Origin of the sequence: Streptomonospora mangrovi (genome assembly GCF_027604915.1) — a bacterium.
GTDB lineage: Bacteria > Actinomycetota > Actinomycetes > Streptosporangiales > Streptosporangiaceae > Streptomonospora > Streptomonospora mangrovi.
This window is the reverse complement of sequence record NZ_JAJAQC010000047.1, coordinates 1-55,637: the sequence shown is the minus strand read 5'-3', so window position 1 is coordinate 55,637 and position 55,637 is coordinate 1. Positions and strand designations below refer to the sequence as shown.

Here is a 55,637-nt window from a genome sequence, read left to right as displayed (position 1 = left end):
GCGAGGACGAGGGACTGCGGTCGGGCGCTCCCAAGGAGGCCGTCGCGGGGCGGGCCTCGGGCTGCGGCTACTTCTTCTGCGGGGAGGGCGGCGAGGAGCGCCCGGTCCTGTACCTGTCGAGCGACGGCCGGACCAGCCTCGTCGCCGAGAACCTGGCCGACCTGCTCACCCTGGTGGTGGCGGCGCCCTGGTGGCCGGAGTGCCTGGGCCGGTGGCGCGAGGGCGCGGCGGGCATGCGGGCGGCCCACGCGCGGCTGCGCGTCGAGGACGCCGAGGACTACGCGCCCGATCTGGCCGGCTGCCAGGAGCGGGTGGCGGCCGCGCTGGGGCTGGACCTGTCGGCCGACGTGATGGGGCGGCTGCTGGCGGCGGCCCGGCGCACCGAGCCGGACTTCGTGCTGGTCCACACCGAGGGCCACGAACTGGACCCGATCGTGCCGCGCGGCGCCTCCGCAGCCGCCGGAACGGCTTGAGGACGGTCCGCCCCGCGACTCCCCCACCCGCCGGTTCACCGGGGCTCCGGCCGCATCCGGTCAGCGGTGAAACCGCGCCCGTCGAACGGTTCGATATGGGGAACAATGGCGCGATGGACACTCCCCCCTCCGGATTCTCCGGATCCACCCCACCGGATGCCGACAGCCCGCGCGACACCCCCGGTGACCACGCGGTGCCGTCGTTCGAATTCGGCCTCGCCTTTCGCGGATACGCGCCCGAAGAGGTGGTCGCCCTCGTGGACTTCGGCACGGACGCCCTGCGCGCCGGACGCTCCGGCCGGGCTCCCGACGTGGCCGCCGAACTGCGCGAACGCCATTCCCGCCTGCCCAAGGTGCTGCGCGGATTCCGCAGGGACGAGGTGGACGCCGCCGTCGAGCGGCTGTGCGCGGAACTGGAGCGCGGGCCCTCCGCCACCCCCTGAGGAACGGCAGCGGAAGGACCGCGCGAGGACGGCGGAAGGGCTGCGGAACGGCGGCGGTAACGGTCTCCGCCGCGCGAACCGTTTCTTTCCGACATCGGCCACAAACGGCCCGCGCCCCCACCCGGTCGGCACAATGGGGCCATGCCTCTAACACCGGCGGACATCCGCAACAAGCAGTTCCGAACTGTGCGCCTTCGACCGGGCTACAACGAGGACGACGTCGACTCCCTCCGCGACAGGATCGAAGCCACCCTCGCGGGCTTCCACGGCGGACCCCCGGCCGCCGACCCCGTCACGGCCGAGGAGGTCGAGAAAGCGCAGTTCCGCACCACGCGGCTGGCACCGGGCTACGACGAGGTCGAGGTGGACGACTTCCTCGACCAGGTCGTGGCCGAACTGCGGGCGCTCGGGCTCGTGGCGGGCCGGACGCCCGCGCCGCCGGGGCGGCGGCCCCCGTCGCACGCCGCCCCCCGGCCGCCCCAGCACGGCCCGGTACCGCCCGGCCCGCCCCACGCCGCTCCCCCGCCCCCCACCGCGCCGCCGCCCCCGCCCGGCGCTCCCGCGGGCGCCCCCACCGCACCGCGCCACCCCCACCCCCACCCCGCCTCCCCCCACGCCCCTTCCGGACCCCCTTCCGGGCCGCCGCCGCTGCGGCCCGAGGACATCCGCAACAAGCGCTTCGCCACCACCCGCCTGACCACCGGCTACAACGAGGCGGAGGTCGACGCGTTCCTCGACCGCGCCGAGACCACCCTCGACGCGCTCCAGCGCGGCCGTCCCGACCAGGCCCTGCTCACCTCGGCCCAGGTGGACCGGACCCAGTTCGCCACCACGCGGGCGCGCCCCGGCTACGACCCGTCCCAGGTCGACGCGTTCCTGGACTTCCTGGCGGCCGAGTTCCGCCGCTACGAGCACGGCTAGGCGGCCCGGGGTCCGGGCGCGCGAATCGCCCGGACCCCGGCCACCGGTGTCCGGCTCCCCTCCCCCGGAAACGCCGGTCCCGCAGCGCCGCCCGGACCCCGCCGAAACCGCCCGCCCTGCGGACACGCCCAAATCAGTGTGATCAGAATCCGATACGCACAGTAATATGCGATAACTTGACGTAGCTCATGCGTGTCGTGGACTGGAGCGGTGGTACGGGGGAGGGGCAGAGGATGACATTCGCGACAACCTCCGGCGGCGATCACGACCGCCCGGGAGCACCGCGCGCGGTGCGGCGCGCCTGGAGCGGGTCCGCCCCGGCCAGCCACGCGCGGGCGCCGCTGCCCCGCGCCGAGTACGCCGCCGCGCGCTGCCGCCCGCCCCTCACCCCGGTGCCCGGCGGCGTGTACCCGGTCTCGGGCCGCGACGCCCCGCCCGAGCCGCTGCTGGTGCCGCGCCACCCCTGGGAGCTGCCGCTGGCCGTGGCCGCCGCGCTGGCCACCCTGTGCCTGCTGGGCATGGCCGCCCACACCCTGTGGACCGCCACCGAGGTCACCCACCGCTGGTTCGGGCTGGCGGTCCTGGCGGTGCCCGCCGGGTCCTGGACCGCGCGCGGCCTGCGCCACGCCGAGCAGCGGGCGGAGTCCGTCCGCATCTCGCCCACCCAGTTCCCCGAGGCCTACCACGCCATCCACCGGCTGAGCGCCCGCATGGGGCTGGCGTTCGTGCCCGACGCCTACGTCGCCCTGGGCAGCGGCGCGCCGCACGCCACCGCCGACGGCCACGGCACCCGCCGCTACATCGTGATCTCCAGCGACCTGTTCGAGGTCGGCGGCCGGCTGCGCGACCCCGACGGCTTCCGGTTCCTGGTCGCCCACCAGCTCGGCCACATCGCCGCCGGGCACACGTCGCCGCTGCTGCGCGGCGCCACCTCGCTGGGGCGGCTGCTGCCCGTGCTGGGACCGGCGCTGGCGCGCGCCATGGAGTACACGGCCGACAACCACGCCCACGCCCACTGCCCCGAGGGCGCCCACGCCATCCGGCTGCTGGCCGGGGGCAAGTACCTCTACCCCGAGGTCAACCTGAGCGAGATGGCCGAGCGCGGGCGCACCGACCGGGGTCCGTTCCTGTTCCTCTACACGCTGCTGTCGAGCCGGCCGGCCAACACCCGCCGCATGGCCGCGCTGCGCGACCGCGACCGCCCCGGCCGGGTGTTCCTCTAGCGCGCGGCGTCCGGGGAGCGCAGGCCCGCCAGGAACAGGTCGGCGAAGTAGGCGCCCACGGCCGCGCCGCTCAGCTCGCCCTCGGGGCGGTACCAGGTGCTGAGGTGGTGCACGGCGCCGAAGAACTGGGTGACCGCGATGTCGGCGGGCACGTCGGCGCGCAGCGCCCCGGTGCGCTGGCCCTCCTCGATCATGCCGCGGAAGCGCTCGTGGTAGGCCCGGCGCTCCTTGCGCACGGCGGCCAGCTTGTCCTCGGGCAGCATGTGCAGGGACCGGAAGAAGATCCGGGTGTCGTCGAGGTTGTCCACCGTGGTGTGGACGACGTCGGCGGCGGCCGCGCGCAGCCGGTCCTCGATCGGCCCCTCGGCGGCGGCGAACCCGGCCAGCCGCTCGGTCTGCATGGCCAGCACGCGCTGGTAGACCGCGTACAGCAGGTCGTCCTTTGACGCGAAGTAGTGGTACATCGCGCCCTTGGTGACCCCGGCGGCGGCCACCAGCTCCTGCACCGAGGTGCGCTCGAAGCCGCGTTCGGCGAACAGCCGGGTGGCCGCCGACAGCAGGCGGTCGGGGACCGGGAGCGTGCGGTCGGGGCCGGTGGCGGCCGCCCGTCCGCCGCCGTCCGTGTGGTCGTCCATGCGTGCTCCCCGTTTCCCCGTGTCGTCGCGCCGCCTCCAGGATAGGCATACCAATCGGTCGGTAGCCCCGCATCAGGCGCCGGCGGCACCTCCGGCGCCCGGCCGGGGGCGACACGCCCGCCGGTCCGCCGTGTCGCGGCACCGCCCGGCGACCCGGATCGACGCAGGTCGAGCGGGCTTTCCGGCGCGGACCGCGCCCGACACGCGCCCGCGCGGGCGCCCCCGCGCGACCGGCACACCCCTAGGGTGGGGCCAGGCGACATCGGGCCGTTCCGATGGGAAATCGAACGCATGTTCGATAGGATGCCCGGGTGAGTCTCTACAACGAACGGATCGACGTCAGATCGACCACCGGCGGACACCCGGCCTTCTTCGCCTGGCGCGGCGGCACCTACCGCGTGCGGCGGGTCATCGGCACCTGGACCTCCCCGGGTGATCCCGCCCCCGGCGGCGGCCACGCCACGGCCACCGACCTCCAGTTGATCCGGGTCGCCGCCGAGTCCGACCGCGGCGAACCCAGCGTCGCCGACATCACGCGCGACCCCGCCACCGACGACTGGACCCTGCGCCGCATCTGGGACTGACCCCCGGCCCCAGCGCCGCCGGGCCGCCGGCTCACACGCTCAGCTCGGTCTGCCCCTCGGGCACCCCGGTGTCGCGCCCGGTGGTGCGGCGCAGGCACCGCCGGCAGGTCACCGGGCCGGGCGCGGGGCGCAGCCGCAGGGGGTCGCCCGCCGCGCGGCAGGCGGTGGTGGGCACCCGCACCCCCGCCCACACGGTCTCGTGCACCCGGTGCACCACCGACGACCCCCCGATCACGGCGGTGCCGCCGGCGAGTTCGCGCCGGCGGCGCACCAGGACCGCGGCCAGGTGCCCGATGTCCACCCCGGTCTCGGCGGGGTCCTCCGCGCTCGCGCTCATGGCACCAGGATCGCGCACGCCGCCGACAGTCGGGCCGCGACGCGGTCGGCGCCGCGCCGCCCCCCGGCCGCCGCGTGCGGCACGGGCTGCGCACGCGGCGCGCATCACCGGCCCGGCCCGCCCACCAGCCGCGCCTCCAGGCCCGCCAGGAACCCCTCCAGCCCGAACTCGAACGACTCGTCGAGGTCGGGCGGCGGGGCGGCGTGGGCGAACAGGTGGGGGTAGCGGCCGGTGGCCTCCAGCCGCGACAGCACGGGCTCGCGCGCCGCCCACCACTGGGCGTGGTGCAGGCCGGTCTCGTGCGCCGCCTCGGTGTCGTCGCTGACCTGGGTGGCCATCCCCAGCACATAGCCGGTCAGCGCCACGACCGCGTGCAGCGCCTCGGCGCCGCCGACACCGTGCCGGGTGAGCACCCGCACCGCCCACTCCGTGTGGTCGACCGTGCTGGGCGTGAGCACCGGCCGGGCGATCGACATCAGCCGCACCACCCACGGGTGGCGCCGGCACAGCCGCCACTGCACCCGCGCGCCGGCCGCGAGCGCCGCGCGCAGGCCCTCGGGCGCGGGGTCGGGCGGCGGGTGCTCGGCGAAGACGGCCTCGACCATCAGCCGCAGCAGGTCCTCCTTGGCCGGGACGTGCCGGTAGAGCGCCATCGGCGCGGCGCCGAGTTCGGCCGCCACCCGCCGCATCGACACCCCCTCCAGCCCTTCGGCGTCGGCGATCTCCACGGCGGTGCGCACGACGGCCGACCGGGCCAGCCGGGTGCCGGCGCCGGGGCGGCGCCGCGCGGAGCGGCCCTGCGCCGCCGGGCCGGTCGGCGCGGGGCGCGGGGCCGGCCGGGGCTCGCCCACCACGGTGCCCACCCCCGGCAGGGTGCGCACCAGGCCCTCCTGGCGCAGCGTGGTGATGACCTTGGTGGCGGTGGCCATGGCCACGCCCCAGCGGCGGGTGATCTCGCGGGTGGAGGGCACCCGGTCGCCCGGCCGCAGCCGCCCAGCGGCGATGTCGCGCCGCAACTCGGCGGCGATGCGCACGGAGGCGGGCGCCGCGCGCCGGTCCTCGGGGGCCGGGTGGCCGTCCATGTGGCCTCCTTTCCGGGTGCGCATCGTACTAGTGCACCGGCCGGACGCGGCCACCGCCCCGCCGCCCGCGCGGCCGGGCGACCGCGGCTCCGGCGGGCGGCTCCGCAGACCCACTCCCCTTCCTGGTGCACTAGTGCGCACTGCGCGCGTGACGCCCGTCGTGTCCGGCGTTTTCCACCCTCACAGGTATCCCGTACGCTCCGGGTCAACCGCCGGTCCCGGCGCGGGCACGGCCGCCGACCGCGTTCGGCACACCGCACCCGCACGTCGCCGGCACCGCGCCGGCGGCGCCGCCGGACGCCCGTACGCGTCCCCGCGCCCCCGCCGCGTCCCGCCCATCCCGACCCACACCTCGAACGGAGCACCACCGTGTCCCAGGACCCCACCTACGTGTTCGTCCACGGCACCCACGCCAACGCCTACTACTGGTCCTGGTTCTGCCAGGAGCTGGCGCTGCGCGGCCGCCGAGCGCTCGCCGTCGACCTGCCGGGCCACGGCGTCGACGCCGTGCTGCCCGACGCCTACCAGCGCCAGGACCTCGCCGCGCTCCCCGCGGAGCCCTCGCCGCTGGCCAAGCTCACCGCCGAGGACTACGCCGACCACGTCGAGGAGGTCGTGCGCCGCGCCCGCCGCAACGGGCCGGTGGTGCTGGTGGGCCACAGCCAGGGCGGCGTCACCCTCAGCCTGGTCGGCAACCGGGTGCCCGACCTCATCCACCGGCTGGTCTACATCAGCGCGTTCTGCTGCGTCGACCGGCCCTCCATGGCCGCCTACCTCCAGGAGCCGCCGCTGCTGACCGGGGAGCTGGCGCGCATCACCCAACTGTCCCTGGAGTCCTCGCCCGAGGGGGTGGCCCGGGTCAACTGGCGCTCGGCCGACCCCGCGCACGAGGCGGCGTTCCGCGCGGCCAACGCCCACACCTGGACCCCGGCGCAGTCGCGGGCCATGCACCAGATGCTCCAGCCCGACGAGCCGGGGTCCATCACCACGGCCGACGCGCGCGGGCACGCCGAGACGTGGGGCCGGATCCCGCGCACCTACGTCCGCCTCACCCAGGACCGGCTGCTGCCGCCCGAACTCCAGGACCAGTGGATCGCCGAGGCCGACCGGCTCACCCCGGACAACCCCTTCGACGTCCACTCGATCGCCTCGCCGCACTTCCTGGCGCGCGACCCCGAACTGGTGGACGTGCTGGACCGGCTCGGCGGCTGAGGCGGGCGCGGCCCGCCGGGGCCGGTGCCGCGCGGGGGCGCGCCGGCGCGGCGCGCCTCACCCCGGCAGCGGGCCGTCCTCGTGCGGCGGGACGTAGTAGGCGGGGCCGTCGTCGTGGGCGTGGCGGATGCGCCGCAGCACGCGCTCGTTCATCGGGGGCAGGGCGTCGCGGGCGAACCACGCCACCTCCAGCGACTCCTCGCCGTCGGCGCGCGGCTGACCGCCCACCGCCCGGCAGCGGAAGGTGATGTCGATGAACTGCACCCGGTCGCCGTTGGCGTAGGTGAACGGCGGCTCGGTGACCACGCTGGCGATCCGCTCGGGCACCACCGCCACCCCGGTCTCCTCGGCGACCTCGCGCACCAGCGCGGCGGCGGGCTGCTCGCCGGGCTCCAGGATGCCGCCGGGCGCGCTCCAGTGGCCGTCGTCGGCGCGGCGGTGCAGCAGGATCTCGCCGGAGTCGGCGACCACCACCGCCGTGACCCCGGTCAGCCACAGCAGGTCGTGGCCGACGTACTTGCGCAGGGCCAGGATGAAGTCGGGTGTCGCCATGGCACCGACCCTACCCACCGCCCGCACCGGGCCGGCGCACCCCGGCCGCAGCCCCGCCGCGCGCCGACCAAGCCCTCGGCGGGCGCCGGGCCGGGACGCCTCAGCCGGTGACCGGGCGGGCGTAGACCAGGCAGTAGCGCCAGAACAGCAGGCGCCGCACCCGGGCCCCGGGCAGGACGCGCGCCGCCTCGGCGCGGATCTCGGCCAGGCCCATGTCGGGTTCGCGCACCCGCATGCCCGACCCCGCCGCGGGGGTGGGGTCGGGTACGCCGGTGAGCGCGCGGGCGGCGCGCAGCCCGGCGCCCAGGGACCACTGCGGCACCAGCGCGGCCGCGCTCACCGCGTAGTCGGCCGGGGACTCCTCGCGGTAGCAGCCCAGCACCGCGAGCACCCCGCCCGGCGCCAGCCCCCGCGCGAGCACGCGCAGGGAGTCGGCGAAGGGCATGTGGTGGATGCTGGCGAGGGCCGAGACGAACTGGTAGGCGCCGGGGGCGACCCCGAAGTCGTCCAGGGCGGCGCGGACGTAGTGCACCCCCATGCGGCGCGGGGTGCGCCGCCGCGCCTCGGCGATCATGGCGGGGTCGGGGTCGATGGCCTCGACCTGCGCGGCCCGCGCCGCCAGTCGCCGGGCGAACCGCCCCGCCCCGCACCCGACGTCCAGCGCGCGCACGCAGGAGTCGGGCACGTGGCGCAGCAGGTGCTCGTGGTAGTGCACGTTGTGGTTCCAGGAGAGGTCCACCGACAGGGCTCCCAATACCGCGCGCGGCCACGGGGCACCGCGGCGGCCCCGGGGGTCCGGGGCGGCCCGGCGCGCCGTGGTGTGGTCGTCCGTGGGCACGGCGATGCGCGGTCAGCCGGCCTGCTGCCTGCTCTCCAGTACCTCCATGGCGTTGACGGCCGCGGCGACGGTGTCGTGCACCGGCACCTGGCGGTGCAGGCCCACCAGGCGGACGACCTTGGTCACCCGTTCGTTCGGCGCGGCCAGCGCCAGGCTGCCGCCGCGCTCCTTGACGGCGCGGTAGGCGTTGATGACGACGTTGAGACCGCTGGAGTCCATGAACTCCAGCGCGGACAGGTCGAGGATCAGCCACGGCCCGTGCTTGTCGATCGCGGACAGGACATGCTCGTGGAGGTCGTCGGCGGTCGCGATGTCGAGGTCGCCCTCGACGCTCACGATCACGCTGTGGTTCTCGACCCGGGTGCTCAGCCCAAGCCTGTGCACGTTCACTCCTCCCAGCCCCACGTTGTGATGAGGGGTCCCCTTGCTCACCCTACGGAAAACGGCGGAAACCGGTAGGGGTTCACCCGCACCGTCCCGCCGGCGGCGGCCTCATCGGGGAGACCGAGGCGCGTGAAGCGCCGCCGGACGGGGCCGAGGGCTCCGGTCCAACCTTGGTTCCGTAAGTCTCTGACCACACACGGTATTAGCCGCGCGGGCTCACGGGAATGCCGTTGCGGAAGTATTTTCTCCCATACGGGTCGATCAAGACCCGCGGCCATTGTGGTCTGTTTCACGGGTGCGGCGCAATGCCGCAGTTGGCGGGAGGTCCGGCCGGTGTGATCATCGCCCCTCGGGGCCGCCGCCGGGCGCGGGGCGGGCGGCCGGACCGGTGCCGGGGCCGTCACCGCCGGTGAACTCCGCGAGGATGTGCTCGGCGGCGAGGGTGGCGGTGAGCTCGCCGGCGCGCACCGCGGCCTCCAGTTCCGGGGTGTCGGCGCGCACCCGGGGGTGGCGCCGCAGGCGGTCCATCAGCCGGTCGCGCACCTGGGCCCACATCCAGTCGACCTGCTGGCGGCTGCGCCGCTCGGCGAACTCCCCGGCCTCCTCCAGCGCCCGGCGGTGGTCCAGCACCGCCTGCCAGAACTCGCCGAGGCCCTGCCCGGTGAGCCCGCTGCACGTGAGCACCGGCGGCCGCCAGGCGGGGTGGACCGGCTGGAGCAGCCGCAGCGCCCGCGACAGCTCGCGGGCGGCCTTGCGGGCGTCGGCCTCGTACGGGCCGTCGGCCTTGTTCACGGCCACCAGGTCCACCAGTTCCAGCACGCCCTTCTTGATGCCCTGCAACTGGTCGCCGGTGCGGGCCAGGGTGAGGAACGCGAAGCAGTCGACCATGTTGGCCACCGCGACCTCGGACTGGCCCACCCCGACGGTCTCGACCAGCACGACGTCGAATCCGGCGGCCTCCATCAGCACCATGGTCTCGCGGGTGGCGCGGGCCACCCCGCCCAGCGTGCCGGCGGTGGGCGAGGGCCGCACGAACGCCGCCGGGTCGACCGACAGCCGCGCCATGCGGGTCTTGTCGCCGAGGATGCTGCCGCCGGTGCGGGTGGAGGAGGGGTCCACGGCCAGCACCGCCACCCGGTGGCCCTCGCCGGTGAGCCGGGTGCCCAGCGCGTCGATGAAGGTGGACTTGCCCACACCGGGCACACCGGTGATCCCCACCCGGTGCGCCTTGCCGCTGTGCGGCAGCAGCCGCACCAGAAGTTGCTGGGCCAGTTCGGCGTGGTCGGCCCGGCGGGACTCCACCAGGGTGATGGCGCGGGCCAGGGTGGGGCGGTGGCCGGCGAGGACGCCCTCGGCGTAGGAGTCGAGGTCGACGGGGCGCGGGCTCACGACCCGTGGCCCAGCTCGGTTTCGAGGCGGTCGAGCAGGCCGGCCGCGGCCTCGGCGATCACGGTGCCGGGCGGGAAGACGGCCGCGGCGCCGGCGTCGTGCAGCGCCTGGTGGTCGGCCGGCGGGATGACCCCGCCCACCACGATCATGATGTCGTCGCGGTCCAGCGCCGCCAGCTCGGCGCGCAGCGCAGGGACCAGGGTGAGGTGGCCGGCCGCCAGCGAGGACACGCCCACGATGTGGACGTCGGCCTCGGCCGCCTGGGCGGCGACCTCGGCGGGGGTCTGGAACAGCGGGCCGACGTCGACGTCGAAGCCGAGGTCGGCGAACGCGGTGGCGATCACCTTCTGGCCGCGGTCGTGGCCGTCCTGGCCCATCTTGGCGACCAGGATGCGGGGGCGGCGGCCCTCGTGCTCCTCGAAGCGGCGCACGCGGTCGGCCAGGGCGGCCATGGCGGCCTCGGTGTCGGCGGAGGACCCGGCTTCGTCGCGGTACACACCCTGGATGGTACGGACCTGCCCGGAGTGGCGCCCGAAGACGCGTTCGACGGCGGCGGAGATCTCGCCGACGGTGGCCTTGGCGCGGGCGGCGTCGACGGCGGCGGCCAGCAGGTTGTGGTCGAGGGTGTCGCCGCGGGGTTCGGCGGCCGCCGCCGCGGAGAGGCGGTCCAGCGCCGCGGCCACCGCGGAGTCGTCGCGCTCGGCGCGCAGCCGCTCCAGCTTGGCCACCTGCTCGGCGCGCACCCGGGAGTTGTCGACCCGCAGCACCTCGATCTCGTCGTGGGTGTCGGGCCGGTACTTGTTGACGCCGATGACCGGCTGGCGCCCGGAGTCGATGCGCGCCTGGGTACGGGCGGCGGCCTCCTCGATGCGCATCTTGGGGATGCCGGCGTCGATGGCCTGGGCCATGCCGCCGGCCCGCTCGACCTCGGTGATGTGCGCCCAGGCGCGTTCGGCCAACTGCTGGGTGAGGCGTTCGACGTAGGCGCTGCCGCCCCAGGGGTCGATCACCCGGGTGGTGCCGGACTCGTGCTGGAGCACGAGCTGGGTGTTGCGGGCGATGCGCGCGGAGAAGTCGGTGGGCAGCGCCAGCGCCTCGTCGAGGGCGTTGGTGTGCAGCGACTGGGTGTGGCCCTGGGTGGCGGCCATGGCCTCCACACAGGTGCGCACGACGTTGTTGAACACGTCCTGGGCGGTCAGCGACCAGCCGGAGGTCTGGGAGTGGGTGCGCAGCGACAGCGACTTGGGGTTGGCGGCGCCGAAGTCGGCCACCAGGCGCGACCACAGCAGCCGCGCCGCCCGCAGCTTGGCGACCTCCATGAAGAAGTTCATGCCGATCGCCCAGAAGAACGACAGCCGCGGCGCGAAGGAGTCGACGTCGAGCCCGGCGCGGCGGCCCGCCCGGATGTACTCCACGCCGTCGGCCAGGGTGTAGGCGAGTTCGAGGTCGGCGGTGGCCCCGGCCTCCTGCATGTGGTAGCCGGAGATCGAGATGGAGTTGAAGCGCGGCATGAGCCGGGAGGTGAAGGAGAAGATGTCGGAGATGATCCGCATGGAGGGCTGCGGCGGGTAGATGTAGGTGTTGCGGACCATGAACTCCTTGAGGATGTCGTTCTGGATGGTCCCCGACAGCTTCTCGGGCGGCACCCCCTGCTCCTCGGCGGCCACGATGTAGAGCGCCAGCACCGGCAGCACGGCGCCGTTCATGGTCATGGACACGCTCATGCGGTCCAGCGGGATGCCGTCGAAGAGTTGCCGCATGTCGTAGATGGAGTCGATGGCCACCCCGGCCATGCCGACGTCGCCGGCCACGCGCGGGTGGTCGGAGTCGTAGCCGCGGTGGGTGGCGAGGTCGAACGCCACCGACAGGCCCTTCTGCCCGGCGGCGAGGTTGCGGCGGTAGAAGGCGTTGGACTCCTCGGCCGTGGAGAACCCCGCGTACTGGCGGACGGTCCACGGCTGGTTGACGTACATGGTGGGGTAGGGACCGCGCAGGTAGGGCGCGATCCCGGGGTAGGTGCGGGCGAAGTCCAGGCCGGCGCGGTCGGCCGGGGTGTAGAGCGGTTTGACGCCGATGCCCTCGGGGGTCTCCCAGACGAGGGCGTCGGGGCCCTTGCCGGTGGTGTCCTCGACGGCCCGCGCCCACGCCGGCGCGGCGTCCGGCCCGGCGGGGCCGGGGCCGGTGGTGCCGGGTCCGATCCGGCTGAAGTCAGGGATCATCACGCCACTCCCAGCGCGTTGTGGAGCTTGGTCAACAGGCTAAGGGCGTCGCCGCCGGCGAAGCAGAAGTCGTCCACAGGCGCGCCCTCGGCCACCGCCGAGGGCCGGCCCGCCAGCAGCACCAGCTCGGCGCCGGCCGCCTTGAGGGCGGCGGCCGCCTCGGCGGCCTGCTCGGCGTAGACCTTGTCGGCCGAGCACAGGCAGGCGATGCGCGCGCCGGAGGCGGCGAACGCGGCGGCGGCCTCGGCGGGGCCGCCGGCGGTGTCACCGCCGACCGGCTCGATCCCCCCGGCGCGCAGCAGGTTGCCGGCGAACGCGGCGCGGGCGGTGTGCGCCGCCGCCGGGCCCAGCGTGGCCAGGAAGACCCGGGGGCGGGCGCCGGTGGCGGCCAGGTGGGCGTCGGAGCGGTCGCGCAGGGCCTCGAAGTCCTCGGCGTAGCGGTGCGGGCGCAGCGCGGCGCGCGGCGCGGGCACGTCGGCGGAAGCGGGGGCGGGGGCGTCGGCGGGGGCGGCCGGGCGCTCGATGCGGGGCTCGTCCAGGTGGGGGAACTCGCTGACGCCGGTGATGGGGTCGCGCCGGTGCGCGACGGCGTCGCGGCGCCGCCGCCAGACCTCCTCCACGCGCTCGGCCACCAGCCCGGCGGCCAGCGCCTCGGCCATGCCGCCGGCGCCCTCCAGTTCCTGGAAGAACGCCCAGCCGGCGTGGTAGAGGTCGGCGGTGAGCCGCTCGACGTAGAAGGAGCCGCCGGCGGGGTCGATCACCCGCGCCAGGTGGGCCTCCTCGATCAGCAGCGCCTGGGTGTTGCGGGCGATGCGGCGGGCGAACCCGTCGGGCAGGCCCAGCGCGGAGTCGAACGGGCGCACGGTCACCGCGTCGGCGCCGCCCACGCCCGCGCCGAAGCAGGCCAGGGTGGCGCGCAGCATGTTGACGTAGGGGTCGCGGCGGGTGGCCATGGCCGCCGAGGTGGCGGCGTGCTGGTACATGGCGGGGCGGTCGGGCCCCAGTCCGCACATCTCCAGCACCCGGTCCCACATGGCGCGCGCGGCGCGCAGCTTGGCGATGGTGAGGAACTGGTCGGCGCTCGCGGCGAACCGGAACTCCACGCGGCGGGCGGCGTCGGCGAGGTCCAGCCCGGCGGCGGTGAGCGCGCGCAGGTAGGCGGTGCCCGCCGCGACGGCCGCGCCCAGTTCCTGGGCCTCCGACCCGCCGGCGTCGTGGTAGGGGGTGGCGTCGGCGGTGACCAGGCGCAGCCGGGGGTGGCGAAGGGCGTGGTGGGCGGCGGCGCGGGCGGCGGTGTCCAGGTCGGCGGGGAGGCCGGTGCGGGCGGCGGTGCTGAGGGGGTCGATGCCCAGGCCGCCGGTGACGGCGGCGTCGGGCAGGCCGCGGTCGCGCCAGGCGCGCAGCAGTTCACCGGCCGCCGCCTCGTATTCGGGGCCGGCGTCCAGGACGACCGGCGCGAAGTCGAGGTAGACGTCGGCGAGCGCCTCGCCGATGCCCTCCACGGGGACCCCGCCGGGGCCGGCCACCAGCCACAGCGCGCCCACGCCGTTCTCCAGGTCGGCCAGCACGGCGCGGCGGGTCCGCGCGGGGTCGGGGTCGCGGTGCTGCTGGCGGACCTCCCAGCCGTCGCTGACCGCGCCCTGGGGCCGGCCGCCGCGCGTGTAGGGCGCCAGGCCGGGGAAGCCGGAGTCGGCGCCGTCCTCCTCGGTGTAGAGGGGGCGCAGCACGATCCCGTCGTAGGTGGTGGTGGCCAGGGCGTCCTCGGGCGCGGAGCCGGGGCCGACCTCGGCGCCGCTCTTGCGCAGCACTCCGGCGACGAGTTCGCGCCAGCGCTCGCGCGTGGCATCGGGGAACCCGGTCACGGGGAACTCTGGGAACTCCGCCCCGGCGGGTTCGGCCCCGGAAGGTTCGGCCACAGGGGCGGTGCCCTGGCCGGGGGTGCCCTGACCGGGGGCGCTTCGCGGGCCGCTGTCCGGCATATCCATACTTTGAGATGGTAGGCAACCGTGCTGAAGATCACCTGAAGCGGGGGTCGCTCCGGTGTCAAGCCGGGCTCGCGCCCCGGTAGGCGGCGGCGTTCCGGGCGCCGGGCGGGCCGCGCGGCGGTGGGTCGGGCCGCGCGGCGGGATCGGGCGGTCGGCGGCTCGGGGTGGCGCTACCCGCCGGTGCCGGTGGGCGCGCCCGGGGGGCCGGCGGGCGGGAACACGAACCGCTGCCGCCCGCTGACCACGATGCTGTAGCCGCCGGCGGTGGCCGCCTCGACGTAGGCGTCGAGCCCTTCGGCCGCCACGTCCTTGGTCTCGGCCTCCAGCACCACCTGGGCGGTGGTGGGATCGTCGGCCGCGCTGGAGTCGCCGTAGACGTAGCCGCCGAGCGCGAAGGCGGGGGTGATCGCGCGTTCGGCGTCGTCCTCGAACTCCCAGCGGATCTCGCCGGCCGCCAGGTCCACGGCGATCAGCGGGGTGGCGCCGCTGGCCTGGGGCAGCAGCAGGGTGCGGGTGGAGTCGTCGTAGAGCGCGCCGCCCAGCGGCGCGGGCGCGTAGGGGTCGGCGGCGGGGTTGGCGCCGGGTTCGGGCAGGCTCCACAGGATCTCGCCGGTGCGCAGGTCGTGCAGCGACAGCACCGAGGGGTCCTCGGGCAGGCTCCAGCGCACCAGGACGGTCGGGCGGGCGGAGCCGCCGTCGGACGCCGAGGGGTCGGCGGACCCGGACGGGCCGGAGCCGGGGGCGGGGGAGGCGGAAGCGTCGGTGTCCTCGCCGGTGGGCTCGCCGGTCGCCGGGTCGCCGGTGGCCGTGGGCTCCGGGGATTCGGTGCCGCCGTCGCCCTCGGCGTCGGCGGGCAGGTCGAAGCCGCCCACCACCTGCGGCCGGGGCCGCTGGCCGGGGGCGGCGCCCGCCAGGTCGGGGTGTTGGCCGTCGACGTACCAGAGCAGGTCGCCGGCGCCGTCACCGCCGCCCTCGTCGCCGGCGCCGAGGCCGCGCGCCTGGAGCAGGCCGGCGCCGTCGTCCAGCAGCAGCACGCCGTCGCGCGCCGCGACGGGCACGCCCAGGCGGTCGGGGTCGTCCTCGCCCGGGTCCTCGCCGCCGGAGTCCGGGTCGCCCGAGCCCTCGGCGTCCGGATCCTCGGCGTCCGCGCCCTCACCGCCGCCGTCCCCGCCCTCGGGGGGCGGCTCGAAGGTGTAGTCCCACAGTTCACGGCCCTCGGTGTCGAGCACGGTGTACTCGCCGTAGGGGTCGCCGGGGCTCCACCGCAGCGGGCGGCGCACCACCGTGCCGCCCACGAACTCCTCGCGGCCCTGGGTGCCGCGCCACACGGTCCGGCCGGTGTCGTCCACGACGGAGGTGCGGCCCCGGTCGCCGGTCAGCACCAGCACCTCCGAGCCGTCGCCGGCCACGGAGAACCGCTCGATGCGCCGCCGCCCCTGCCACAGCGCCTCGCCGGTCTCGGGGTCCATCAGCAGGTGCCACTCCTCGCTGTTGGAGCTGATGAGGAACGCCTCGCCCAGGGAGTCGATGCGCACGCCCAGCTCGTCGCCGAGGATGTCGGGGGCGTCTGCGCCGGGGCCGTGCAGGTGGCGCAGGGGTTCGCCGCCGACACCGGGCGGCACCTCGCCCTCGAAGTCGGTGGGCAGGGGCGTCGGGGAGCCCTCGGGGCGCTCGGGCGGCTCGCCGGGGGTGCAGGCGGCGGCCAGCAGCACCGCCGCGGCGGCCAACGCCGGCGGACCGGATCGCCAGGTGCGCATGGCCGGTCACTCCCTCAAGTCGGACGTGGGGCAATCCTAGAACTCCCCGCCGCCGCCGGCCGCGCCGCCGGGTTCGACCTCGACCACCGCAGTGCCGGTGACCTCGCACGACGCGCCGCCGCCGGTGGCCTCGGCCAGCCACGCGCGGAACTTTGCCAGCCCGTCCTCGGGCACCGCAGCCTCGATCCGCACGCCCTCGCCGTAGCGCACGCCGCGCACCGGGTAGCGGGAGTCGCGCAGGTCGCTCTCCAGCCGCCCCGCCCGCTGGTAGTCGGCGCCGACCTCGACCACGAGCAGGGTGCGCCGCTCCAGGACCCCGACCTCGTCCAGGGCCGCCGACACGGCCGCGCCGTAGGCGCGCACCAGTCCCCCGGCGCCGAGCTTGACGCCCCCGAAGTAGCGGGTGACCACGGCGGCGGTGTCGGTGAGGCCGCGCTGCCGCAGCACCTCCAGCATCGGCACCCCGGCGGTGCCCGAGGGCTCCCCGTCGTCGCTGGACCGCTGCACCTCGCCGCCGGGCCCCAGGACGTAGGCCGAGCAGTTGTGGTTGGCGCTCCAGTGCGCCCGCCGCCGCTCGGCGATGAAGGCCCGCGCCTCGTCCTCGTCCGCGACCCGCGCCAGCGCGCAGATGAACCGCGACTTCTTGACGTGCAGTTCGTACTCGCCGCCGCGCTTGATCGTTCTCATGTCCTACCGGATCGTACGCGGCCGTCCGCGCACGGCGCCGCGTTCCTCCCGGTGTGGGCGGCACGGCGGGGGGCGGCGGAGAATGGGGGCATGACCGACACCGGGATCGACGCCGTGGGGGCGCTGGCCGAGCCGCTGCGGCGGGGGCTGTACGGGTACGTGGTCCGGCACGGGGGCGAGGTCAGCCGCGCCGAGGCGGCCGAGGCCGTGGGGGCGCGGCGCAACCTGGTGGCGTTCCACCTGGACAAGCTGGTCGAGGCGGGGCTGCTGGAGGTCACCCTGCGCAAGGTGTCCGGCCGCGAGGGGCCGGGGTCGGGGCGTCCGGCCAAGCTGTACCGGCGGGCCGGCCGGGAGCACAGCGTGCACCTGCCGCCGCGCGACTACGCCACGGCCGCCGCCGTGCTGGCCGAGGCGGTGCAGCGGGCGGGCGCCGACGAGGCGGTGCACGCGGCGGCGCGCGAGGAGGGCGAGCGCCGGGGGGCCGAACTCGCGGCCGAGGGACCGGCGACCCCGGCGGCGCTGTACGCGTGGCTGGAGCGCCGGGGCTACGAGCCGGTCGAGGCGGCCGGCGGCGCCGAGGTGCGGCTGCGCAACTGCCCCTTCCACGCCACGGCCGAGCGGTTCCCGCCGCTGGCCTGCGGGATGAACCTGGAGATGCTGCGCGGGGTGCTGGCCGGGGCCGGTGCGGAGGGCATGGCCGCGCGGATGGCGCCGGGGCCGGACGGCTGCTGCGTGGCGATCACCCGCGAGCGCCGGCGGCCGTCCGCGCCCCCGCCGCAACCCCTCGCACCGATTCCAAAACCAATGGAAGTTGATTTAGATTGACACGCGCCGCCGCGCGTCGCCATCCTTGGCCCATGACCGACCACGAGCCCGCCCCGCCCGCTCGACCCTCTCCTCCCGCCCAACTCGCCCAACTCGCCCAACTCAATGTCGCCCGCATGCGGGCGACATTGGACGACCCGCTGATGGCGGACTTCGTCGCCCTCCTCGACCCGGTGAACGCGCTGGCCGAGGCCAGCCCCGGGTTCGTCTGGCGCCTTGTCGGCGAGGGCGAGTCCGACGCCACGTCGCTGCGCCCCTTCGGCCCGGACTGGATCGTCAACCTCACGGTGTGGGCCGACGTCGAGGCGCTGTGGAACTTCACCTACCGCACCGGCCACCTGGACCTGGTGCGCCGCCGCCGGTCGTGGTTCCACCTCCCCGAGGAGGCCCACATGGTGCTGTGGTGGGTCCCGGCCGGGCACATCCCCACCGTCGAGGAGGCCGCCGCCCGCCTCGGCACCCTGCGCGCCCACGGCCCCACCCCCGAGGCGTTCACCTTCGCCACCCGCTTCCCGGCCCCCGAGGCGACCGCCTCCCCCGCCGCGCCGGCCACCGCCCCCACGCCCTCCGCCTGAGCGCCCGGGAGGTCCACCTGACACCTTCGGGTGTTCCCCTGTGACGACGCGGTCGCGTTGGGTAGCGTGGCGGCTGACACGCTGACACCGCAGCACGACACCGGGAGGCCACCACCGTGTCCGTCACCCGAACCATCGCCGGAATCGCCGTCTGCGCCCTGCTCGCCGCGGGGTCCACGGCCTGCAGCGGCGACCAGGACGGCGACGACCAGGGCGCCGCCGACCCCTCCCCCTCGCTCGACGGCAGCCCCGACGGGGGCGAGCCCGACCGGGTGTCGGTCGAGGCGGAGTTCGCGCCCTACTCCCCCGACGCCGAGGCCGTCACCTACGACGACCAGGCCGTGCCCGAGGGCGCGAGCGTCGAGGCGTCGGCCACCCGCAACGGCGCCGAGACCGAGTTCGTCCTGGCCGTGAACGGCCTGGAGCCCGACCGCGAGTTCGGCGCCCACCTGCACACCGAGCCCTGCGGCGAGAACCCCGACGACTCCGGCCCGCACTACCAGGACGAGCCCGCCGCCGAGGACGCCGCCAACGACCCCGAGTACGCCAACGACGACAACGAGGTCTGGCTGGACTTCACCACCGACGCCGAGGGCACCGCCACCGCCGACACCGACGTCGACTGGCAGGTGCGCCCCGGCGAGGGCAACTCCATCGTCATCCACGAGCACCACACCATGACCGAGGAGGGCCACGCCGGCGAGGCGGGCGACCGCCTGGCCTGCGTGAACTTCCCGATGTAGGCGCGGGCCGCCCGCCGGGGCGGCCCAGGGCGGGGACCGCGTGCGCGGCCCCCGCCCGCCCTGCGCCCGCCTGCTCCTTTCGCCTACTCCTTCTTCTCCTCCGCCGTGTCCGCCTCGACCCGGTCGACGCCCAGGACCCGCCGCAGCACCAGCCGCTCCACCACCGACCACGCCGTGGTGGTGGCCAGGTACAGCCCGGCGGCCAGCGGCACGAACGCCGCGAACGCCACGGTCAGGTACGACAGGTAAGACATCGCCCGCATCGCGGACGCCCCCGGGGCGCCGGCGTTGGCCTCGGCGTCGGCCGCCGCCTTCGCCATGGCCGGCAGGGTCAGCCACTGGCGCGAGGCCCACGCCGTCACGGCCAGGACCAGCAGCAGCACCCCGAACACCTGGACGTGCGCCGCCTCGCCCGAGGCCAGCGCGTCGCCCAGGCCCCACATCAGCGGCACCCCGGCCAGCGTCTCCGTCAGCAGGTCGCCGCCGCCGGCGGCTCCGATGAACACCCCGTAGAGCACGGTGAACACCGGGATCTGCGCGAGCATCGGCAGGCAGCCGGCCAGCGGCGAGGACCCCTCGGCGGCGTACAGCTCGCGCTGGGCGGCCAGCAACCGCTGGGGGTCGTCGGAGTGCCGGCGCTGCAACTCCCGCAGGCGCGGCATGAGGCGGGCGCGGTCCTTCTCGGCGCGCACCTGGGCCACGCTGAGCGGCAGCACCGCCAGCCGCACCAGGGCGGTCAGGCAGACGACCGCCGCCGCGGCGGCGGCGGTGCCCGCGACGGGGGTGAGCAGGACGGCGAGCCCGGAGAGGGCGGTGTGGGCGAGTTCGACGGCGGCGGCGATCGGCGGGAACGCGTACATGCGGACACCTCGGTTCACAGCGGTCCGGTGGACCGGCGGGCGGGAGCGGGCTGGGGCGGGCCGCGCGGGGCGGACCGGACGCCCGCCGCCGGGCGGCGCGCGCGGGTCCGGCGCGGCGGGGAGGGGAGAAGGCGGCGGCCGGCGGCGCGGACGGGCGGCGCGGCGGCACTCCGCCGCCCCGTGAGCCTCAGCCGGATTCGGCCAGGTCCAAAGGGGCGATGCGGTGTGCCGACGCTTGCGGCGGTGTACGGCATGGCACACACTCAACGCGACACGTCGTAACCCAGTGTGATTGGATGCCCATGCTCTGTCGCCTCGCCGCGTCCGTCGCGGCAGCGGCTTCGGCCGCGGTGCTGACCGTGGCCGCCGCCGCGCCGGCCGATGCCCGGGAGTCGTCGTCGACCCTGGAGATCACCGTCGAGCGCGTGCTGGCGGACACCGTCGACCGCTTCTGGCTGAACTGCGCCCCCGACTTCGGCACCCATCCCGAGCCGCACGCGGCCTGCGACCGCCTTAGGACCCTGGACGGCGACCTCCACCGGCTGAGCCCGGAGTACGTCCTGTGCCCCGGCGACCACGACCCCGTCCGGGTCGAGATCACCGGCACCTGGCAGGGCGAGGACCGGGACTTCACCGCGCGCTACGCCAACTCCTGCTCGGCCCGGGCCGTGGGCGGACCGGTCGTGCCGGTCGACGCCTAGCGCGGGCGGGCCGGGCGGGCGCGCGGCGGGTGGAGTGCGCCGCGGAGGCGGATCAGCCGCAGCCGACCGCCGCCCGCGCGCCCGGCGCGCGGGGCCGGGGCTTGCCCGGGGTGTCGGGTGCGCGCACCGGCGGCGCGGCGGCGCGGCCGGCCAGGTGCAGCAGGAACCTGTGGCGGCTGGCCTCGGCGGGGTCGGCGCCCGCGCGCCCGTGGGCGCCGCGCACGACCGCCAGCAGCAGCGCCGCGCCGGCGGCCAGGACCGCCAGCACCGCGAACACGCCCAGCGCGGTGCCGGCCGCGCCGACGGGCCAGTCGAGGTCGAACTCCAGGAGCAGCGCCGCGGCGACGGCGCGCTGGATCGCGGAGACGAACGCCACGGGCCGGCCCTCCTATCGCCGTTCGCGGTGCGGTTGTCGCCGCCAGCCTACTCACCCCGCGCCCGCCCCGCGCACCCGCGCACCCCGCTGTCCGCCGCTGTCCGGCGCCGGCGCGGCTCGCCCCCCGCACGGCCCCGGGCGCCCCGCACGATCGCACCGATGTGGCGACACACCGGCGTCAATACCGGCCCGGCACGGTCGGCTGTAGCTAAATGACAGGGAGTGACCACCACCCGCCCTCCCGTGAGGAACGTGAGCCCAGCCGTGCCCATCCGACCTGCCAACCTCGCCACCATGTCCGCCACCATCGCCGGCGCCCTGGCCGGCATGCGCGCCGGGCAGGAGCCCCTGCGGCCGGTCACGGTGGTCTTCGAGTCGGGGCACCGCCAGGTCGTCGAGGGCGGCGGGTGCCGCACCCTGGAGTCCGACCAGGGCGGTGTGGTCGCCATCGAGACCGAGGTCGCCACCCGCTACGCGCTGTTCGCCGGGACCTCCTGCCAGGGCGGGCGCGCCGTCGCCTCGGGCAGCGGGTCGGTGAGCTTCGGCGACCCGGTGCTGGCCGGGGCCATCGTTCTGGGCTGAGCCCGGCCGCCGGCCGCCCCGCGGGGGCGGCGGTTCCCGCGCCCCCGCCGCTCCCCCGCGCCGGCGGCGCCGGTCGGGCGGAGCGGGCGGGTGCGCGAACGGCGACGAAGACAAGGGGACGGACGTGCGGATGCCGGGGTGTGCGGCCGCCGCCCGGGGTGCCGGGCCGGCGCGGGTCGCGCGTCGCGGGCTCCGGGCGGACGGACGGCGGCCGCAGGGCGGTGCGGTGCGGTCAGCCGGTCTCGACGTCCGCGGCGGCGGGGCCGGGCGGAGACTCAGGCGACACGGCGCGCGCCGGTGAAGTGGTCGTCGTAGTAGTCCGACAGGCCCACGATCATGACGCGGTCCTTGGAACTCGACGCGTGCACCATCTGCCCGTCGCCGATGTAGATCCCCACATGGGTGGGACCCGGGTAGAAGAAGACGAGGTCTCCGGCGCGCAGTTCCGACCGCGCCACCGAAGACCCCTCTTTGAATTGCGTGTACGTTGTTCGGCTGAGGTTCTTTCCGGCCTTTTTGTAGGCCCATTGGACGAGCCCGGAGCAGTCGTAGGACCCCGGTCCCTCAGCGCCGTAGGAGTAGGGTTTGCCCACCTGGCTCTTGGCGTGTTCCACGGCCTGCTCGGCGACGCTTCCGGCCTGCGGCAGCCGTTCCTCGGCCCGCGCCGCCGGCCCGGCTATCAGCCCGAACGCGGCGATGACGGCCAGCGAGGATAACGTCAGGAAGGTCCGGGTCACAAAGAGCGGTCTCTTTCCCCGGCCTGGGAACCCGTATTCCATGCGCTCGGTCATTGTTCCCCCCGTTTTCGTCAACTCGCGCCCGGCGCAATTGCCGGACACAGTTCCATAGGGAAACACAGACCTTTGCGGATAACGGTTCTCACAGCGCGCCTTGGCGTGTCGCCCCGCCCCCCGCCCCGGAACCGGGCCGGAGGGCCGGGGCGGGGGTGCGCGGCGGGCGGGACGGCCCGGGCCGCCCGCCGCGCCGCCGGGCTACCGGGCGGCCGCCGCCGGGCGCGGCGGCGCGGCGGTCCGGGAGCGCACCAGCAGGATCGCGGGCACCGCCGCGAGGACGAAAAGCACCCCCGCCATCCCGACGTAGGTGTACACCCCCGCCGCCGAACTCACCGGCGCGCCGTCGGCGGAGACTCCGGGGACGATGCTGCCTTGCAGCACCGCGCCCCCGGCGATGTTGACGACGACCGAGCCGAGCGCCAGCACGACCGACACCACACCGGCGATCGTGCCCTGCCGCTCGGGCGCCGCCAGAGCGGTCGCCAGGTTGTAGCCGGAGGCGCCGATCGCGCCGGCGGCGATGCCGACCACGGCGCCGCAGGCGACCGCCAGCGGGAGCACCGCCACCCCCGCCAGCATGGCGAAGGTCGCCGCCGCGCCCAGGGCGATGCCGCCGAGGAGGGGGAGCGCGGGCCCGAACCGCCCGGCGAGCCAGCCGGCGCAGGTGCCGCCCAGCGCGATGCCGACGTTGGGCGCGGCCAGCAGCAGCGCGACCGCCTCGCCGTCGCCCAGCCCGTAGCCGAGCCCCAGGTCGGGCGGCACCTGGGCGATGACGCCGGTCAGTTGCAGCATGCTGCGGAAGGAGCCCGCCGCCAGCACCAGGGCCAGCAGCGTCAGCAGGATCGGGCGGGTGAGCGCCCGCAGGTCGATGACGGGCTCCTCGACCCGCAGCGCGAGCACCGCCCACACGGCGAGCGCGGCGGCGCCGGCCACCACCAGGGCGATCATGCCCTCGGTGTCCCAACCCAGGCTCCCGCCCAGGCTGATGTAGGCCAGCACCGCGCCGAGGCCGCCGCCGAGCAGGGCGGCACCGACCAGGTCCACCCGGCCGGTGCCGCGAACCGGCGACTCGGGGATGACGGTGCGCACGCAGACGGCGGCCGCGGCGGCGAGCAGCGCCGCCGTGACGAACACGCTCTGGTGGCCGAACGCCTCGATGACCGGCGCCATCACGAACGGCTCGATCACTCCCACGACCGCGGAGCCCGAGGTCACGATCCCGACCACGGCCATCGCCACCGCCGGGGAGCAGATCTGGCGCGCCAGGGCCACCGTGATGAAGACGGCGGCGAAGGCGGCGCCCTGGAGGAACCGCCCCACCAGGAAGACCGCCACGTTGGGGGCGACCATGCAGACCAGCGCCCCCGCGCAGGCCAGGAGCAGCGTGGCCACCAGGATCCGGCGCTGGCCGAAGATGTCGGAGCACTTGGCCAGCAGCGGCGACCAGATGGCCCCGGCCAGCATCGCGCTGGCGTTGAGCCACGCGGCCTGGTCGGTGCCGAAGTGCTCCATCAACTGGGGCAGGACCATCAGCGGCGCGCCGATGGCGACGTCGGCCAGGACGTTGGCGAGGGTGAGGACGCCCGCCCACAGCACGAGCCGCCCGCTCCAGCGGTGCTCCCGGGCGCCGGGGGCGCGTGTGTCCAGCGTGTCGGTCATGCGTTCCCTCCGGCGGGGGGCACGGGCGCGGCGGCGGACGCCCGCAGCGCGGCGTTGCGGGCGGCGATGGCGGACCAAGTGGGCGGCAGCATGCGGTCGCGGCCGCTCTCGGCGCGGCCCTGGGCGAAGGAGACGTAGGGGCGCTGCCGGGCCTCGTAGCGGGCGAACGCGGCGGCGGGGTCGCCGCCGCTCCGCTGGAGTTCCTCGGCGAGGAAGCGGGCGCCGGTAAGTGCGAGCGAGGTGCCCCGGCCGGACAGGAAGGCCGGGCAGTACCCGGCGTCCCCGACGAGGACGACGCGGCCCCGGTGCCAGGACGGCAGGTGGATCTGGGCGGCGGAGGTGAAGTAGAGGGCGGGGTCGGCGCGGGCGGCGTCGAGCAGTTCGGGGATCCGCCACGACGTGTGGCCCGCGAAGGCGTCGGTGAGGATCCGCTTCTGCGCGGCCAGGTCGCGGTGGTCGAACGCGATGGGGTCCGAGCGGAACTGGAAGACGGCGACGGCCTTGCCGCCGTACCGGAAGAGGCCGGCCATGCGGCCGGGGACGTTGTACACCGCGTTGGCGCCCTCGGTCTGCGACTCGCGGGGGTGGTCGGCGAGGGCGAAGTAGACGCCGAGGTGGCGCTGGTGGTCGGCCTCGGTGCCGAACACCAGTCGGCGGACGGCGGAGTGCTGGCCGTCGGCGCCGACCACCAGGTCGTAGCGGCCGGTGCGGCCCGAGGCGAACCGCACCTCGACCCCGCCGCCGGGGCCGTTCTCGGCGCCGTCGTCGGTCAGCGCCGCGATCGAGTCGCCGAAGCGGATCCGCGCGGTGGCGGGCAGCGCGTCGGCGAGGACGCGCACGAGGTCCTCGCGGAGCAGTTCGATGTCGTCGGCGGAGTCGCTGATCTGGGCCAGCGGCAGCGGGGCCACGGGGTCGCCCTGGCTGTCGACGAACCAGGTGCGCTCCGACATCCGGACCCGGCGCCGCTGAATTTCCTCCAGCAGCCCCAGGTCCGCCACGGCGGCGACGGCGTCGCCGCGGATGTCGATGGGGGTGCCGGTGAGCCGCAGGTCGCGGCCGTACTCGACAACGGTGACGTCGTGGCCGCGAGAGCCCAACTGGATCGCGCTGGCGAGCCCGGCGATACCGGCTCCGGAGACAAGGATCTTCACGTGTGGGACTCCAGGTGGGAGTGGGGGGCGGATGCGGTCGGGCCGGCCGCCGCTCCGCATGCCACCGGTCGGGCGGGCGCTGGAGCGGGGAGACGGTGCGGCCCGGGGGCCGACCGCGGAGGCCGTCCGACACTCAAAGCAACTTTTTGTCGCTTTTATGAGCGTACTGCCGACCGGCTTGCACCGCAACGCCGCACCTGGCCACAATCGGCACCCGGACACGGAACGAGGAGATGAGCGCGGCGATGACCGAGGGGACCCCTGACCGGCCGCCCACACGGCGCCCCGGCGGCCGCAACGCGCGCGTGCGGGCGCGGATCCTCGCCGCGACCGCCGAGCTCGTGGCGCGCGACGGCATCGCGGGTTTCCGCTACGAGGAGGTCGCCGAGACCGCCGGCGTGCACAAGACCAGCGTCTACCGCAACTGGCCCGACCGCGAGGACCTGGTGGTCGAGGCCATGCTGCGCTACGCCGAGGACCTCGCCTCGGTCGCCGACACCGGCGACATCCACCGCGACCTGGTGGACTTCCTGGTGGCGCTGGCCGGCGGCCTGGCGACCCCGTTCGGGCAGACCCTCGAACAGGCCCTGCTGCCCGCCCGCCAGAGCACGACGCTCCGCCAGGCCCTGGGCCGGATCCTGGAGGAGCGGGTGGCCGCCATGCGGGTGCGGGTGGACGCCGCCGTCGAGCGGGGCGAACTGCCGCCGGTCGACAGCTCCTTCCTGGGCGAGATGGTCTCCGGCCCGGTGCACCTCGTCGTCAACCGGGGCACGCGCCCGTTCACCCGGGCCGACGCCGACCGGATCGTGGGCGTGGTGCTCGCCGGGATCCGGGCCACGGCGCCGCACGCCTGAGCCGCGCCCGGCCGCCGGCGCGGGCCGCCCGGCACGGCGGGGGCGCGACCCGGTGACCGCGCGCCGGGCGTCACCGGCGCGCGGTCACCGGCTCAGTGCTCCGCCACGCACGCCTCGATGACCCGGGTCAGCCGCGCGGTCAGCGCCTCGGGGTCCTCGGCGGTCAGCGGCCCGGCGCCGCCCATGCGGCGCACCGCGTTGACCCCCAGCAGCAGCGAGGCCACCAACGCCGCGCGGGCGTGCGCGGACTCCCCCTCCAGGCAGGCGGCCAGCGGATCGATGATCGCGTTCTGCAACCGCTCCTGGTAGACCGACTGGAGGTCGGGGTCGCCCATGGAGTGCACCAGCGCGCGCTGGAGCGGGGTGCCCTCCCCCAGGGTGCGCCGGGTGACGTGCTCGGCGATGCGGCGCGGCAGGGTGGCGCGGTCGCCCTCGAAGACGGCGGGGAACGCGGCGTCCTCGGCGATGACCTCGGCCAGCAGCCCGCGCTTGGCGCCGAAGTAGCGGTTGATCAGCGCGACGTTGACCCCGGCGTGGGCGGCGATCCGCCGCGACGACACGTGCTCGTAGCCCTCGCTGGTGAACAGCTCGTAGGCGCTGGCCAGGATCCGGCGCCGGGTGGCCTCGCGGTCGCGGACGCGTCCGGCGCAGGGGTCGGCGGCGTCGGCGGCCGGCGGCAGGTCCATCTCTCCAGGCTCCCATGGTCGGTCCCCCGCCGCGGCACGGCGCGGCGCGGATGTCGAGGGGTTGCCCGCACTATAGCCGCCGCACTTGACAAGTCAACACTGTTTACTTATACCGGTAAGAGCACATATCAGTCTTCCGCCCTCTATTTCGGAGGGTGGTTCGCCATGTCTGGACACGGGCGCGGGCCGCGACGGGCCACGCGCCCGCAGGCACGGCGGAAGCGGCGGGTGCGGTACGTACGGGGACGTTGGAACGGGAGATCACAGAGTGGAGCAACGCTTAGCTCCGGCGGGGCGGGGGGAGCCCATGGCGGGCGCGACGGCCGGCGGCGCCGAGGAGCCGCAGGTGAACTACTCGCACCGGCAGGTCATCGAGATCCTGATCGGGCTCATGCTGGCCATGCTGACGTCGATGCTGACCACGTCGATCGTCGGCACGGCGCTGCCGACCATCGTCGGCGAACTGGGCGGCCAGGACCGGCTGTCCTGGGTGGCCAGCGCCACGCTGCTGACCATGACGGCCTCCACGCCGGTCTGGGGCAAGCTGTCCGACGTCTTCGGCCGCAAGCTGCTGTTCCAGATCGCGCTGGTCGTCTTCATCTGCTCGTCGGTGGCCGCCGGGTTCGCCAACGACATGAGCTGGCTCATCGGCGCCCGGTTCTTCCAGGGCATCGGCGCGGGCGGGCTGGCCTCGCTGCCGCAGATCATCCTGGGCGACGTGGTGGCGCCCCGGGAGCGCGGCCGCTACTCGGGGTTCATGGGCGCGGTGTTCGGCGTCTCGACCGTGGCCGGCCCGCTGCTGGGCGGCTTCCTGGTGGACAGCCCTCTGGGCTGGCGGTGGTGCTTCTTCATCACCGTGCCCGTCGCGGTGGTGGCCTTCATCGTCATCCAGCGCCTGCTCAAGCTGCCCCAGCGCCCGCGCGGCGAGGCGCGCATCGACTGGTGGGGCGCCACCTGCGTGGTGGGCGCGGCCAGCGCCGTCATGCTGCTGCTGAGCCTGGGCGGCCACGAGTTCGCCTGGTCCTCCACGCCGAGCTACGTGCTGGGGGCGGCCGCGGTCGTGCTGACGATCGGGGCGGTGTGGGCCGAACTGCGCGCCGCCGACCCGATCCTGCCGCCGCGCCTGTTCCGCAACTCCACGTTCGTGCTGTCGTCGCTGGCCTCGGCCGCCGTGGGCATGAGCATGTTCGGCGTGATGATCTACTTCCCGCAGTACCTCCAGATCGTCCAGGGCCTCACCCCCACCGAGTCGGGGCTGATGACCCTGCCGATGGTGCTGGGCCTGCTGGTCGCCTCGGTGTCCTCGGGCATCCTCGTCAGCCGCACCGGCAAGTGGAAGATCTACCCGATCGCCGGCACCGTGCTGATCGGCCTGGGCTACCTCACGCTGACGCGGCTGGAGGTGGACTCCGGGCTGCTGCTGGTGGGCGCGGGCGTGGGCCTGATCGGGCTGGGGCTGGGGCTGTCCATGCAGATCCTCATCCTGGCCGTGCAGAACGCGCTGCCGCGCGCCGACCTCGCCTCGGCCACCTCCGCCATCACCTTCTTCCGCAACCTCGGCGGCGCCGTGGGCGTGGCCGCGTTCGGCTCGGTGATGACCAACCGGCTGCACGAGGAGCTGGAGAGCCTCGCCGAGAAGGCCGAGCGCGCCGGGGCGCCGCAGGGATCGATGGACCTCTCAAGCTCGGCCACCGGCTCGCCCGAGGCGATCCACGCCCTGCCGCCCGCCGCCCAGGACGCGGTGGTCCAGGCGTTCAGCGACGCCATGCACACCGTGTTCACGCTGGGCCTGCCCATCGCGGCGGTGGCGTTCGTGGTCGTGCTGTTCTTCCGGCCGGTGCCGCTGCGCTCGGGGCACTAGCGCGCGGACCGCGCGGGCGGCCGGGTCGGGGCGGGGCCCCGGCCCGGCCGCGGCCGGTTCGGGGTGGCGTAGAGACGCGGGGCGGGAGCGGGGGCACGGGCGGGAACGGGGGCGCCGCCGGCGGCAGCGGGTGAGGGGCGCCCGTGCGAGCGGGGTGCGGTGGCCCTAGAGGTAGCGGCGGAAGCCCCCGGCGGAGTCGGCGAACCCCACCGCCGCGTGGAACTGGTGGGCGCCGGCCCGGTTCTCGTGGGGCATCAGTTCGATCTTGTAGCAGCCGGCGCGCGAGGCGCGGTCGACCGCGTCCTCCACCAGCGCCCGGCCCACGCCGCGCCGGCGGCAGGCGGGGTCGACCACCAGGTTGTCCACGACCGCCCAGGACTGGGCGTCGTGGGTGAGGTTGGGGACCACCAGCAGGTCGAGCGTGCCGATGATCTGGCCGCGGCGCTCGGCCACCAGGACGGTGCGGTCGGGGTCGTTCTCGATCCGGGTCCAGGCCCGCACCGCGGCCGAGGACATGCGGACGGTGCTGCTCTGCGCAGGGGTGGTGTCGCCCAGTTCGCGTAAGAGCCGCAGAATCGCACCGAGGTCGGACCGGATGGCCGCGCGGATAATCATGGCTTCCGGAATCGTAGCCGACACCGGCGCCAAGCCCGACGTCCCCCCACAGGACAGGACAAAAAGGCACCGGGGGCGGGGATTTCGGACACCCCGTCCCCGGCACCCGACATGAGCGAGTCCCCTCGGCGCCGGAGCCGCGCGGCGGGCGGCGCGCGCACGCGTCGCGCCCCCGTTGCGCCGGGCGGCCCCGGCCCGGCTCACGGCTTGATGATGCGCACGCCCTCGGTGGCCTCCGGGTCGTCCGGGCCGGACGCGGCGTCGGGCCGCTGGTGCATCGCCGTGACCCCCGGGTCGTTGCCCGCGGCCGGAGCCGGCTGCGGACGGCCGGCCTGCGGCGGCTGCGGGTACTGCTGCGGCGCCGGACCCGCGTAGCGGGCGCCCTGCGGGCGCGGCGCCTGGCGCACCGGCTGGGACGTGATGCCCTCGCCCTGCTTGACCGGGGCGATCCGCACGGTGGCCTCGTCGAGCTGCTGACCCGGGCCGACCTTGATGGTGGCCTCGTCGTCGGCGCCCGCGCCGGCCGGCGGCTCCCAGCCGCTCGCCGCGGCCTGCGGGCCCGACGGCGCGGCCGCCGGAGCCTTGGGCGCGGCGTTGGGGCCGGTGCCCTGGGCGCCCGCCGGCTGCTGCTGCGGACGCGCGGCGGCCGGCCGCGCCTGCGGGGGCTGCTGCCCCTGCTGGCCCTGGCCCTGGCCCTGCTGACCCTGCTGGACGGGGCGGCCCTGCGGCCGGCCCGCGGCGGGCTGGCCGGGACGCGCCGGCTGCTGCTGCTTGGGCGCGGCCTGCTCGGCCTTGGCGGCCTCCTGCTCGGCCTCGACCTCGGCGCGCGAGAGCCCGGCCTCCAGCGGCCCGGCGGTCTTCTCGGCGTCGAGCAGCTCGGCGAGCGTGCCGTGCATGTCGGACAGGCGGCGCACGGCCTCGTTGTGCGTGGCGGTGAGCGTGGCCAGCCGGCGGTCGGCGGTGTCGTTGATCTTCTTGGCGCGGGCCTCGGCGTCGCTCAGGCGGCGCTCGGCCTCCTGCTGCGCCTGGGAGCGCAACTGCTCGGCCTCCTGCTTGGCCGCCGCCACCATGTCGTTGGCCTCGGAGCGGGCGGTGGAGACGACGCGCTCGGCGTGCTCCTCGGCGTCCTTGATCCGCTTGGCGGCCTCTTCCTCGGCCTTGCCGCGGATGGCCTCGACCTCGCTGTCGACCTTGGCGCGCTTGTCGCGCGCCTCTTCCTCCGCGATGCGCAGGATGGTGGACATGCGTTCGCTGATCTGCTCGTGCTCGGGCTTGACCGCGGCCTTCTCCTTGGCCTCGGCCAGCTCACGCCGGAGCTGCTCCAGTTCGTCGTGGGCGCGCGCGAGCCGCTCCTGGAGGTCGCGCATCTGGTTGTGGTTGCGCACCACGTAGTCATCGACCTGGCGCTTGTTGTAGCCCCGCTTCTCGGTCGGGAAGGCTTCTTCTCGGAGTAGGTTCGGCAAGATCTCTGCGCTGTGCTCGTTCATGTCCTAATCAACCAGGTTGGCTGCATTTGGGAAGTGGCCGGACTCCCTGCCTATCATTCCCCTAACCTGCGGAAAACACGTCAAGACATTCATTCCTCAAGCTTTGGGGTGTGATGGAAGAGGGCGGCAGAGGCCCATATCGCGTGCGAAAGCATGACGTAACGTGCACTTTCGTGCACAGGGGGAGGCGACCACGGTAGTGGCCGACGCTCCTCTCCCTCAATAGCCCCGGCGGGTGTCCGCCCGGGGGCGGGCCGCCGCGACCGCCGTGGTCCTCGCCTACTAAGGTATGCCCGATCACGCCGCCGCGGGGCCGCGGCCGCGCTTTCGGCGGCCGGCCCGCGCGGGCGCCGCCGGGAGGCGTTTGCGCACCCCAGCGCCCTGGTGCGCCCCGGCGCACCGGCCGCCCGCGCACCCGCGCACGTTCTCGCGAGGAGGCAGCCATGTCCGCTCCCCTGATCGGCGACGCCCCCTTCGGCGAGCCCGACATCCACCCCGACGCCTGGGTCGCCCCGGGCGCCGTGGTGGTCGGCCGGGTGCGGATCGGCGCCGAGAGCAGCGTCTGGTACGGGTCGGTGCTGCGCGCCGACACCGAGGACATCGTGGTGGGCGAGCGCTGCGACATCCAGGACCAGTGCGGCCTGCACTCCGACCCCGGCCAGCCCGCCGTGCTGGCCGACCGCGTCAGCCTCGGCCACAAGGCCATGGTCCACGGCGCCGAGATCGGCGCGGGCGCGCTCATCGGCATCGGCGCGATCGTCCTGGGCGGCGCCCGCGTCGGCGAGGGCGCGCTGGTGGCCGCCGGCGCCCTGGTGCCGCCGGGCAAGACCGTGCCGCCCTACACCCTGTGGGCCGGCCTGCCGGGCAAGGTGGTGCGCGAACTCACCGACGAGGACCGCGCCGGGTTCGCCGAGACGCCCGAGAAGTACGCCCGCTACGCCGAGCGCCACCGCGAGGTCACCTGGCGGGCGGGCGGCCGGCGCCGCGCCTGACCCGCCGGCGCCCCCTCCCCTCCCCCGTCCCGCCCCCGTCCGCCATGCCCCGCATGGCCCATACGGGCCAGGCGCCGCCCCGCCGTGCGAGCGCGCTGCTCGCGGCCGGGGCCGCTGGGCCTGGCGGGCCGGAAGGGGGACGGCCGCATACCACCGGATGACTACCCGCGGGCGGTCGCGCGAATGGCCCTTCTGGGTCATGCGGCGGCGGGCTACCCGCACGTAGCCTGTCGTTGGCGGGATTTCACCGGTGGGATCCCACGGAGCACGGGCGCCGCCCCGGGGCCGGGGATACGCACGCCGGAACCCGGCCGTTCGTCCCAGGCGGGTGTCGCGCCCCCGCGGTTTCGTTGATGGAGGTGGGCGCGGGTGGATTCCGACTTGCCCCTCCACGACCACGTCGCCCTCGCCGAGATCGAGCTGTACGCCGAGGTGCTGACCGCCGTCGCGTTCGCCGAGCGGCGGCTGACCGCCGAGGAGATCGACCTCGTGCTCGGCGTGCGCCGGCCCGTGCCCGAGCAGACCCGGCGGCGGGTGCGCGAACGCGTCGGCCCGCGCCGCAGGTAGCGCGCCGGCCGAACGGTGTCCGGCGCCGCGAGCGCCCGGCAACCCCGCACGCCGCCGAGGGCGCCGCGCGTGCCCTCCCCCGCCCGGACCTTCCATTCCTGAAACCGTCTGCTGACACTCCGACGGGGCCGCCCCGCCACCGTGGCGGAACGGCCCCGTGGTGCCGCGGGTGCGCCGGTGCGTCCGGGCGCGCCCGGACGGATCGGCGGCGCGGTCAAGCGTTCTCCGCTGCCTCCTCGGCCGCCGGGGCGCCGCCGCGCACCGAGCGCAGGAGCAACTGCGAGACGTCCACGACCTCCAGGGTCTCCTTGGCCTCGCCCGCCGCCTTCTTCTCGTTGATGGCGTCGCCCAGCATGACCTGGCAGAACGGGCAGGCGGTGGAGACGGTGTCGGGGTTGGTGGTCAGCGCCTCGTCCACCCGCTCGGTGTTGATGCGCTTGCCGATCCGCTCCTCCATCCACATGCGCGCGCCGCCCGCGCCGCAGCAGAAGCCGCGCTCCTTGTGCCGGTGCATCTCCTGGGTCTTGATGCCGGGCACCTGCGCCATGATGTCGCGCGGCGGGGTGTAGACCTTGTTGTGCCGCCCCAGGAAGCAGGGGTCGTGGTAGGTGATGTTCTCCTCGATCGGCTGGACCGGGGTGAGGCGGCCCTCCTCCACCAGCCGGGCCAGCAGTTGGCTGTGGTGCACCACCTCGTAGTCGCCGCCCAGGGCCGGGTACTCGTTGCCCAGGGTGTTGAAGCAGTGCGGGCAGCTCGCCACGATCCGCTTGACCCCGGCCTCGTTGAGGGTCTCGACGTTCTGCTGGGCCAGCATCTGGAACACGTACTCCATGCCCAGGCGGCGGGCGGGGTCGCCCGAGCACGCCTCCATGCCGCCCAGCACCGCGAACTTCACGCCCGCGATGTGCAGCAGCTCGGCGATGGCCTTGGTGGTGCGCTTGGCGCGGTCCTCCAGGGCGCCGGCGCAGCCCACCCAGAACAGGTACTCGGTGCCCTCGGGCAGCTTGTCCTCGACCACCGGGACCTCGAAGTCCAGGTCGGCGATCCAGTCCATGCGCCGGTCCTCGCTCATGCCCCACGGGTTGCCCTTGTTCTCAAGGTTCTTGAGCAGGGTGTTGGCCTCGGAGGGGAAGCTGGACTCGATCATCACCTGGTAGCGGCGCATGTCCATGATGTGGTCGATGTGCTCGATGTCGACCGGGCACTGCTCGACGCACGCGCCGCAGTTGGTGCAGGACCACAGCACGTCGGGGTGGATGACGCCGCCCTCCTCCTCGGTGCCCACCAGGGGCTTGCCGAGCAGGGCGAGGACGTCGTCGTGGATGTCGGGGGTCTCCTCGGTGATCCCCTGCATCAGGTAGGGCGCCTTGGCGTAGGCGTGCTCACGCAGGTCCATCACGAGCTTCTTGGGCGACAGCGGCTTGCCGGTGTTCCAGGCCGGGCACTGCGACTGGCACCGGCCGCACTCGGTGCAGGTGGTGAAGTCGAGCAGGCCCTTCCAGGTGAAGTCCTCGATCTTGCCGACGCCGAAGGGGTCCTCGTCGGGGTCGGCCTCCTCGAAGTCCAGCGGCTTCTTGCCCGACTTGTCCATCATCGGCTTGGCGGCGCCCAGCGCCGGGCCGCCCTCGGGGTCGCGCTTGAAGTAGATGTTCAGCGGCGCGGTGAAGCGGTGCCAGGCGATGCCCATGGTCATGTACACGGCCACGACCATGAAGAAGATCCACGAGATGATCAGCTTGAACGCGGCGACCAGGGCGAGCGCGGGCTCGCTGGCGGGCAGCACCGCGCCCAGCGCGTGGGAGACCGGGGTGGCCCACACGGGGAAGGGGAAGTCGCCCATGGCGACCTTGAACCCGCGGATCAGGAAGATGCAGACCAGCAGGGCGATGATGTAGGCCTCGACGTAGTAGGCCGTCCAGTGCTGGGAGTTGGCGAACCGGGAGGCGCGGCCGATGCGGGCCGGGCCGGTGACCTGCCGGTAGACCGCCAGGCCGATGATGCCCACCAGGCTGGCCGCCGACACCAGTTCGATGAACAGCCCGTAGACCGTCCAGTCGTGGATGACCGGCAGGTGGAAGTGGGGGTCCCACACCTCGCCGTGCGCCTCCGCCACGGTGAAGACCAGCAGCGGGAACGACACCATGACGAACCAGTGCGCCACGCCCACCCACGGGCGCTTGAGCATGCGGTTGTGCCCGAGGATCTCGATGAGCGTGGTGGTCAGCCGCCGCCCGAAGGGGCCGACGCGGCCGGGCTCCACCGGGCGGCCGAGGCGCACCGTGCGCACCATCCGGCTGACGCCGTAGGCGAACATCGCGATCCCGGCCACGGCGAAGAGGGTCGTGATGATCCCCAGAACGATGTAGAGCATCGCCTGCGGCCTCCATCCTGCTGTCCCGGATCCGGTGCGCCACGCACCGGAGGCTGTACCACATGTTACTAGTCGGTAATACGTGGCCGTACCGCGCCTCGCGGTTGCGGGGCGACGGTAACCAACCGTAGAGGATGGGGCGGCGACCAGCGCTCCTCGCTGCGGGGGTGGCGGCGGCGGGCCACCGCCCGGCCGGGCCGGTCGCGCCCCCCCGGGCCGCCCCCCGCCCTCGGCACCCCGTCCCCGCCCTCGCCCCCGAGGCCCGGTACCGCCGATCGCCACCCCGCGCCCTCCGCCGCCCCTCACCCGCAAAACAAAACGGGCCGCGGGGAACAAACGCCCGGTTCCTCCCGTTGGACAGGGTGACACGACGTTGAGTCGCGCAGACTCAAGTCATTTGACAGCAGGCGAACCGCGAAGCAAACTTCCGCCTGTAAGACTCAACTCTTGACGGAGGACGTACTCATGGCACGTGCGGTCGGTATCGACCTGGGGACGACCAACTCGGTCGTCTCGGTCCTGGAAGGCGGCGAGCCGACGGTCATCGCCAACGCCGAAGGCGCCCGAACCACTCCGTCCGTCGTTGCCTTCGCCAAGAACGGCGAGGTGCTCGTCGGCGAGGTCGCGAAGCGGCAGGCGGTCACCAACGTCGACCGGACCATCCGCTCGGTCAAGCGCCACATCGGCACCGACTGGAAGACCGAGATCGACGGCAAGACCTTCAACCCGCAGCAGATCAGCGCGTTCGTCTTGCAGAAGCTCAAGCGCGACGCGGAGTCCTACCTGGGCGAAGAGGTCACCGACGCGGTCATCACCGTCCCTGCCTACTTCAGCGACGCCCAGCGCCAGGCCACCAAGGAGGCCGGCACCATCGCGGGCCTCAACGTCCTGCGCATCATCAACGAGCCCACGTCGGCGGCCCTGGCCTACCACCTGGAGAAGGAGGACGAGGCCACCATCCTCGTCTACGACCTCGGTGGCGGCACCTTCGACGTCTCCCTGCTCGAGGTCGGCGACGGCGTGGTCGAGGTCAAGGCCACCAACGGCGACAACCACCTCGGCGGCGACGACTGGGACCAGGCCGTCGTGGACTGGCTGGTCGAGCGCTTCAAGAACAACAACGGCGTCGACCTCGCCAAGGACAAGATGGCGCTCCAGCGCCTGCGCGAGGCCGCCGAGAAGGCCAAGATCGAGCTGTCCAGCTCCAGCGAGTCGGCCATCAACCTGCCCTACATCACCGCCTCGGCCGAGGGCCCGCTGCACCTCGACGAGAAGCTGACCCGCGCGGAGTTCCAGCGCCTCACGGCCGACCTCCTCGACCGCACCAAGGCCCCCTTCCACCAGGTCATCAAGGACGCCGGCATCAGCGTCGACAAGATCGACCACGTGGTGCTGGTCGGCGGCTCCACCCGCATGCCCGCCGTGGTCGAGTTGGTCAAGGAGCTGACCGGCGGCAAGGAGCCCAACAAGGGCGTCAACCCCGACGAGGTCGTGGCCATCGGCGCCGCGCTCCAGGCCGGTGTCCTCAAGGGCGAGGTCAAGGACGTCCTGCTGCTGGACGTCACCCCGCTGTCCCTGGGCATCGAGACCAAGGGCGGGGTGTTCACCAAGCTCATCGAGAAGAACACCACCATCCCGACCAAGCGGTCGGAGATCTTCACCACGGCCGACGACAACCAGCCCTCGGTGCAGATCCAGGTCTACCAGGGCGAGCGCGAGATCGCGCAGTACAACAAGAAGCTCGGCGTCTTCGACCTCACCGGTCTGCCGCCGGCGCCGCGCGGCGTGCCGCAGATCGAGGTCACCTTCGACATCGACGCCAACGGCATCGTGAACGTCACCGCCAAGGACCTGGGCACCGGCAAGGAGCAGTCGGTCACCATCTCCGGCGGGTCGGCCATGAGCAAGGACGACATCGACCGCATGGTCCGCGAGGCCGAGCAGTACGCCGAGGAGGACCGCAAGCGCCGCGAGCAGGCCGAGGTCCGCAACAACGCCGAGTCCCTCGTCTACCAGACCGAGAAGGTCATCAAGGACAACGAGGACAAGATCCCGGCCGACGTCAAGGCCGAGACCGAGTCGGCGGTGGGTGAGCTGAAGTCGGCCCTGGAGGGCTCCGACACCGAGGCCATCCGCTCGGCGAGCGAGAAGGTCGCGCTGGCCAGCCAGAAGATCGGTTCGGCGATCTACGGCCAGGGCCAGCAGCAGGCCGGCGGCACCGAGTCCGGTGCCACCGCCAGCGAGCAGAACGACGACGGCGACGTCGTGGACGCCGAGATCGTCGACGACGACACCACCAAGAAGGACGGCAACGCCTGATCCGACGCTAGCCAAGGGAGGCGCAGCCAATGGCGCTGCCGGAGAACGACAACGGTGAGGAGCGGCAAGGACCGGTGATTCGCGACAAGCGGCGCATCGATCCCGAGACCGGTGAACTCCGCACCCCCGAAGGTGCCGAGGGCACCGGCCCGGACACCCCGGAGCGGCCCGACACCGCCGGGCCCGAGGCGGAGCCCGTCATCGGCGACCCCGTCGCCGACGACGGCGCGCTCCTCAAGGCCCGCGAGCAGGTCGTGGAACTCACCAACGACCTCAAGCGGGTCCAGGCGGAGTACGCCAACTACCGCAAGCGGGTCGACCGCGACCGGGTGGCCGTGCGCGAGCAGGCCATGGCCCAGGTGGTCGGCGAACTCCTGCCGATCATCGACGACATCGGCCGGGCGCGCGAGCACGGCGAGCTGACCGGGGGCTTCAAGTCGGTCGGCGAGGCCTTGGAGGGCCTGGTCGGCAAGCTCGGGCTGAAGCGGTACGGCGAGAAGGGCGACGAGTTCGACCCCAACGTCCACGAGGCCCTGACCATGGTGCCCTCGCCCGGGGTCACGGTGCCCACCGTGATCGAGGTCTTCCAGCCCGGCTACCTGATCGGCGAGCGGGTGCTGCGCCCCGCCCGCGTGGTCGTGGCCGGGCCGGGCGAGGACGCGGCCGAGGACACCGCTGAGGCGGACGAACCGCCCGCCGCGGCCGACGCGGACGCCGAGCCCGGCCCCGCCGACGGCGCGGACGGCGGTGCCGACCCCACGGACGGCACCGGCGACCGCGGCTAGCCTGGCGGCGGCACGTCCGCGGGTCCGGACGCCTTCGGGCGCCCGGGCCCGCGGCCCCGGCGGGCCGCCCCGGCCACCCCGGGCGCCGCGGGCGCGGCCCCGGCAGGCATCATTCGACCACGAGCGCGAAGCGGGAGAAGGCAAGCGTCGATGAGCACCAAGGACTACCTGGAGAAGGACTACTACAAGGTCCTCGGCGTCTCCAAGACCGCCTCGCAGGACGAGATCAAGCAGTCCTACCGCAAGCTCGCGCGCGCCAACCACCCCGACGCCAACAAGGGCGACCCCAAGTCCGAGGAGCGCTTCAAGGAGATCTCCGAGGCCTACAACGTGCTGTCCGACGAGAAGCGGCGCAAGGAGTACGACGACGCCCGCTCGCTCTTCGGCGGCTCCTACCGCCCCGGCGGCGGCACCGGCCCCGGCGGCTTCGACCTGGGCGACCTGTTCGGCCAGCCCGGCGGCACCGGCGGCACCGCCGGCCCGGCGGGCGGCGAGCGGCTGAGCGACCTGTTCGGCGGCCTGTTCGGCGGGCGCGGCCGCACGGCCACCCGCTCCCGGCGGGGCGCCGACATCGAGACCGAGACCCGGCTGACCTTCGCCGAGGCCGCCACCGGCGTCACCCGCTCCTTCAAGCTCAGCAGCGACGCCGCGTGCCCCACGTGCAAGGGCACCGGCGCCAAGGCCGGGACCGCGCCACGGGTGTGCCCCAAGTGCGCGGGCACCGGCCACGAGAACCAGAACCTCGGCGGGTTCTCCCTGTCGGAGCCCTGCGGCGAGTGCAGGGGGCGCGGGCTGGTCGTGGACGACCCCTGCCCCACCTGCAACGGCAGCGGGCGCGGCACGAGCACCCGCACGATCCAGGCCCGGATCCCCGGTGGCGTCTCCGACGGCCAGCGGATCCGGCTCAAGGGCAAGGGCGCGCCGGGTGAGCACGGCGGACCGGCCGGAGACCTCTATGTGGTGGTACATGTGCAGGCGCACCCCGTGTTCGGCAAGTCCGGCGACAACCTGACGATCACCGTCCCGGTGACCTTCCCCGAGGCCGTCCTCGGCGCCGAGGTCCGGGTGCCGACCCTCAACGGCCTGCCCGTCACGGTGAAGATCCCGCCGGGCACTCCCAACGGCCGGACGTTCCGGGTGCGCGGCAAGGGCTCCACCCGGCGCGACGGCACCACCGGTGACCTCCTGGTCACCGTCGAAGTGTCGGTTCCGCAGAGCCTCAGCGGCGAAGCCCGCGAGGCCCTGGAGAAGTTCCGCGCCGCCACCGCCGACCAGGACCCGCGCAGCGGGCTTGAGGCGCGGGCGAAAGGGGTGTAAGTGGCATGAGCGATCCCGGGTTCGGCGACGACATCCCGGTCTATGTGATCTCGGTCGCCGCCGAGCTGTCCGGTCTCCATCCGCAGACGCTGCGCCAGTACGACCGGCTCGGCCTGGTCTCACCGGGCCGGGCGTCCGGCCGGGGGCGCCGCTACTCCATGCGCGACATCCAGATGCTGCGCGAGGTCCAGCGCCTCTCCCAGGAGGAGGGCATCAACCTCGCCGGCATCAAGCGCATCCTCGAACTCCAGAACGAGGTGGAGAAGCTGCGCGCGCAGATGTTCCACCTCGCCAACGAACTCCAGGCGGCGCGCTCGGCCGTGGCCCGGCGGTCCTCCGCCCAGGCCCAGCCGCGCGGCGGCGAGCTGATCCCGGTGCGCCGCACCCGCCTGACCATCTTCAACACCGCGCCCCCGCCCGACGACGACCGGTGAGGCCGTCCGCGGTGCGCGGCCGCACGCGCCGGCCGGCCGGGGGCGGCCGGCGCACTCCACCATGTCCACAACCGCACGGCGATTCGCTCTGTACGCGCAAGGGGGGCGGCGACGCATGAACTACAAACTCACCACCAAGAGCCAGGAGGCGGTCTCGACGGCCATCCGGCGGGCCACGACCGACGGCAACCCGCAGGTCGAGCCGGTCCACCTGCTGGCGGCCCTGCTCGACCAGGGCGAGGGCGTCATCCGGCCGCTGCTCAAGGAGGTCGGCGCGGCGCCCGAGGACCTCGCCGCCAAGACCGAGCAGGCCGTGACCTCCCTGCCGGCGGCCCAGGGCAGCACCGTGGGCGCGCCGCAGAGTTCGCGCCAGCTCATCGTCTCGCTGAACACCGCCGCCCAGCGCGCCAAGCAGATGGAGGACGAGTACGTCTCGACCGAGCACCTGCTGGTGGGGCTGGCCGCCGACGGCGGCGAGGCCAGCCGGCTGCTGCGCGACGCCGGCGCCACCCCCGAGGCGCTGCTGGAGGCGTTCGAGCGGGTGCGCGGTCCGGGCCGGGTCACCTCGGAGAACCCCGAGGAGACCTACCAGGCGCTGGAGAAGTACGGCGTGGACCTCACCGAGCGGGCGCGCTCGGGCGCGCTGGACCCGGTGATCGGGCGCGACTCCGAGATCCGCCGCGTGGTGCAGGTGCTGTCGCGGCGCACCAAGAACAACCCGGTGCTGATCGGCGAGCCCGGCGTGGGCAAGACCGCCGTGGTCGAGGGCCTGGCGCAGCGGATCGTGGCCGGCGACGTGCCCGAGTCGCTGCGCGACAAGCGGCTGATCTCGCTGGACCTGTCGGCGATGGTGGCCGGCGCCAAGTACCGCGGCGAGTTCGAGGAGCGCCTCAAGGCGGTCCTCAACGAGATCAAGGAGAGCGCCGGGCAGATCATCACGTTCATCGACGAACTGCACACCATGGTCGGCGCGGGCGCCGCGCAGGGCGCGATGGACGCCGGCAACATGCTCAAGCCGATGCTGGCGCGCGGCGAACTGCGCATGGTGGGCGCCACCACGCTGGACGAGTACCGCGAGCGCATCGAGAAGGACCCCGCGCTGGAGCGGCGGTTCCAGCAGGTGCTGGTGGGCGAGCCCTCGGCGGCCGACACCATCGCGATCCTGCGCGGGCTCAAGGGCCGCTACGAGGCGCACCACAAGGTGCAGATCGCCGACTCCGCCCTGGTGGCGGCGGCGACCCTGTCCGACCGCTACATCACCGCCCGGTTCCTCCCCGACAAGGCCATCGACCTCATCGATGAGGCCGCCTCGCGGCTGCGCATGGAGATCGACTCCCGCCCGGTGGAGATCGACGAGCTTCAGCGCACGGTCGACCGGCTGAAGATGGAGGAGATGGCGCTGGCCAAGGAGTCCGACTCCGCCTCGGTGCAGCGGCTGGAGCGGTTGCGCGCCGACCTCGCCGACAGGCAGGAGGAGCTGGCCGGGCTGGTGGCCCGCTGGGAGCAGGAGAAGGCGGGCCTGAACCGGGTCGGCGAGCTGAAGGAGCGGCTGGACGACCTGCGCACCCAGGCCGAGCGCGCCCAGCGCGACGGCGACTTCACCGAGGCGTCGCGGCTGATGTACGGCGAGATCCCGCAGTTGGAGAAGCAACTGGAGGAGGCGTCCTCGGCCGAGGAGCAGCCCTCGCCCGAGCCCACCATGGTCAAGGACGAGGTGGGCGCCGACGACGTCGCCGACGTGGTGTCGTCGTGGACCGGCATCCCCGTGGGCCGGCTGATGGAGGGCGAGACCGCCAAGCTGCTGCGCATGGAGGACGAGCTGGGCCGGCGGCTCATCGGCCAGTCGGCGGCCGTCACCGCGGTGTCCGACGCCGTGCGCCGCGCCCGCACCGGCATCTCCGACCCGGACCGCCCCACCGGCTCGTTCCTGTTCCTGGGCCCCACCGGCGTGGGCAAGACCGAGCTGGCCAAGGCGCTGGCGGAGTTCCTGTTCGACGACGAGCGCGCGATCGTGCGCATCGACATGAGCGAGTACTCCGAGAAGCACTCGGTGTCGCGGCTGGTGGGCGCGCCCCCCGGCTACGTCGGCTACGAGGAGGGCGGCCAGCTCACCGAGGCGGTGCGCCGCCGGCCCTACACGGTGGTGCTGCTGGACGAGGTCGAGAAGGCCCACATCGAGGTCTTCGACACCCTGCTCCAGGTGCTGGACGACGGCCGGCTGACCGACGGCCAGGGCCGCAGCGTGGACTTCCGCAACACGCTGCTGGTGCTCACCTCCAACCTGGGCTCGCAGTTCCTGGTCGACCCCTCCCTTGACGGCGAGGAGCGCCGCGAGAAGGTCATGGCGGTGGTGCGCGGCACGTTCAAGCCGGAGTTCCTGAACCGGCTGGACGACGTGATCGTCTTCGACGCGCTGTCCACCGACGAGCTGACCCGGATCGTGGACCTCCAGGTGGACCGGCTGGCCGCGCGGCTGGCCGAGCGCCGGATGCGGCTGGAGGTCACCCCGGCGGCCCGCGAGTGGCTGGCGCTGACCGGCTACGACCCGGTGTACGGCGCGCGCCCGCTGCGCCGCCTGGTGCAGGCCGCCATCGGCGACCCGCTGGCCAAGGCGCTGCTGTCGGGCGAGCTGAACGACGGCGACTTCGTGGTGGTCGACCTGGACGAGGCCAAGGACTCCCTGAGCGTGCGCCGCGGCGAGGCCAAGGACTCCCTGAGCGTGCGCCCCGGGCGCGCCGTGCCGTGTCGTTCCGCGCCGGTCAGAGCACGTCGGTGTCGTCCATCGCCGCGCGGGCGGTGCGGTCGCGGCGCATCATCATCAGGATGATGGTGATCACGACCACCGCCACACCGGCCACCATGAGGATCATCCCGATCGCGTCCAGGTTGAGGCCCGCGATGTCCGCGGTGATGCCGTAGGCGAGCACCGCCCCGATGACCATCAGGAAGATGCCGAGTCCGATTCCCATCTTTGCTGCCTCCGCACCGCCTTGTTTTGCGATCCCGTTTGCGTGGGCTATCACTACCCGTTCCGCGCCGCACCATCCCGGAAACCCCGCGCACACCCCGAAATCCCGGCATCGCGCGAGGTGAGAGCCCTGTGGTGCCGGTGCGCCGGATGATCCCCGCCCGGGGCGCATCGGCAGCGGCGCGCGGCCCGCCCCGGGCCGGTCCGCAGGGGCGCGGCCACATCAGGCCGAACGCATGATTGTCCGACCCCCACCGCATAGTTTCTTTACGGAAAGCGTTTATTCACCGCTGGTTTGGCGTCCCGGACCACTGTGACCCGTGGCGGTCCCGGTCGCCGTCCGGCCTGTGGGGAGGACGTGCTGCTTCGTGCGCGTACTTGACGAACTGGGACGGCTGGCCGAACTCGCCGAAGGACAGCTCGGCTCCTTCACCGAGGCCCAGGCGGCCTCCTACGGCGTGTCGCCGGACACCCTCGCCGAACTCCGCCGGGCGGGCGTGTGCGAGGAGGTGTCATCCGTCCCCGGGGTGCTGCGGCTGTGCGCGGGCGGGCGGCACCCCTTCCCCCGGGTCTTCGCCCGCTGGCTGGCGCTGGCCCCCGAGCAGCCCGCCTGGACCCGCGCGGTGCCCGAGACCGGCGTGGTCGTGGGCAACTCGGCGGCCCACGTCCACGGCGCCGGGGGGCTGCCCCAAAACCACACCGAGTTCGGGCTGGCCGACACCGGTGCGGTCACCGCCGGGCCGGGCGTCGTGCTGACGCGGACGGTGCTCGAACCCGACGAGTGGACCCTGGTCCAGGGGCTGCCCGTCACCCGGCCGGGGCGCACCTTCGCCGACATCGCCACCGGCCCGGGGGTCGACCTGACCGACGTCGAGAAACTCGCCACGGCGTTCCTGCTCACCGGCGCCGCCGACAAGGCCGAACTCGCCGCCGGGATCGACCGCCACCTCCGCCGCAACGGCCTGGCGGGCGACGGCCGGGCCTGGCTCGACGACCTGCTGGCCGGGGCCGACGACGCCCCCGTTTCACCGGAGGGACCGGGCGGCCATGGCACCCGTTAACGACCACATCGGTCCCGAGTTCCGCGCGGCCTTCCCGACCTGGGACGCGTTCACCGCCTACGTGGCGAGCCGGGCCACCACCCCGGAGTACGACCCCGCCCGCGCTCTCCACCAGATCGTGGCGGCCGACTTCGGCCAGCGGCTGGAGGCGGCCGGCGACCACGAGTGGGTGCTCATGGGGTCGCTGACCCTGCCCGGCCGCGCCTCCACCGAACACCCGCCGCGCGGATTCGGTCAGTGGACGCCCGGGGCGGGAGTCGACCCTGTCTACCGGGCGGCGCGGCGGGCCAACGACCTCGACATGTCGGCGCTGGACCTCGCCCGGCCGGACGCGGCGGAGGAGGAGCGGATCTACGGCCCCACCATCGCCGGCGAGATCGAGCAGATCACCTCCGCGACCGACGAGCGCGGAATCGGGCTGGGCGGCCTGGTGCGCTACTCGGTGGAGGGGAGCCTGACCACCTCGCCCAACGTGAAGGGGGTCGTCAAAGCGCAGCCGGTCGACCCGAGGTACGGACCGAACAGCACTGTCCCCGTCGGCGACCCGATCCTCCTGACGATCGACATCAAGCCGCCGCGCAAGGTGGCGCCGACCACCGCGCCGCTGAGGTCGTCACGGCCGGTCGTCGCCGTCGACATCCCCGGCATGCGGCCCTACCTGCCGCTCCTCCACCCCACGATCAACCAGCTCGCCGACAAGGTGACGGCGCTCGTCGGTCCGGCCGTCTCCCTCCGGCACCTCCCCGGCGGCCCCCACCACCGCTACAAGGACCTCTTCGACATCACCTACATGCTGAACACGGCCGCCATCCAGGCGGGGCCGATGCGGCACGCGGTGCTCAACAACTGGGGCATGTCGGCCCGCCTGGGAATCACCGACCTCCCCGAGCCGTACCAGATCTACGGGACGGCGCCGGGGCAGCCGGCGATCCCCTGGGAGGAGATGACCGAGCAGATGCGGCAGAAGCAGCCGGAACTGCGCATGTACCCGTCCTTCTCCGAGATGAGCAGGCAGCTCAGCGAGTTCGCCGACGGGCTGAAGCACGCGCGGCCCGAGGACGTGTGGCGCCCGGGGCAGGGCTGGACCCGGGGGCCGGTCGCCACCCGGGATTCCACCGTGAACCTCAGGAAGGCGGTCCGGCGCGGCACCGCCCGCGGCACGGGGCGGCGACCCTCCGGTCCGGACGCCCCCCGCAACCGGCGCAACCCCGGCGAGGGTGGCCCGCCGCGCTCCACCCTCTGACGGGCGCGGGCGCGGCTGAGCCCGGGGCGCGGGGTTCGGGCGTCCCGGGCTGACGGCGGGAGGGCGGGGTTGCCGCCCTCCCGGCTCCGGGGGCCGGGCGGCGTGCGCCCGGCCGGCGGGAGGAGAGGAGGCGGAGGAAGCCGAGAAAGGGCTAGAAGGCCGACTCCGGCAGCTCCATGAGGTCCAGGGTGGTGTTCTCCACGACCGCGCGGTCGGCGGCCAGGCGGGGCAGGACCTCGGCGGCGAAGAACCGCGCGGCGGCGATCTTGCCGGCGTAGAAGTCGCGGTCGGCGGCGTCGGCGCCGTCGATCGCGGCCAGGGCGATCTCGGCCTGGCGCTGGAGCAGCCAGGCCAGCACGAGGTCGCCGGTGGCCATCAGCAGCCGGGTGGCGTTGAGGCCGACCTTGTACAGCTCGTCGGTCTTCTCGGCCGAGCGCATGGCGTCGCCGACCATGGCCTCGACCATCTTCTCGACGTGCACGGCGGCGTCGGCGAGCGCGGAGCGCTCCTCCTTGAGCCGGCCGTTGCCGGCCTCGCTGGCGGCGAACGCCTTGATCTCGCCGACGAGCTGCCCGAACGCCTGCCCGTTGTTCTTGACGATCTTGCGGAAGAAGAAGTCCTGCGCCTGGATCGCGGTGGTGCCCTCGTAGAGGGTGTCGATCTTGGCGTCGCGGATGTACTGCTCCAGCGGGTAGTCCTGGAGGTAGCCCGAGCCGCCGAGGGTCTGGAGGGACTCCGCCAGCAGCGCGTAGGAGCGCTCGGAGCCCACGCCCTTGACGATGGGCAGCAGCAGGTCGTTGAGCGCGGCCACGGCGCTGTCGTCCTCGCCGGCGTGCTCGGCGAGCTGCACGGCGTCCTGCTGGGTGGCGGCGTAGACCACCAGCGCGCGCAGCGCCTCGGCGTAGGACTTCTGGAGCATCAGGCTGCGCCGGACGTCGGGGTGGCGGGTGATCGGCACGCGCGGCGCGGTCTTGTCGGCCATCTTGGTGAGGTCGGCGCCCTGCTTGCGCTCCTTGGCGTAGGCCAGGGCGTTGAGGTAGCCGGTGGAGAGCGTGGCGATGGCCTTGGTGCCCACCATCATGCGGGCGTGCTCGATGACCAGGAACATCTGCCGGATGCCGTCGTGCTTGTCGCCGACGAGGTAGCCCACGGCGGGGTGCTTGGCGCCGAAGGTCAGCTCGCAGGTGGTGGACGCCTTCAGGCCCATCTTGTGCTCGACGTTGGTGACGTAGACGCCGTTGCGCTCGCCGGGGTTGCCGTCCTCGTCCACCAGGTACTTGGGCACCAGGAACAGGGAGAGGCCCTTGGTGCCGGGCTTGGCGCCCTCGGGGCGGGCCAGGACCAGGTGGAAGATGTTCTCGGTCATGTCCTGCTCGGCGGAGGTGATGAACCGCTTCACCCCCTCGATGTGCCAGGTGCCGTCGCCCTGGTCCACCGCCTTGGTGCGGCCGGCGCCGACGTCGGAGCCGGCGTCGGGCTCGGTGAGGACCATGGTGGCGCCCCAGCCGCGGTCGATGGCCTGCTGGGCGAACCGCTTCTGGGCGTCGTTGCCCTCGGAGTAGAGGACCTTGGCGAACCCGGGGCCGGCGGCGTACATGTGCACGGCGGGGTTGGCGCCCAGGATGAGTTCGGCGGCGGCCCACACCAGCGAGCGGGGGGCGTTGAGGCCGCCGAGTTCCGGCGGGAGGTCAAGGTTGTACCAGCCGGCGTCCATGTACGCGCGGTAGGACTTCTTCAGGCTCTCGGGAAGCCGCACGCTGCTGGTGGCGGGGTCGAACACCGGCGGGTTGCGGTCGGCGTCCTCGAAGGACTCCGCCACCACACCGGTGGCCAGCCGCTCGACCTCGTGGAGGATCGTGCGGGCGGTCTCCTCGTCCAGCTCCTCGAACGGGCCGCTGCCCAGCACGTCCTGGCGCTTGAAGACCTCGAACAGGTTGAACTCGAGGTCACGGAGATTGCTCTTGTAATGCGACATGGGCGCGCTCCGCTGTATCCGGCCGGTGGGTGTGCCGACGCGATCTACTGACTGGTAACAAGGCCATGTTACTACCCGGTAGTAGTGTCGGCCAGCACGCCTCCGCATCGGCGGGGCGAGGACCCGGTAACGACGTGGTGACAAGGGATCCCGGCGGCGGAGCGGGCGCACCCGGAGGCGCCGCGGCGGGACGCCGGGGACGTGGCGGAGGCGCGGCGGAGGGCCGCCCTTGCGGAGGGAGCGAGTGCGGCGGGTCAGCGGGGGGCCGGCGGGGTGCGGCCGGGGCCGTCAGCGCGGCCCGCCCGGGCGGGTATGCCGGGGCGCATAGGCACGGAGGCACGCCCGACGGCGCCCCCCGTCCGGAGTTCGGCGGGTGCGGCGGGGTCAGGGGGGCGGCGGGGGGCGGCCGGGGCCGTCAGCGCGCGGCGCCGCCCCGGCGCGGGCGCCGCCACAGCAGGACGGCCAGCAGGGCTCCAGCGAGCGCGGTGGTGGCGGTCACCGGCACGAACGCCGCCTGGAACCCGCCCCCGGCCTCCAGCACGACCCCGGCGGCCACCGTGACGACCACCGTGGTCAGGAACCCGCTCATGTTGACCAGGCCCGAGGCCACGCCGGTGCGCTCGGCGGGCAGGCCGTCGCGGGCGAAGTCGAAGGACAGCGCGGGCGCGATCACCGATCCGGCGGCGCTGACGACCAGCACCACCACGACCACGGGCGCGGGCGGCAGCCCGCCCGGCCAGCAGACCACCACCAGCCAGGCGGCGGCGAGGAGGGCGACCAGGCCGGTCGCCAGCGGGCGGCGCACGCCGGGGCGGCGGCCCACGAAGGCGCCCAGCAACGGTGAGATCCACAGCACCCCGGCGCCCACGACCGACAGCAGGGCTCCGGCGGCCGCTGAGCTGAACCCCACGCCCTCCACGAGGAAGGGGTAGCCCCACAGCACCCCCAGGGTGGTGAAGGGCGGCATGACGGCGGCGTGGTGGGCCATGCCCAGGCGCGGGCCGTGGGCGGCCAGCGCCTCGCGCACGGCGGTCCAGGCGCGCAGGGGCGGGTGCGCGCCGGAGTCGGGCGCCGGGCCGGGGCGGTCGCGCACCACCAGGAGCACCAGCAGCAGCATCAGCAGGGTGATGCCGGAGAAGAGGAGGAAGGCGCCCGTCCAGCCCATGCCGTGCAGGGCGAAGGACAGCGGCGCGACGCTCGCGGCCTGGCCCAGGCCGCCCACCACCCCGGTGAGCGCGCTGACCAGGGCGTAGCGCGAGCGCGGGAACCACAGCGCGGCCAGCCGGATGACGTTGAGGAAGGTGACGGCGTCGCCCAGGCCGATCAGCACGCGCCCGGCGATGGCCGCCTCGATGCCGGGGGCCAGCGCGAACAGGGCCACGCCCGAGGCCATCGCCACCAGGCCCATGGTCAGCGAGGCGCGGGGGCCGACCCGGTCGGCGAGCAGGCCGGTGGGCACCTGGAGCACCACGTAGACCAGGAGCTGGAGCATGGGCAGCAGGGAGAGCACGGCCGGGCCGACGTCGAACCGGTCCTGCGCCTCCAGCGCGGCGGCGCCCAGGCCGTTGCGGTGGAACATGGCCAGGAAGTAGACGGCCACCCCGATCCCCCACACCCACCACGCGCGGGCGCCGCCGGGCGGCTCGGCGGGGGGCGGGGCGGGCGCCGGAGCGGCCGGGGCCACGGCGGGCTCCTCACCGTTGGCGGGCACCTCGGCGGGTACGGCCCCGGGTACGGCGGCGGACCCGGCGGCGGGCGTCGGGGCCGAGGACGCCGGATTGAGCCGGTCACCGGATGAATCGGCGCGCGGGCCGTCCGGGTGGTTCCGGGTGACGGCGGGGAGGTCGCTCATCGGCGGGCCTCGCGGAAGCGGCGGTGGGCGCGGCTGGGCGCGGTGATAGCACGCATGTCGTTTCCACGCTACGTGCGCGCCGCGCGACGCGGAGGGCCGGGGCGGGGTGGGACGCGCCACGGTCGTCCGTGTCGGGCGTTACGGGCGGACCCGCACCGGTACGGGCGGGGCGGGGGCGCGGCCCGAAAGCGGGCGGGAGGGCCGGGAAAAAAGAGGGGGAGAATAGACCGGGGCGAACGGGGTAGCCCACCGCCCACCCCCGCACGGCCGGGGCCGCCGCCCAGCCCGCCACCAGGGGTGACGCACCGGTCGCCCACCCTGAGCCCCCGATGTGATCCACGGCTCCGGGTTCAGGGAGGGACACCCCCTCTGACCTGGCCTCTTCCGGCCAGCGACAGCCGAAACACAGGGCCTGACCTGCGAAAACGCCCCGTCCACCGCAATGTCACCCTATTGTCATGTGTGACATGGGCCACATTATTGAGGGTCGACCCCTAGGGGTCGATTCCTGCTACTATCCGGAGCGCAAAGAATAACCGGGAGGTAACGACAGCGGTCGTCCCCCGGACTCTGCGCAGGATCATGGGTCACCCGACTTAACGTCCCATGCTCTCGCCGCGGTCAGCGTGGTCGCATCAGTAGAGCGGCACCCCCACCGCGGTAACCGGACTGATCAGGAGACGTCGAAGTGAGTCACTGGCGGTTGAACAACCCTCGGGCCACCCGCGTGAAGTCGGCGTTGGCCAACCGCGTGAAGCACAGACCCCGCCACGCGTTCTGCGCCGAACGAGCCGTCACCGCTCTGTGGGACGAACTCGTCGCAGTCGCGATCCGCCCGATGTACCGCGCCGGAAGCTCCGACATGGCTGTGATCTCGGTCATGCGCGGCATCAACGTCTGGTGCAGCGACGGCAAGTTCTTCTGGAACGACCTCTTCGGCGGCACCGTCACCCACCCGGCCAGCGACCCCGCGGGAGCCGCGGCCCTGCTCAACTCCTTCTCCTTCCCCCTCACCAGCCCCTTCCAGCGCGGGCGCCACCACGCCCGTTCGCTCTCGGTCGCCTAGCACCCGGCCGCCCTCGCGAGCGGCTGTACTGACCTAGACGCCCTTGCCTCCGGACTTGTTCCGCCTTTACCCCGTTTCCCCGTGGCCATACCCGGCCACCCCCGCCACACCCACGACGAGAGCCCCGAGGAAGTCCCCTGGGGCTCCTTGTCGTCACCGCGCGGACCGCATCAGGGAACGGGAAAGGCGCCGCACCCGCCCAGCGGGTAAGCGAGCCGCCCGAGGCAACACCTCCGCCCCCGGCGGGCGCCCAAGCCGCCGGGAAGACTCTCCCCCCTCTGGCCCCGAAGGTCGGCAATCCCTCGCCTGGGGCTATTCCTGTTCCGCTTCCTGGTCCGGAGCCACATGAAAAAATGGCTCGACCTGTACTCGCACGCCGGAGGCGGACGTGGAGTTGCGCAAGTTGTCGGGGCTGCCGGTCGGCGAGACGGCTATAGAGGTCCCTGCCGAACTGCTGGCGAGTATCGATGCCGGTTATTGAGTCGAGCGACTTGGGGGCGTTGTTCCGCAGCGCCGCATCCAGCGTCTTCCGCCTGGAGACGCTGCCGGTCTACAACCCCGCGTCCGAGGCCGACAAGCTGCGGGCCTACCTGTCCGGGGAGCCCTGTCCCAAAGACCGCGAACCGACGCCGTACATGAAGAGGGTCGCGGACCAGACCAGGCGCGGCATCGACTGCTCGCGAGTGCACGTCTTCACCGGCCCGCCCACCGCGTACCTGCGCTATGAGATGGAGTGGGGCTACGCCTACAACTCCCGCTGCGGCGAGCGGATCCTCCTGCTGGACACCGCTGAGCAGCCGCGCCCTGAGGGACTGCGGGATGAGGACTTCTGGCTCTTCGACGACACCCACGTCGTCCGCATGCACTACGACGACGACGGCGAGTTCCGCCACCCGGAACTGCTGACGGCTCCCGACCTCACCCACTACCGCGCCCAGCGCGATCTTGCCGTGGCCAACGCCGTGGTCTTCAGCGAGTACTGGGAGGCGCACCCCGAATACCACCGGAGCTGATGAGCGTTTTAGAGGCCGTCCTCGCGGACCACGGTGAGGAAGGCGCTCCACTCCCTGGCGGGGAAGGCCAGGAGCCCGAGGTGGCGGTTCTGGGTGTCGCGCACCAGGGTCCGAGCGCCTTCGGCGACCTCAACGCATGCGCCGCCCTGTCCACCGCTGTAGCTGCTCTTGTGCCAGTTGGTCGGGATACTCACTCGTATCACCCCTCGAAAACTTCCTCTCGGACGGAGAAGAGCCCCGAGGGGGGACCCTGGGGGCTCTTGTCATCCGGGGGTTCTAGAGGTTGTCCTCCCGGATCGCGGTGAGGAAGGCGTCCCACTCGGCAGCGGGGAAGGCGAGGTGACCGAGGTGGCGGTTCTGGGTATCGCGCACCAGGGTCTGTGCACCCTCAGCCACCTCAACGCAGTTATCAGCTCCCCCCTGGCTGTAGCTACTTTTGTGCCATTCCTTCTGCTGCATTCGAATACTCCTCAAGGATGCTTGTCATAAGCTCGCGTGAAGCGGCGGGGTGCAGGGCGACCCCACGGAGTTCCGCGAAGACGGATTGGTAGTCGGCGACAATCTCCTCGTCATCAATGGGCGTCCCAGAGGAGCGAGTTTCCGTGTATACCACCGTGCCCTTATCTGGAACGGTGAAGAGCTGGAAGCCGCCATCCATGCCGGGATGTACGTCCATCGCCATTGGCACGATCTGAATCGTGATGCGCGGTGATGCTGTCGCCTGCACCAAGCGTCCGAGCTGCTCACGCATGATCTCATAGCCGCCCAGCGGACGACGCAGCACGTGCTCCTCAAGTACGACCGTGAGGAGTGGGCCGTCTTCGCCCAGGATGACCTGCCTGTCAATGCGCGCTCTGACCCGCTCATCTACCCATCCCCGCGCCGCTGCTGGCTTCCCTTGCTGTATGAGGACACGGGCGTGCCGCTCCGTCTGTAGCAGCCCAGGGACCACCATGGGTTGGTACACCCGGATCTCGGTTGATGCCTTTTCAATCTGGACGACGTCCCTAAACCACACCGCATATCCATCGCTCCGCTTTAGAGCTTCCCATCGGCGCAGCAGGGCTCCCTCGGTGGTGAGCACGTCGTCCATGCGCCTGATTTGTTCCTCGGTGGTTCCTTTCTGCCCAAGCTCGATACCACTTACCTGGCTCTGTGAGAGAGGGATCAGCCTAGCAAGCTGTAGTTGGGTCAGACCTGCATGATCGCGCCACTTCCGAACCTCGGCACCGAAGCGCCGACGGGCTGAGTCAGGAGATATCGCCATGCAACCACGTACTACCACAGCGATATCTCTCCTGAATGCTGGTCATCAGAAATCTTCCCTGTTGGGGAGGAAACAGTGACGTGGTGGGCCGTGGTGTCCATGCTGAGGACATGAAAGACCCCCGCGATGCGGGCCAGCATCCGGGGGCGTGGTTTCCAGCTACTAGGGAGCTGAGAACGATGCACATCCTAGCGATGGTTATTGCGCCGTTGGCGGTTATCGCCCGGTTGGTTCGACCCGCGCGCGGGCTGCACGCCGCACCCCCGCAGTGGGCGCGGTTCGAACCCGACGACGACTACCTTCTCGGCGTCGGCCGCCGCGTGGTGGCCGCGTGAGCGCCGATGGCCGGGTGATCCGCCATCCCGGGTCCCTGCGCCAGATCCCGGCCTCGGGCAAGGTCGTCTCCGCGCCCCGGCCCGACAGCCCGCCGGTCTCGGTCCTGTGGGCCGCGCGCGAGGGGTGGTGCGTGTGGCACAAGCACGTCGGCGCCCGCTGCGTCGCCTCGGGTACCTGGGACGGGCGCGACTACCCGCTTGCCGTCCTGTGGCGGTTCTTCGTCAGCGAGGAGCGCCTCGACTGGGAGCAGGCGATCTACCCGATCGACCCGCGAAGCCTTATCGGTCCTTTTCTCCGCGAAAGCACGGATTCCCATGTCCACGGATTTTCCACCTGCGTGCGATGAGTGGCGCTGCCATCTCTGCGAACGCCAAAACGACAGGGAGATATGCGGGTACTGCGGAAATCCGAAGGAGGCCACCACCGCCTACCTCCGGATCTACGCCCCGCGTAAAAGACGACGGCGGCCCCGGCGCGGCCGCGTCCGCCCCTACGTCCACCACCTGACACCCGCCGCCGCATGAAACCGGTGGCATGAAACCCGCCGCCCGCACGGACCACCGCGCCCGTGCGGGCGCCGTGGCGTGGCACTCGGCGCGGTCGCTCCGGAGCGCGGCACTAGAGTGTGGCCGTGCCCCCTCAGCAGGATGATCCGTCGCAGCTCCTCAGCGCCGAAGACCGCGAAGCGGCCGTGCGGCGTCTTCAAGCCGCCTATGCCGACGAGCGCATCACGCACGAGGAGATGGACACGCGCCTCGGCCAGGTGCTCACCGCCCGCACTTATGGCGACCTCACTCCGGCGCTGGCCGCGCTGCCCGAGGAGAAGGGCGGCGAGCTGACGATCTCCGCCGCCGGCGGGCGGATCGACCGGCGCGGCCCCTGGCGCGTTCCCCGGTTCCTCAAGGTCGAATCCGCCTACGGGCGCGTACGGCTGGACCTGTCCCGGGCGGTCATCGAGCACCCGGTTGTGGACATCGAACTCCAGGTGCCGTACGGAGGAGCCCGGATCACGGTCCCCCGCGACGCGGTGGTCGACCTCGAAGGGCTGCACACCGCCTGGAAGGACGTGCGCTACCGCCCGCGCGCGGGCACCGGCGGCGGCCCGACCATCCGCATCACCGGGGCCATGGGCTTCGGCCGCCTGCGCATCCGCCACGCCCGGCGCTGAGACTCCGCACTCCACCGCACGCCGTCAGCGGTAGCGCTCCCGGCCCCTGGCCCTGACCCCGGCACCGGCACCTACCCCGGCACCGGCGCCGCTACGATCCCTGGCCGCGCTCCGCGCGGAGGGTGATCAGGGCCGCCACGCCGTCGAGGATGCGGCTCAGGCCGAACTCGAAGATCTCGTCGGCGTCGGGGTGGCCGGCCGTCAGCGTCCGGGCCAGTGCGGGGTACCGGGAGAAGTCCACGCGCTCGCCGAGGAAGGCGTCGCGCGAGGCGATCCAGGTGTCCGAGGCGACCGTGGGCTCCATGGTGTTGCGGGCCATTCCGCGCACGTAGCCGTCGACGCTCTCGACCACGTCGATCTTCTCGCGCTCGCTCAGCCCGGTGTCCTCCAGCGCGCGCACCGCCGAGTCGAGCCAGGCCATGGCGTTGGGGCCGGGCAGCGGGCGCTCGGCGGTGACCTGGAGGATCCACGGGTGGCGCCGGTAGTCGGCCCAGTCCTCCCGCGCCCAGGTCTCGACCCTCTTGCGCCAGTCGCCGGGGACCTCGTGCGGCAGCGTGGCTCCCGCGATCATCGCGTCCAGCATCAGCGCGATCAGCTCGGTGCGGCCCGGCACGTAGGTGTACAGCGACGCCGTGCCGACCCCCAGGTGCTGGGCCACCCGCCGCATGGACAGCGCGGCGATGCCCTCGCCCTCCACGATCTCGATGGCGGCGGCCACCACCTGCTCCAGGCTCAGCCCCGGGCGGGGGCCGCGCCGGGGGCGCGGGCGCGCGCCCCACAGCAGTTCGAGGGCGCGGGCGGGGTCGTCGGCGGTGGCGTCGCTGTTCATCTTGCGATCATCATAAAACCCCGTATACCGTTCGGAGAAGAAAAATCAACGAACGATGTTCGGTGTTTCAGGCGGATCGGCCCCCGGCGGACGGTTCGGCCCCAGGAGAGCGCGCGGCGCGCGGGCACCGGTGCGCCGCGCGGCAAGGAGAGTCCCGATGCCCGAACCGACCCCCTCCACCGCCGCAGGAGCCGACGGCCCCGCACCTCCGGCACCCCCCGCCCCCCGGCGGGGCCCGGCGCGCGGCGGCGTCCTGCCCGCCGAACGGGCGTTGGCGCCCGACCTGGCGCGCGGACTGATGCTGCTGCTCATCGTGCTGTCCAACACCGTCTTCTACCTGTGGACGGCCGAGCACGGCCCCTCCGGCTGGCACCCGACCGACGGCGCCCTGGTCGACCGCGTCGTGCAGTTCGCCATGATCGTCGGCCTGGACCTGCGGGTCTTCCCGCTGTTCGCGTTCCTGTTCGGCTACGGCATGGCCCAGGTCGTGCGCCGCCAGGTCGCGGCCGGCGGCACCGAGCGGGGCGCCGTGCGGATCCTGCGCCGCCGCAGCCTGTGGCTGCTGCTGTTCGGCATGCTCCACGGCGCGCTGCTGATGTCCGGCGACATCCTGGGCACCTACGCGGTGTCCAGCCTGATCATCGGCTGGCTCTTCCTGCGCCGCCGCGACACCACCCTGCTGGTGTGGGCGGGGGTCTTCTTCGTCCTGCTGGTGGTGACCGAAGCCCTCAACTCGGTCACCATGCTGGAGGCCGGCGACGCCGCCGCCCTGGCCACCACGCCCTCCACCGAGTACTACGCCTCCGGAGAGTCCGACTACCCCACCTCGGTGGCGATGCGGTTCTTCACCTGGCTGTTCATCTCCTTCGGCGGCGGGCTCATGGGCTTCGCCTTCCACGCCGCGATGCTGCTGGGCATCTGGGCGGCCCGCCGCCGGGTGCTGGAGGAGCCCGGCCGCCACCTGGGGCTGCTGCGCACCGTGGCGGTCGCGGGCCTGGCCACGGCCTGGCTGGGCGGGCTGCCCAGCGCGCTCGCGCACGTCGGCCTGATCGAGGCCTCGCCCGCCATGATGGTCGAACTCGGCCCGCTCTACACCCTCCAGTCGGCCACCGGCCTGTTCGGCGGGCTGGGCTATGTGGCGCTGTTCGCGCTGGCGGCCCACGCCCTGTCGGCGCGGACGCGGAGGAGCCTGCCGGTGGTGGCGGTGGCCGCCGTGGGCAAGCGGTCGCTGTCGACCTACCTCACCCACTCGCTGCTGTTCTCCCCCGCGCTGGCGGCCTGGGGCCTGGGCCTGGGCGCGCACCTGCACAGCGCGAGCGTGGCGGCGTTCGCCGTGGGCGTGTGGCTGGTGACCGTGGCCGGTGCCTACGCCCTGGAGCGCGCCGGGCGGCGCGGCCCAGCGGAGGTGCTGCTGCGCCGGCTGATGTACGGCCGCGCCGAGCGGAGGAGCCCCGCCGGCGCCACCGGTGGCGTCGGCGGCGCCGCGGCCCCCCAGGACCCGGGGGAGGCCGAGCGGCAGGGCGGATGAGACGGGGCCGGGGCGCGGGGGCGGGGCCGGGGCCCCGCCGGGCCGCCCGGGGCGGG

General features: G+C 73.8%; 54 protein-coding genes (1 of these 54 running past the window's edge). 27 read left to right on the top strand and 27 right to left on the bottom strand.

Annotated features, from left to right (window positions below; translation table 11 throughout):
• The 4 genes from LG943_RS22195 to LG943_RS22180 form a co-directional block, all read left to right on the top strand.
• Positions 1–473, top strand: the 3' portion of a protein-coding gene (locus LG943_RS22195; protein ID WP_270074282.1) for a hypothetical protein. Its footprint begins 94 nt before the window's first position; 473 of the gene's 567 nt are visible here — the last part of the coding sequence; the start codon falls outside the window, past its left edge; its stop codon occupies positions 471–473.
• A 113-nt stretch (positions 474–586) separates the two neighbouring features.
• Positions 587–916 (top strand): hypothetical protein, encoded by a 330-nt coding sequence (locus LG943_RS22190; protein ID WP_270074281.1) that lies wholly within the window; start codon positions 587–589, stop codon positions 914–916.
• 141 nt (positions 917–1,057) lie between these two features.
• The gene (locus LG943_RS22185; RefSeq protein ID WP_270074280.1) at positions 1,058–1,837 is read left to right on the top strand and encodes a DivIVA domain-containing protein; all 780 of its coding nucleotides are present in this window, start codon (positions 1,058–1,060) and stop codon (positions 1,835–1,837) included.
• Positions 1,838–2,070: 233 nt separating this feature from the next.
• Positions 2,071–3,060: a M48 family metallopeptidase gene (locus LG943_RS22180; RefSeq protein WP_333486424.1), complete on the top strand. Its 990-nt coding sequence runs from the start codon at positions 2,071–2,073 to the stop codon at positions 3,058–3,060.
• Here LG943_RS22180 and LG943_RS22175 read toward each other — a convergent pair.
• Complete coding sequence (locus tag LG943_RS22175; protein ID WP_270074279.1) at positions 3,057–3,695, bottom strand: TetR/AcrR family transcriptional regulator; 639 nt, start codon at positions 3,693–3,695, stop codon at positions 3,057–3,059. The two genes, LG943_RS22180 and LG943_RS22175, sit on opposite strands and share 4 nt — an antisense overlap.
• 311 nt (positions 3,696–4,006) lie before the next feature.
• On the opposite strand from LG943_RS22175, the gene LG943_RS22170 reads away from it, so the two are divergent.
• Positions 4,007–4,279, top strand: a complete 273-nt coding sequence (locus LG943_RS22170) for a DUF6504 family protein (protein WP_270074278.1) — start codon at positions 4,007–4,009, stop codon at positions 4,277–4,279.
• 31 nt (positions 4,280–4,310) lie between these two features.
• Here LG943_RS22170 and LG943_RS22165 read toward each other — a convergent pair whose 3' ends face one another.
• Complete coding sequence (locus LG943_RS22165; protein ID WP_270074277.1) at positions 4,311–4,616, bottom strand: hypothetical protein; 306 nt, start codon at positions 4,614–4,616, stop codon at positions 4,311–4,313.
• A gap of 104 nt (positions 4,617–4,720) precedes the next feature.
• Positions 4,721–5,698 carry a TetR/AcrR family transcriptional regulator C-terminal domain-containing protein gene (locus LG943_RS22160; RefSeq protein WP_270074276.1) on the bottom strand — a complete coding sequence of 326 codons (978 nt, stop codon included), beginning with the start codon at positions 5,696–5,698 and terminating at the stop codon, positions 4,721–4,723.
• 369 nt (positions 5,699–6,067) lie between these two features.
• Here LG943_RS22160 and LG943_RS22155 point away from each other — a divergent pair, with 369 nt between their 5' ends.
• On the top strand, positions 6,068–6,910 hold the full coding sequence (locus LG943_RS22155; RefSeq protein WP_270074275.1) for an alpha/beta hydrolase: 843 nt from the start codon (positions 6,068–6,070) through the stop codon (positions 6,908–6,910).
• A 57-nt stretch (positions 6,911–6,967) separates the two neighbouring features.
• Here the strand turns inward: LG943_RS22155 and LG943_RS22150 are convergent, their stop codons facing one another.
• From LG943_RS22150 to LG943_RS22115, 8 genes are all read right to left on the bottom strand, one after another.
• Complete coding sequence (locus LG943_RS22150) at positions 6,968–7,462, bottom strand: NUDIX hydrolase (RefSeq protein WP_270074274.1); 495 nt, start codon at positions 7,460–7,462, stop codon at positions 6,968–6,970.
• A 100-nt stretch (positions 7,463–7,562) separates the two neighbouring features.
• Positions 7,563–8,201, bottom strand: coding sequence for a class I SAM-dependent methyltransferase (locus LG943_RS22145; RefSeq protein ID WP_270074273.1), 639 nt, complete (start codon positions 8,199–8,201; stop codon positions 7,563–7,565).
• Between the two features lie 111 nt (positions 8,202–8,312).
• Positions 8,313–8,684, bottom strand: a complete 372-nt coding sequence (locus LG943_RS22140) for an STAS domain-containing protein (protein WP_270074272.1) — start codon at positions 8,682–8,684, stop codon at positions 8,313–8,315.
• Between the two features lie 339 nt (positions 8,685–9,023).
• Positions 9,024–10,073 (bottom strand): methylmalonyl Co-A mutase-associated GTPase MeaB, encoded by a 1,050-nt coding sequence (meaB, locus tag LG943_RS22135; protein ID WP_270074271.1) that lies wholly within the window; start codon positions 10,071–10,073, stop codon positions 9,024–9,026.
• The gene (scpA, locus tag LG943_RS22130) at positions 10,070–12,292 is read right to left on the bottom strand and encodes a methylmalonyl-CoA mutase (protein WP_270074270.1); all 2,223 of its coding nucleotides are present in this window, start codon (positions 12,290–12,292) and stop codon (positions 10,070–10,072) included. Before scpA ends, meaB begins: the two co-directional genes overlap by 4 nt.
• Positions 12,292–14,277 (bottom strand): methylmalonyl-CoA mutase subunit beta, encoded by a 1,986-nt coding sequence (locus LG943_RS22125; protein ID WP_270074269.1) that lies wholly within the window; start codon positions 14,275–14,277, stop codon positions 12,292–12,294. Before LG943_RS22125 ends, scpA begins: the two co-directional genes overlap by 1 nt.
• Positions 14,278–14,447: 170 nt before the next feature.
• Positions 14,448–16,034 carry a hypothetical protein gene (locus tag LG943_RS22120; protein WP_270074268.1) on the bottom strand — a complete coding sequence of 529 codons (1,587 nt, stop codon included), beginning with the start codon at positions 16,032–16,034 and terminating at the stop codon, positions 14,448–14,450.
• Between the two features lie 36 nt (positions 16,035–16,070).
• Positions 16,071–16,721, bottom strand: coding sequence for a YigZ family protein (locus tag LG943_RS22115; protein ID WP_270074267.1), 651 nt, complete (start codon positions 16,719–16,721; stop codon positions 16,071–16,073).
• 90 nt (positions 16,722–16,811) lie between these two features.
• Here LG943_RS22115 and LG943_RS22110 point away from each other — a divergent pair, with 90 nt between their 5' ends.
• The 3 genes from LG943_RS22110 (at position 16,812) to LG943_RS22100 (ending at position 18,864) form a co-directional block, all read left to right on the top strand.
• Positions 16,812–17,546: a helix-turn-helix transcriptional regulator gene (locus LG943_RS22110; protein WP_270074266.1), complete on the top strand. Its 735-nt coding sequence runs from the start codon at positions 16,812–16,814 to the stop codon at positions 17,544–17,546.
• 32 nt (positions 17,547–17,578) lie between these two features.
• Positions 17,579–18,121 (top strand): DUF3291 domain-containing protein, encoded by a 543-nt coding sequence (locus LG943_RS22105; protein WP_270074265.1) that lies wholly within the window; start codon positions 17,579–17,581, stop codon positions 18,119–18,121.
• A gap of 116 nt (positions 18,122–18,237) precedes the next feature.
• Positions 18,238–18,864 carry a superoxide dismutase family protein gene (locus tag LG943_RS22100; RefSeq protein WP_270074264.1) on the top strand — a complete coding sequence of 209 codons (627 nt, stop codon included), beginning with the start codon at positions 18,238–18,240 and terminating at the stop codon, positions 18,862–18,864.
• A gap of 83 nt (positions 18,865–18,947) precedes the next feature.
• Here the strand turns inward: LG943_RS22100 and LG943_RS22095 are convergent, their stop codons facing one another.
• Complete coding sequence (locus tag LG943_RS22095) at positions 18,948–19,724, bottom strand: YidC/Oxa1 family membrane protein insertase (RefSeq protein WP_270074263.1); 777 nt, start codon at positions 19,722–19,724, stop codon at positions 18,948–18,950.
• A 296-nt stretch (positions 19,725–20,020) separates the two neighbouring features.
• On the opposite strand from LG943_RS22095, the gene LG943_RS22090 reads away from it, so the two are divergent.
• The gene (locus tag LG943_RS22090; RefSeq protein ID WP_270074262.1) at positions 20,021–20,425 is read left to right on the top strand and encodes an SSI family serine proteinase inhibitor; all 405 of its coding nucleotides are present in this window, start codon (positions 20,021–20,023) and stop codon (positions 20,423–20,425) included.
• Positions 20,426–20,477: 52 nt separating this feature from the next.
• Here LG943_RS22090 and LG943_RS22085 read toward each other — a convergent pair whose 3' ends face one another.
• Entirely contained in the window at positions 20,478–20,801 is a 324-nt protein-coding gene (locus LG943_RS22085) for a DUF6412 domain-containing protein (protein WP_270074261.1), read from the bottom strand.
• 264 nt (positions 20,802–21,065) lie between these two features.
• Here LG943_RS22085 and LG943_RS22080 point away from each other — a divergent pair, with 264 nt between their 5' ends.
• Positions 21,066–21,383 carry a phosphatase gene (locus tag LG943_RS22080; RefSeq protein ID WP_270074260.1) on the top strand — a complete coding sequence of 106 codons (318 nt, stop codon included), beginning with the start codon at positions 21,066–21,068 and terminating at the stop codon, positions 21,381–21,383.
• A 275-nt stretch (positions 21,384–21,658) separates the two neighbouring features.
• Here the strand turns inward: LG943_RS22080 and LG943_RS22075 are convergent, their stop codons facing one another.
• The 3 genes from LG943_RS22075 to LG943_RS22065 form a co-directional block, all read right to left on the bottom strand.
• Positions 21,659–22,174 (bottom strand): C40 family peptidase, encoded by a 516-nt coding sequence (locus LG943_RS22075; protein ID WP_270074259.1) that lies wholly within the window; start codon positions 22,172–22,174, stop codon positions 21,659–21,661.
• A 201-nt stretch (positions 22,175–22,375) separates the two neighbouring features.
• The gene (locus tag LG943_RS22070; protein WP_270074258.1) at positions 22,376–23,836 is read right to left on the bottom strand and encodes an MFS transporter; all 1,461 of its coding nucleotides are present in this window, start codon (positions 23,834–23,836) and stop codon (positions 22,376–22,378) included.
• On the bottom strand, positions 23,833–24,987 hold the full coding sequence (locus tag LG943_RS22065) for an FAD-dependent monooxygenase (protein WP_270074257.1): 1,155 nt from the start codon (positions 24,985–24,987) through the stop codon (positions 23,833–23,835). The genes LG943_RS22070 and LG943_RS22065 overlap by 4 nt, the downstream gene beginning before the upstream one ends.
• 233 nt (positions 24,988–25,220) lie before the next feature.
• Between LG943_RS22065 and LG943_RS22060 the strand changes: the two genes are divergently transcribed.
• Positions 25,221–25,841 (top strand): TetR/AcrR family transcriptional regulator, encoded by a 621-nt coding sequence (locus LG943_RS22060; protein ID WP_270074256.1) that lies wholly within the window; start codon positions 25,221–25,223, stop codon positions 25,839–25,841.
• Positions 25,842–25,933: 92 nt separating this feature from the next.
• Here the strand turns inward: LG943_RS22060 and LG943_RS22055 are convergent, their stop codons facing one another.
• Positions 25,934–26,527 carry a TetR/AcrR family transcriptional regulator gene (locus tag LG943_RS22055; RefSeq protein ID WP_270074255.1) on the bottom strand — a complete coding sequence of 198 codons (594 nt, stop codon included), beginning with the start codon at positions 26,525–26,527 and terminating at the stop codon, positions 25,934–25,936.
• Positions 26,528–26,834: 307 nt separating this feature from the next.
• Between LG943_RS22055 and LG943_RS22050 the strand changes: the two genes are divergently transcribed.
• Entirely contained in the window at positions 26,835–28,388 is a 1,554-nt protein-coding gene (locus tag LG943_RS22050) for an MDR family MFS transporter (RefSeq protein ID WP_270074254.1), read from the top strand.
• A gap of 165 nt (positions 28,389–28,553) precedes the next feature.
• On the opposite strand, the gene LG943_RS22045 is transcribed toward LG943_RS22050, so the two are convergent.
• Positions 28,554–29,003, bottom strand: coding sequence for a GNAT family N-acetyltransferase (locus tag LG943_RS22045; protein WP_270074253.1), 450 nt, complete (start codon positions 29,001–29,003; stop codon positions 28,554–28,556).
• A gap of 200 nt (positions 29,004–29,203) precedes the next feature.
• Positions 29,204–30,490, bottom strand: coding sequence for a DivIVA domain-containing protein (locus LG943_RS22040; RefSeq protein WP_270074252.1), 1,287 nt, complete (start codon positions 30,488–30,490; stop codon positions 29,204–29,206).
• Positions 30,491–30,933: 443 nt separating this feature from the next.
• Between LG943_RS22040 and LG943_RS22035 the strand changes: the two genes are divergently transcribed.
• Together LG943_RS22035 and LG943_RS22030 are read left to right on the top strand one after the other, a co-directional pair.
• Positions 30,934–31,482, top strand: coding sequence for a gamma carbonic anhydrase family protein (locus LG943_RS22035; RefSeq protein WP_270074251.1), 549 nt, complete (start codon positions 30,934–30,936; stop codon positions 31,480–31,482).
• Positions 31,483–31,851: 369 nt separating this feature from the next.
• Complete coding sequence (locus LG943_RS22030; RefSeq protein WP_270074250.1) at positions 31,852–32,049, top strand: hypothetical protein; 198 nt, start codon at positions 31,852–31,854, stop codon at positions 32,047–32,049.
• A gap of 214 nt (positions 32,050–32,263) precedes the next feature.
• Here LG943_RS22030 and LG943_RS22025 read toward each other — a convergent pair whose 3' ends face one another.
• The gene (locus LG943_RS22025) at positions 32,264–34,420 is read right to left on the bottom strand and encodes a (Fe-S)-binding protein (RefSeq protein ID WP_270074249.1); all 2,157 of its coding nucleotides are present in this window, start codon (positions 34,418–34,420) and stop codon (positions 32,264–32,266) included.
• A 465-nt stretch (positions 34,421–34,885) separates the two neighbouring features.
• On the opposite strand from LG943_RS22025, the gene dnaK reads away from it, so the two are divergent.
• The 5 genes from dnaK (at position 34,886) to clpB (ending at position 42,102) form a co-directional block, all read left to right on the top strand.
• Positions 34,886–36,739 (top strand): molecular chaperone DnaK, encoded by a 1,854-nt coding sequence (dnaK, locus tag LG943_RS22020; protein ID WP_270074248.1) that lies wholly within the window; start codon positions 34,886–34,888, stop codon positions 36,737–36,739.
• Between the two features lie 29 nt (positions 36,740–36,768).
• Positions 36,769–37,524 carry a nucleotide exchange factor GrpE gene (grpE, locus tag LG943_RS22015; protein ID WP_270074247.1) on the top strand — a complete coding sequence of 252 codons (756 nt, stop codon included), beginning with the start codon at positions 36,769–36,771 and terminating at the stop codon, positions 37,522–37,524.
• A 150-nt stretch (positions 37,525–37,674) separates the two neighbouring features.
• Positions 37,675–38,841, top strand: coding sequence for a molecular chaperone DnaJ (dnaJ, locus tag LG943_RS22010; protein WP_270074246.1), 1,167 nt, complete (start codon positions 37,675–37,677; stop codon positions 38,839–38,841).
• Between the two features lie 5 nt (positions 38,842–38,846).
• Positions 38,847–39,275, top strand: a complete 429-nt coding sequence (locus LG943_RS22005) for a heat shock protein transcriptional repressor HspR (protein ID WP_270074245.1) — start codon at positions 38,847–38,849, stop codon at positions 39,273–39,275.
• Between the two features lie 115 nt (positions 39,276–39,390).
• Positions 39,391–42,102, top strand: a complete 2,712-nt coding sequence (gene clpB, locus LG943_RS22000) for an ATP-dependent chaperone ClpB (RefSeq protein ID WP_270074244.1) — start codon at positions 39,391–39,393, stop codon at positions 42,100–42,102.
• Here the strand turns inward: clpB and LG943_RS21995 are convergent.
• Positions 42,035–42,244, bottom strand: coding sequence for a DUF6458 family protein (locus LG943_RS21995; RefSeq protein WP_179770615.1), 210 nt, complete (start codon positions 42,242–42,244; stop codon positions 42,035–42,037). The two genes, clpB and LG943_RS21995, sit on opposite strands and share 68 nt — an antisense overlap.
• Positions 42,245–42,611: 367 nt before the next feature.
• On the opposite strand from LG943_RS21995, the gene LG943_RS21990 reads away from it, so the two are divergent.
• Positions 42,612–43,304 (top strand): type IV toxin-antitoxin system AbiEi family antitoxin domain-containing protein, encoded by a 693-nt coding sequence (locus LG943_RS21990; RefSeq protein ID WP_270074243.1) that lies wholly within the window; start codon positions 42,612–42,614, stop codon positions 43,302–43,304.
• Positions 43,291–44,547, top strand: coding sequence for a hypothetical protein (locus LG943_RS21985; RefSeq protein ID WP_270074242.1), 1,257 nt, complete (start codon positions 43,291–43,293; stop codon positions 44,545–44,547). Before LG943_RS21990 ends, LG943_RS21985 begins: the two co-directional genes overlap by 14 nt.
• A gap of 151 nt (positions 44,548–44,698) precedes the next feature.
• Here the strand turns inward: LG943_RS21985 and LG943_RS21980 are convergent, their stop codons facing one another.
• Complete coding sequence (locus tag LG943_RS21980) at positions 44,699–46,522, bottom strand: acyl-CoA dehydrogenase (RefSeq protein WP_270074241.1); 1,824 nt, start codon at positions 46,520–46,522, stop codon at positions 44,699–44,701.
• Between the two features lie 415 nt (positions 46,523–46,937).
• A complete protein-coding gene (locus LG943_RS21975; RefSeq protein WP_270074285.1) occupies positions 46,938–48,206 on the bottom strand; it encodes an MFS transporter in 1,269 nt (422 codons plus the stop codon).
• A gap of 856 nt (positions 48,207–49,062) precedes the next feature.
• Between LG943_RS21975 and LG943_RS21970 the strand changes: the two genes are divergently transcribed.
• Together LG943_RS21970 and LG943_RS21965 are read left to right on the top strand one after the other, a co-directional pair.
• Positions 49,063–49,440, top strand: coding sequence for a hypothetical protein (locus tag LG943_RS21970; RefSeq protein ID WP_270074240.1), 378 nt, complete (start codon positions 49,063–49,065; stop codon positions 49,438–49,440).
• A gap of 491 nt (positions 49,441–49,931) precedes the next feature.
• Complete coding sequence (locus LG943_RS21965) at positions 49,932–50,453, top strand: DUF6879 family protein (protein WP_270074239.1); 522 nt, start codon at positions 49,932–49,934, stop codon at positions 50,451–50,453.
• A gap of 8 nt (positions 50,454–50,461) precedes the next feature.
• On the opposite strand, the gene LG943_RS21960 is transcribed toward LG943_RS21965, so the two are convergent.
• The 3 genes from LG943_RS21960 to LG943_RS21950 form a co-directional block, all read right to left on the bottom strand.
• Entirely contained in the window at positions 50,462–50,647 is a 186-nt protein-coding gene (locus tag LG943_RS21960) for a DUF397 domain-containing protein (RefSeq protein ID WP_270074238.1), read from the bottom strand.
• Between the two features lie 82 nt (positions 50,648–50,729).
• Entirely contained in the window at positions 50,730–50,849 is a 120-nt protein-coding gene (locus tag LG943_RS21955; RefSeq protein WP_333486420.1) for a DUF397 domain-containing protein, read from the bottom strand.
• Positions 50,850–50,883: 34 nt separating this feature from the next.
• A complete protein-coding gene (locus LG943_RS21950) occupies positions 50,884–51,720 on the bottom strand; it encodes a helix-turn-helix domain-containing protein (protein WP_270074236.1) in 837 nt (278 codons plus the stop codon).
• 331 nt (positions 51,721–52,051) lie between these two features.
• Between LG943_RS21950 and LG943_RS21945 the strand changes: the two genes are divergently transcribed.
• The gene (locus LG943_RS21945) at positions 52,052–52,402 is read left to right on the top strand and encodes a hypothetical protein (protein ID WP_270074235.1); all 351 of its coding nucleotides are present in this window, start codon (positions 52,052–52,054) and stop codon (positions 52,400–52,402) included.
• A 285-nt stretch (positions 52,403–52,687) separates the two neighbouring features.
• Positions 52,688–53,224 (top strand): DUF1707 SHOCT-like domain-containing protein, encoded by a 537-nt coding sequence (locus tag LG943_RS21940; protein WP_270074234.1) that lies wholly within the window; start codon positions 52,688–52,690, stop codon positions 53,222–53,224.
• A 91-nt stretch (positions 53,225–53,315) separates the two neighbouring features.
• Here LG943_RS21940 and LG943_RS21935 read toward each other — a convergent pair whose 3' ends face one another.
• Complete coding sequence (locus LG943_RS21935; RefSeq protein WP_270074233.1) at positions 53,316–54,053, bottom strand: TetR/AcrR family transcriptional regulator; 738 nt, start codon at positions 54,051–54,053, stop codon at positions 53,316–53,318.
• 157 nt (positions 54,054–54,210) lie between these two features.
• Between LG943_RS21935 and LG943_RS21930 the strand changes: the two genes are divergently transcribed.
• Positions 54,211–55,581: a DUF418 domain-containing protein gene (locus tag LG943_RS21930; RefSeq protein ID WP_270074232.1), complete on the top strand. Its 1,371-nt coding sequence runs from the start codon at positions 54,211–54,213 to the stop codon at positions 55,579–55,581.
• Positions 55,582–55,637: the final 56 nt, after the last annotated feature.

Excerpts from the sequence above, each read along its gene's own strand:
- LG943_RS21950 (WP_270074236.1), bottom strand. The coding sequence starts at position 51,720 with ATGGCGATATCTCCTGACTCAGCCCGTCGGCGCTTCGGTGCCGAGGTT.
- LG943_RS22040 (WP_270074252.1), bottom strand. The coding sequence starts at position 30,490 with ATGAACGAGCACAGCGCAGAGATCTTGCCGAACCTACTCCGAGAAGAA.
- LG943_RS22055 (WP_270074255.1), bottom strand. The coding sequence starts at position 26,527 with ATGGACCTGCCGCCGGCCGCCGACGCCGCCGACCCCTGCGCCGGACGC.
- LG943_RS22095 (WP_270074263.1), bottom strand. The coding sequence starts at position 19,724 with ATGTACGCGTTCCCGCCGATCGCCGCCGCCGTCGAACTCGCCCACACC.
- LG943_RS22165 (WP_270074277.1), bottom strand. The coding sequence starts at position 4,616 with ATGAGCGCGAGCGCGGAGGACCCCGCCGAGACCGGGGTGGACATCGGG.
- LG943_RS21935 (WP_270074233.1), bottom strand. The coding sequence starts at position 54,053 with ATGAACAGCGACGCCACCGCCGACGACCCCGCCCGCGCCCTCGAACTG.
- LG943_RS22005 (WP_270074245.1), top strand. The coding sequence starts at position 38,847 with ATGAGCGATCCCGGGTTCGGCGACGACATCCCGGTCTATGTGATCTCG.
- LG943_RS22050 (WP_270074254.1), top strand. The coding sequence starts at position 26,835 with ATGGCGGGCGCGACGGCCGGCGGCGCCGAGGAGCCGCAGGTGAACTAC.
- LG943_RS22060 (WP_270074256.1), top strand. The coding sequence starts at position 25,221 with ATGAGCGCGGCGATGACCGAGGGGACCCCTGACCGGCCGCCCACACGG.
- LG943_RS22120 (WP_270074268.1), bottom strand. The coding sequence starts at position 16,034 with ATGCGCACCTGGCGATCCGGTCCGCCGGCGTTGGCCGCCGCGGCGGTG.
- LG943_RS22190 (WP_270074281.1), top strand. The coding sequence starts at position 587 with ATGGACACTCCCCCCTCCGGATTCTCCGGATCCACCCCACCGGATGCC.
- LG943_RS22115 (WP_270074267.1), bottom strand. The coding sequence starts at position 16,721 with ATGAGAACGATCAAGCGCGGCGGCGAGTACGAACTGCACGTCAAGAAG.
- dnaJ (WP_270074246.1), top strand. The coding sequence starts at position 37,675 with ATGAGCACCAAGGACTACCTGGAGAAGGACTACTACAAGGTCCTCGGC.
- LG943_RS21985 (WP_270074242.1), top strand. The coding sequence starts at position 43,291 with ATGGCACCCGTTAACGACCACATCGGTCCCGAGTTCCGCGCGGCCTTC.
- LG943_RS22175 (WP_270074279.1), bottom strand. The coding sequence starts at position 3,695 with ATGGACGACCACACGGACGGCGGCGGACGGGCGGCCGCCACCGGCCCC.
- LG943_RS22125 (WP_270074269.1), bottom strand. The coding sequence starts at position 14,277 with ATGGATATGCCGGACAGCGGCCCGCGAAGCGCCCCCGGTCAGGGCACC.
- grpE (WP_270074247.1), top strand. The coding sequence starts at position 36,769 with ATGGCGCTGCCGGAGAACGACAACGGTGAGGAGCGGCAAGGACCGGTG.
- LG943_RS22045 (WP_270074253.1), bottom strand. The coding sequence starts at position 29,003 with ATGATTATCCGCGCGGCCATCCGGTCCGACCTCGGTGCGATTCTGCGG.
- LG943_RS22070 (WP_270074258.1), bottom strand. The coding sequence starts at position 23,836 with ATGACCGACACGCTGGACACACGCGCCCCCGGCGCCCGGGAGCACCGC.
- LG943_RS22150 (WP_270074274.1), bottom strand. The coding sequence starts at position 7,462 with ATGGCGACACCCGACTTCATCCTGGCCCTGCGCAAGTACGTCGGCCAC.
- clpB (WP_270074244.1), top strand. The coding sequence starts at position 39,391 with ATGAACTACAAACTCACCACCAAGAGCCAGGAGGCGGTCTCGACGGCC.
- LG943_RS22160 (WP_270074276.1), bottom strand. The coding sequence starts at position 5,698 with ATGGACGGCCACCCGGCCCCCGAGGACCGGCGCGCGGCGCCCGCCTCC.
- LG943_RS22075 (WP_270074259.1), bottom strand. The coding sequence starts at position 22,174 with ATGACCGAGCGCATGGAATACGGGTTCCCAGGCCGGGGAAAGAGACCG.
- LG943_RS22110 (WP_270074266.1), top strand. The coding sequence starts at position 16,812 with ATGACCGACACCGGGATCGACGCCGTGGGGGCGCTGGCCGAGCCGCTG.
- LG943_RS22105 (WP_270074265.1), top strand. The coding sequence starts at position 17,579 with ATGACCGACCACGAGCCCGCCCCGCCCGCTCGACCCTCTCCTCCCGCC.
- LG943_RS22185 (WP_270074280.1), top strand. The coding sequence starts at position 1,058 with ATGCCTCTAACACCGGCGGACATCCGCAACAAGCAGTTCCGAACTGTG.
- LG943_RS21930 (WP_270074232.1), top strand. The coding sequence starts at position 54,211 with ATGCCCGAACCGACCCCCTCCACCGCCGCAGGAGCCGACGGCCCCGCA.
- LG943_RS21995 (WP_179770615.1), bottom strand. The coding sequence starts at position 42,244 with ATGGGAATCGGACTCGGCATCTTCCTGATGGTCATCGGGGCGGTGCTC.
- LG943_RS22180 (WP_333486424.1), top strand. The coding sequence starts at position 2,071 with ATGACATTCGCGACAACCTCCGGCGGCGATCACGACCGCCCGGGAGCA.
- LG943_RS22025 (WP_270074249.1), bottom strand. The coding sequence starts at position 34,420 with ATGCTCTACATCGTTCTGGGGATCATCACGACCCTCTTCGCCGTGGCC.
- dnaK (WP_270074248.1), top strand. The coding sequence starts at position 34,886 with ATGGCACGTGCGGTCGGTATCGACCTGGGGACGACCAACTCGGTCGTC.
- LG943_RS21980 (WP_270074241.1), bottom strand. The coding sequence starts at position 46,522 with ATGTCGCATTACAAGAGCAATCTCCGTGACCTCGAGTTCAACCTGTTC.
- scpA (WP_270074270.1), bottom strand. The coding sequence starts at position 12,292 with ATGATCCCTGACTTCAGCCGGATCGGACCCGGCACCACCGGCCCCGGC.
- LG943_RS22090 (WP_270074262.1), top strand. The coding sequence starts at position 20,021 with ATGCCCATGCTCTGTCGCCTCGCCGCGTCCGTCGCGGCAGCGGCTTCG.
- LG943_RS22035 (WP_270074251.1), top strand. The coding sequence starts at position 30,934 with ATGTCCGCTCCCCTGATCGGCGACGCCCCCTTCGGCGAGCCCGACATC.